The sequence below is a fragment of the Nitrospira tepida genome, from assembly GCF_947241125.1.
GTDB lineage: Bacteria > Nitrospirota > Nitrospiria > Nitrospirales > Nitrospiraceae > Nitrospira_G > Nitrospira_G tepida.
Genome location: NZ_OX365700.1, coordinates 3,436,357 through 3,494,027, shown reverse-complemented (window position 1 = coordinate 3,494,027; position 57,671 = coordinate 3,436,357). Strand labels below are relative to the sequence as shown.

The 57,671-nt window shown below is 61.6% G+C and carries 49 protein-coding genes and 1 pseudogene (1 of these 50 running past the window's edge); 44 read left to right on the top strand and 6 right to left on the bottom strand.

Translation table 11 applies throughout. The features are described from left to right. From QWI75_RS16505 to QWI75_RS16305, 41 genes are all read left to right on the top strand, one after another. On the top strand, positions 1-3,453 hold the 3' portion of the coding sequence (locus tag QWI75_RS16505) for a glycosyltransferase (RefSeq protein WP_289269803.1). It extends 750 nt beyond the left edge of the window; only the last 3,453 of its 4,203 coding nucleotides appear in the window; its start codon lies off the left edge, out of view; its stop codon occupies positions 3,451-3,453. Next, positions 3,450-4,649, top strand: a complete 1,200-nt coding sequence (locus tag QWI75_RS16500; RefSeq protein WP_289269801.1) for a glycosyltransferase family 9 protein — start codon at positions 3,450-3,452, stop codon at positions 4,647-4,649. The genes QWI75_RS16505 and QWI75_RS16500 overlap by 4 nt, the downstream gene beginning before the upstream one ends. 3 nt (positions 4,650-4,652) lie before the next feature. Then, positions 4,653-6,470 (top strand): CgeB family protein, encoded by a 1,818-nt coding sequence (locus tag QWI75_RS16495; protein WP_289269800.1) that lies wholly within the window; start codon positions 4,653-4,655, stop codon positions 6,468-6,470. Next, positions 6,467-8,152: a glycosyltransferase family 9 protein gene (locus QWI75_RS16490; RefSeq protein WP_289269798.1), complete on the top strand. Its 1,686-nt coding sequence runs from the start codon at positions 6,467-6,469 to the stop codon at positions 8,150-8,152. Before QWI75_RS16495 ends, QWI75_RS16490 begins: the two co-directional genes overlap by 4 nt. A 27-nt stretch (positions 8,153-8,179) precedes the next feature. After that, positions 8,180-8,722 (top strand): hypothetical protein, encoded by a 543-nt coding sequence (locus tag QWI75_RS16485; RefSeq protein ID WP_289269795.1) that lies wholly within the window; start codon positions 8,180-8,182, stop codon positions 8,720-8,722. Positions 8,723-8,948: 226 nt separating this feature from the next. After that, complete coding sequence (locus QWI75_RS16480) at positions 8,949-9,776, top strand: flagellin N-terminal helical domain-containing protein (protein WP_289269794.1); 828 nt, start codon at positions 8,949-8,951, stop codon at positions 9,774-9,776. A gap of 79 nt (positions 9,777-9,855) precedes the next feature. Beyond that, positions 9,856-10,212 carry a flagellar protein FlaG gene (locus QWI75_RS16475; RefSeq protein WP_289269791.1) on the top strand — a complete coding sequence of 119 codons (357 nt, stop codon included), beginning with the start codon at positions 9,856-9,858 and terminating at the stop codon, positions 10,210-10,212. Positions 10,213-10,235: 23 nt separating this feature from the next. Continuing rightward, positions 10,236-11,627: a flagellar filament capping protein FliD gene (gene fliD / locus QWI75_RS16470; RefSeq protein WP_289269789.1), complete on the top strand. Its 1,392-nt coding sequence runs from the start codon at positions 10,236-10,238 to the stop codon at positions 11,625-11,627. Positions 11,628-11,642: 15 nt separating this feature from the next. Then, on the top strand, positions 11,643-12,035 hold the full coding sequence (gene fliS / locus QWI75_RS16465; protein WP_289269788.1) for a flagellar export chaperone FliS: 393 nt from the start codon (positions 11,643-11,645) through the stop codon (positions 12,033-12,035). Beyond that, positions 12,019-12,360 (top strand): hypothetical protein, encoded by a 342-nt coding sequence (locus QWI75_RS16460; protein ID WP_289269787.1) that lies wholly within the window; start codon positions 12,019-12,021, stop codon positions 12,358-12,360. The genes fliS and QWI75_RS16460 overlap by 17 nt, the downstream gene beginning before the upstream one ends. 17 nt (positions 12,361-12,377) lie before the next feature. Beyond that, positions 12,378-12,983 (top strand): PilZ domain-containing protein, encoded by a 606-nt coding sequence (locus tag QWI75_RS16455; RefSeq protein WP_289269785.1) that lies wholly within the window; start codon positions 12,378-12,380, stop codon positions 12,981-12,983. A 134-nt stretch (positions 12,984-13,117) separates the two neighbouring features. Next, positions 13,118-13,297 (top strand): helix-turn-helix domain-containing protein, encoded by a 180-nt coding sequence (locus QWI75_RS16450; protein WP_289269783.1) that lies wholly within the window; start codon positions 13,118-13,120, stop codon positions 13,295-13,297. 146 nt (positions 13,298-13,443) lie between these two features. Next, entirely contained in the window at positions 13,444-14,211 is a 768-nt protein-coding gene (locus QWI75_RS16445) for a flagellar motor protein (RefSeq protein ID WP_289269781.1), read from the top strand. Then, positions 14,212-14,922, top strand: a complete 711-nt coding sequence (locus QWI75_RS16440) for a flagellar motor protein MotB (RefSeq protein WP_289269778.1) — start codon at positions 14,212-14,214, stop codon at positions 14,920-14,922. Between the two features lie 329 nt (positions 14,923-15,251). After that, entirely contained in the window at positions 15,252-16,052 is an 801-nt protein-coding gene (locus QWI75_RS16435) for a LuxR family transcriptional regulator (protein ID WP_289269776.1), read from the top strand. Between the two features lie 235 nt (positions 16,053-16,287). Further along, the gene (locus QWI75_RS16430; RefSeq protein ID WP_289269774.1) at positions 16,288-17,568 is read left to right on the top strand and encodes a hypothetical protein; all 1,281 of its coding nucleotides are present in this window, start codon (positions 16,288-16,290) and stop codon (positions 17,566-17,568) included. A 54-nt stretch (positions 17,569-17,622) separates the two neighbouring features. Next, positions 17,623-18,981 (top strand): beta-ketoacyl-[acyl-carrier-protein] synthase family protein, encoded by a 1,359-nt coding sequence (locus tag QWI75_RS16425; protein ID WP_289269771.1) that lies wholly within the window; start codon positions 17,623-17,625, stop codon positions 18,979-18,981. Between the two features lie 171 nt (positions 18,982-19,152). Further along, positions 19,153-23,472: a PAS domain S-box protein gene (locus tag QWI75_RS16420; RefSeq protein WP_289269770.1), complete on the top strand. Its 4,320-nt coding sequence runs from the start codon at positions 19,153-19,155 to the stop codon at positions 23,470-23,472. Positions 23,473-23,475: 3 nt separating this feature from the next. Beyond that, complete coding sequence (locus tag QWI75_RS16415; RefSeq protein ID WP_289269767.1) at positions 23,476-24,906, top strand: sigma-54-dependent transcriptional regulator; 1,431 nt, start codon at positions 23,476-23,478, stop codon at positions 24,904-24,906. Between the two features lie 287 nt (positions 24,907-25,193). Then, positions 25,194-25,991 (top strand): LuxR C-terminal-related transcriptional regulator, encoded by a 798-nt coding sequence (locus QWI75_RS16410; RefSeq protein ID WP_289269766.1) that lies wholly within the window; start codon positions 25,194-25,196, stop codon positions 25,989-25,991. A 475-nt stretch (positions 25,992-26,466) separates the two neighbouring features. Continuing rightward, positions 26,467-27,987, top strand: coding sequence for a Do family serine endopeptidase (locus tag QWI75_RS16405; protein WP_289269764.1), 1,521 nt, complete (start codon positions 26,467-26,469; stop codon positions 27,985-27,987). A gap of 40 nt (positions 27,988-28,027) precedes the next feature. Continuing rightward, the gene (gene tatC, locus QWI75_RS16400; RefSeq protein WP_289269762.1) at positions 28,028-29,002 is read left to right on the top strand and encodes a twin-arginine translocase subunit TatC; all 975 of its coding nucleotides are present in this window, start codon (positions 28,028-28,030) and stop codon (positions 29,000-29,002) included. A gap of 12 nt (positions 29,003-29,014) precedes the next feature. Further along, positions 29,015-29,503 carry a MogA/MoaB family molybdenum cofactor biosynthesis protein gene (locus QWI75_RS16395; RefSeq protein WP_289269760.1) on the top strand — a complete coding sequence of 163 codons (489 nt, stop codon included), beginning with the start codon at positions 29,015-29,017 and terminating at the stop codon, positions 29,501-29,503. 45 nt (positions 29,504-29,548) lie between these two features. Next, positions 29,549-30,505 carry an Mrp/NBP35 family ATP-binding protein gene (locus tag QWI75_RS16390; RefSeq protein WP_289269757.1) on the top strand — a complete coding sequence of 319 codons (957 nt, stop codon included), beginning with the start codon at positions 29,549-29,551 and terminating at the stop codon, positions 30,503-30,505. A gap of 106 nt (positions 30,506-30,611) precedes the next feature. Further along, positions 30,612-31,892: a molybdopterin molybdotransferase MoeA gene (locus QWI75_RS16385; protein ID WP_289269755.1), complete on the top strand. Its 1,281-nt coding sequence runs from the start codon at positions 30,612-30,614 to the stop codon at positions 31,890-31,892. Positions 31,893-31,913: 21 nt separating this feature from the next. Further along, positions 31,914-32,423 (top strand): molybdopterin-guanine dinucleotide biosynthesis protein B, encoded by a 510-nt coding sequence (mobB, locus tag QWI75_RS16380; RefSeq protein WP_289269753.1) that lies wholly within the window; start codon positions 31,914-31,916, stop codon positions 32,421-32,423. Next, on the top strand, positions 32,413-33,117 hold the full coding sequence (locus QWI75_RS16375) for a cytochrome c3 family protein (RefSeq protein WP_289269751.1): 705 nt from the start codon (positions 32,413-32,415) through the stop codon (positions 33,115-33,117). Before mobB ends, QWI75_RS16375 begins: the two co-directional genes overlap by 11 nt. A 21-nt stretch (positions 33,118-33,138) precedes the next feature. Continuing rightward, entirely contained in the window at positions 33,139-33,873 is a 735-nt protein-coding gene (locus tag QWI75_RS16370) for an ABC transporter ATP-binding protein (protein ID WP_289269749.1), read from the top strand. Next, positions 33,870-34,661, top strand: coding sequence for an ABC transporter permease (locus tag QWI75_RS16365; protein ID WP_289269747.1), 792 nt, complete (start codon positions 33,870-33,872; stop codon positions 34,659-34,661). Before QWI75_RS16370 ends, QWI75_RS16365 begins: the two co-directional genes overlap by 4 nt. Before the next feature lie 113 nt (positions 34,662-34,774). Next, positions 34,775-35,101, top strand: coding sequence for an ArsR/SmtB family transcription factor (locus QWI75_RS16360; protein WP_289269745.1), 327 nt, complete (start codon positions 34,775-34,777; stop codon positions 35,099-35,101). 60 nt (positions 35,102-35,161) lie between these two features. Then, on the top strand, positions 35,162-35,599 hold the full coding sequence (locus tag QWI75_RS16355; protein WP_289269743.1) for a DUF2703 domain-containing protein: 438 nt from the start codon (positions 35,162-35,164) through the stop codon (positions 35,597-35,599). Between the two features lie 11 nt (positions 35,600-35,610). Next, on the top strand, positions 35,611-36,711 hold the full coding sequence (gene arsB, locus QWI75_RS16350; protein WP_289269741.1) for an ACR3 family arsenite efflux transporter: 1,101 nt from the start codon (positions 35,611-35,613) through the stop codon (positions 36,709-36,711). Further along, the gene (locus QWI75_RS16345) at positions 36,708-37,121 is read left to right on the top strand and encodes an arsenate reductase ArsC (protein WP_289269739.1); all 414 of its coding nucleotides are present in this window, start codon (positions 36,708-36,710) and stop codon (positions 37,119-37,121) included. Before arsB ends, QWI75_RS16345 begins: the two co-directional genes overlap by 4 nt. Before the next feature lie 233 nt (positions 37,122-37,354). Beyond that, entirely contained in the window at positions 37,355-38,629 is a 1,275-nt protein-coding gene (locus tag QWI75_RS16340) for an ABC transporter substrate-binding protein (RefSeq protein ID WP_289269737.1), read from the top strand. Between the two features lie 719 nt (positions 38,630-39,348). Beyond that, a complete protein-coding gene (locus QWI75_RS16335) occupies positions 39,349-42,303 on the top strand; it encodes a PAS domain S-box protein (protein ID WP_289271656.1) in 2,955 nt (984 codons plus the stop codon). Continuing rightward, the gene (locus tag QWI75_RS16330) at positions 42,300-42,956 is read left to right on the top strand and encodes a response regulator (RefSeq protein WP_289269735.1); all 657 of its coding nucleotides are present in this window, start codon (positions 42,300-42,302) and stop codon (positions 42,954-42,956) included. The genes QWI75_RS16335 and QWI75_RS16330 overlap by 4 nt, the downstream gene beginning before the upstream one ends. A 175-nt stretch (positions 42,957-43,131) precedes the next feature. Continuing rightward, positions 43,132-43,542 carry a response regulator gene (locus QWI75_RS16325; RefSeq protein WP_289269733.1) on the top strand — a complete coding sequence of 137 codons (411 nt, stop codon included), beginning with the start codon at positions 43,132-43,134 and terminating at the stop codon, positions 43,540-43,542. Continuing rightward, positions 43,539-43,910 carry a response regulator gene (locus tag QWI75_RS16320; RefSeq protein WP_289269731.1) on the top strand — a complete coding sequence of 124 codons (372 nt, stop codon included), beginning with the start codon at positions 43,539-43,541 and terminating at the stop codon, positions 43,908-43,910. Before QWI75_RS16325 ends, QWI75_RS16320 begins: the two co-directional genes overlap by 4 nt. A gap of 98 nt (positions 43,911-44,008) precedes the next feature. Further along, on the top strand, positions 44,009-46,903 hold the full coding sequence (locus QWI75_RS16315) for a PAS domain S-box protein (protein ID WP_289269730.1): 2,895 nt from the start codon (positions 44,009-44,011) through the stop codon (positions 46,901-46,903). Further along, a complete protein-coding gene (locus QWI75_RS16310) occupies positions 46,900-47,286 on the top strand; it encodes a PilZ domain-containing protein (protein WP_289269728.1) in 387 nt (128 codons plus the stop codon). The genes QWI75_RS16315 and QWI75_RS16310 overlap by 4 nt, the downstream gene beginning before the upstream one ends. A gap of 79 nt (positions 47,287-47,365) precedes the next feature. After that, positions 47,366-48,445 (top strand): type IV pilus twitching motility protein PilT, encoded by a 1,080-nt coding sequence (locus QWI75_RS16305; protein WP_289269726.1) that lies wholly within the window; start codon positions 47,366-47,368, stop codon positions 48,443-48,445. 281 nt (positions 48,446-48,726) lie between these two features. Here the strand turns inward: QWI75_RS16305 and QWI75_RS16300 are convergent, their stop codons facing one another. From QWI75_RS16300 to QWI75_RS16275, 6 genes are all read right to left on the bottom strand, one after another. Continuing rightward, positions 48,727-49,143 carry a response regulator gene (locus QWI75_RS16300; RefSeq protein ID WP_289269724.1) on the bottom strand — a complete coding sequence of 139 codons (417 nt, stop codon included), beginning with the start codon at positions 49,141-49,143 and terminating at the stop codon, positions 48,727-48,729. 82 nt (positions 49,144-49,225) lie between these two features. After that, positions 49,226-50,389 carry an ATP-binding protein gene (locus QWI75_RS16295; RefSeq protein WP_289269723.1) on the bottom strand — a complete coding sequence of 388 codons (1,164 nt, stop codon included), beginning with the start codon at positions 50,387-50,389 and terminating at the stop codon, positions 49,226-49,228. Positions 50,390-50,392: 3 nt separating this feature from the next. Then, positions 50,393-50,812, bottom strand: a complete 420-nt coding sequence (locus tag QWI75_RS16290; protein ID WP_289269721.1) for a response regulator — start codon at positions 50,810-50,812, stop codon at positions 50,393-50,395. 9 nt (positions 50,813-50,821) lie between these two features. After that, positions 50,822-51,259 carry a response regulator gene (locus QWI75_RS16285; protein ID WP_289269719.1) on the bottom strand — a complete coding sequence of 146 codons (438 nt, stop codon included), beginning with the start codon at positions 51,257-51,259 and terminating at the stop codon, positions 50,822-50,824. Further along, a complete protein-coding gene (locus QWI75_RS16280) occupies positions 51,256-52,956 on the bottom strand; it encodes a sensor histidine kinase (protein ID WP_289269717.1) in 1,701 nt (566 codons plus the stop codon). Before QWI75_RS16280 ends, QWI75_RS16285 begins: the two co-directional genes overlap by 4 nt. Positions 52,957-53,286: 330 nt before the next feature. Beyond that, positions 53,287-54,774 (bottom strand): Rqc2 family fibronectin-binding protein, encoded by a 1,488-nt coding sequence (locus QWI75_RS16275; RefSeq protein WP_289269715.1) that lies wholly within the window; start codon positions 54,772-54,774, stop codon positions 53,287-53,289. A gap of 260 nt (positions 54,775-55,034) precedes the next feature. Between QWI75_RS16275 and QWI75_RS16270 the strand changes: the two genes are divergently transcribed. The 3 genes and pseudogenes from QWI75_RS16270 to QWI75_RS22895 form a co-directional block, all read left to right on the top strand. Continuing rightward, entirely contained in the window at positions 55,035-55,277 is a 243-nt protein-coding gene (locus tag QWI75_RS16270; RefSeq protein WP_289269713.1) for a hypothetical protein, read from the top strand. Between the two features lie 203 nt (positions 55,278-55,480). After that, entirely contained in the window at positions 55,481-57,052 is a 1,572-nt protein-coding gene (locus QWI75_RS16265; RefSeq protein ID WP_289269711.1) for an aKG-HExxH-type peptide beta-hydroxylase, read from the top strand. A gap of 353 nt (positions 57,053-57,405) precedes the next feature. Next, positions 57,406-57,585: pseudogene (locus QWI75_RS22895) on the top strand (transposase); the annotation flags it as partial. Between the last annotated feature and the right edge of the window lie 86 nt (positions 57,586-57,671).

Genomic DNA, 57,671 nt, shown 5'->3' with positions numbered 1-57,671 from the left:
ATCACCAAACTTTATTTCCGCGACGCGACGTTCACGCTCAACCAGGAACGGATCGGGCGTCTGTGCGACCTGATCGTGGAGGCGGGCTGGACGTTGGAATGGATGTGCGAAACGCGAGTGGATTGCCTGAGCGACGGGCTGATGGAGAAGATGCGGGCCGCCGGCTGCGCTGGCCTGCTGATCGGCGTGGAAACCGGCGACGAAGCCGTGATGCATCATCGGGAGGGAAAAAAGGGGCTCACCGTGCCGCGGCTGGCCCACGTGCGCGACAAGGCTCGGGGCCTGGGGATTCGCCTGCATTTTCTGTTGATCGTGGGACTGCCTAAAGAAACGCGCGAATCCATTGTCGCCACCTACGACCTGATCCAGCGGTATCAACCCGATACGATCGGCGTGACGATCATCACGCCCTATCCGGGAACCCCGCTCTATGAGGAGGCGCTCCAACAGGGCTGGATCGACTCGGTTCGCTGGGGCGACTACGGAGGCCACCAGGTGCCGATGCACACGCCGCAATTGTCGCGCGAGGATCTGATCACAGGCAAACAGTTCTTGGAGGAGGGGTTCGCCATCCTTGAGCGGCGGCTCCGGGAAGGGGCATCGGCGCTCGTCGAAGCCGTGGCGGCCCAACATTATGAACAGGTTCTCAGATGGGCCTATCGATTGGAACCGATCGCTCAGGCGATCCGAGAGGCCGCCCCCGTACGGTCCGCTAGCGCCGCGCCGGCTCAAGTAGAGGCATTGAACCGGCAGCTTGCGGCCGATCCGAACGAGGATCCAGGTGCCGATTTGTCCCGTCCCGCCCCCGAACTGAGCGTCGTGATCCCAACTTACAACCGACAGGCAATCGTCAAGAAGACACTTCTGGCCTTTGCCTCGCAGACGCTCTCTCCGGACCAGTTTGAGGTGCTGCTGGTGGATGACGGGTCCACGGACGGCACCGTCGCCATGGCGCGTCGCATGAAGCTGCCGTTTTCCCTCCGCGTCTTCGCTCGGCCGCATGGAGGAGCCAATGTTGCCCGCAATGAGGGGATCCGCGCCGCTCGGGGGCGCATCGTGGTCATCACCGGGGACGACATGATTCCCGAGCCGAGCTTCCTGGAGGCCCATGCGACGTTTCATCGGAAGTTTCCGGTGGAAACGGAGGCCATGTTGGGGTTCATCGATTGGTCGCCGGAGATTACGGTCACGCCGTTCATGAAATTCATCGTCTCGCCGGAAGGGGGCCAGCAGTTTGCCTACCATCTGGTCAAGAACGGCAAGGTGGATTTCCGCCTGTTCTACACGAGCAATCTCTCCCTCAAACGGCCGTTCTTGCAGCGGCAGGCGACCCTGTTCGATCCGGATTTCCTGTATCCCGCCTTCGACGATGTCGAGCTGGGCTATCGCTTGGCGAACCAGGGGATGCAGATTCACTTCAATCCGCTGGCAGTGACCAAGCACCATCACGAGATCACTCCCGAGAGTTTTGTCGAGCGCCAGCGAAAGGCCGGACAGATGGCGGTGTTGCTGGCCGGCAAGCATCCCGTGTTGAACGAGCTGATGTTGAAGCTCGATGAAGTGCCGCGCGACCCGGGAGCCTCCGCCGTCGCCCGCGATCGGATGGCCTTGCTCATCTCGGTGCTCAAGGAAGTCGAAAAGCCGGCGGTCGCGCGCCTGGCTGCCCTTCGGATTCAGGACATGGGCTTTGATCAGTACTACGCCAAGACCGTGCTCTATCCCCTCTACCAGACCCTGCTCACGTCGGCGTTCCAGGAGGGAGTCCGCCTGGGCCTGCAACAGAGCCAGCCCACACAGCAGGCTCGGCAGGAACCGCCAGCGGCGAATCACGCTCCCGGGAAGCGTTATGACGTCTCCATCATTGTGCCAGTGTTCAACAAGGTCGACTTGACCAGGCAATGCCTCACGGCCTTGGCGGCGGTCACTCACAGGGTCGAGTATGAAGTGATCGTCGTGGATGACGGCTCGACGGACGGGACCCCGGAGTTTCTGGCCTCGCTCGGCGGCGATGTCCAGACCGTGCGGAATGAGGCGAACAGCGGGTTCGCCAAGAGTTGCAACCGCGGGGCCGCCATAGCGCGCGGACGGTATCTCGTCTTTTTGAACAACGACACGATTCCGCTGGAAGGCTGGCTTCAAGCCTTGGTGGACGAAGTGGAGACCCATGCCGAGGTGGCGGTCGTGGGCAGCAAGTTGTTGTACGAAGACGGCACGATCCAACATGCTGGGGTCGTATTCTCAAAGGTCGTCTTCACGCCCTACCACCTGTACCGGCAATTGCCAGGCGATCACCCGGTGGTGAACAGGCGGCGGGAGTTCCAGTGTGTGACGGCTGCCTGCACGTTGATCCGGCGGGACGTGTTCGAGGCCGCGGGGGGATTCGACGAAGGGTATCGCAACAGTTTTGAAGACGTGGATCTCTGCCTGAAGATCCGCGAGCGGGGTTGGCGGATCATCTATCAGCCGAAGAGCGTCCTCTACCACCTGGAAAGCCAGAGTCCGGGCCGAAAGGCCCACGACGCCGACAACGCCAAGCGCCTGCGTGATCGCTGGGGACAGCACTGGTGGATTCCTGACGAGGATATCGCCTACGTCGAGGACGGGCTGGCGTTCCGGCAAACGGCCGACGGCGAGATCCTGCGGACCAGACTTGACCCCTTGACCGATTCGAACGAGCGCCGACGCTGGGAGTTGGTCGCAGAGGCCCAACGGTTGGCCCAACAGCAGGAACGGCAGGGGCTTCGAGCCCTGCTGGCCAGGGTGCAGGAGTGGCCTGATGATGAGTGGGTGCTTCGTTGGGCCGCCATGGTTTGCCGGATCATCGGGGCCTGTGACTTGTCCGCTCTGTTCTGGGAGCGCGTGCTGAAGATCGCGGACGATCCGGAGGCCCGCTGCTCGCTGGCCAAGACGGCTCTTGAAGCCGGAGCGGTGGAACAGGCCGAGGAACATGTGGCCGCGTTGTTGCGGCTCAAGCCGGATCATGCCGAAGGGTGGTTGATGCGGGCGGTGCTGTCGATGCAGCGACGGACGTTTGAGGAGGCGGAGAAGCAATTCGAACGGGCCTTCCGCCTCGGCGCCGACGCGAAACGGGCCCAGTTGGGAATGGGCATGGCGGTCGTCGGCCAGAATCAGCCGGAGAAGGCGTGGCATATCTACCGGCACCTGTCGGCCGAATATCCGGACGACCAAGAGGTCCTCCATTGGTTGTTGCGGGTCGGCGCCTCGCTCGAACGGTGGGAACCGTTGTCCGACGATCTGGAACGGTACATCGTTCGTAATCCCGGCGACCTGTCCGCGCGGTTTGCCTATGCCGGTACGTTGCTGCGACTGGGCCGCATAGAGGCGGCGCGCAAAGAGTACGACACGATCCGCCTGTTGAATCCCGGCTTCGAGGGTCTGGACGACCTCGCGAAAAGCCTGTCCGCTGCCGGAAGCCTGCCGCTTGTCGCATGAGCGAGCCGGTACAAGAACCCGGCTCGAGGGCGCTGCTCATCCAATTGGCCCGGCTTGGCGACCTGGTCCAGACGCTTCCGGTTATTGAATCCCTGACGCAGTCACGATCAAGGCTCACGCTCGATCTCCTGTGCGCGGCGCCGCTGGCTCCGGTCGCGCGGCTGTTTCCGCATCTCCGGCGGGTACTCGCCTGGCAAGGCGCCCAATGGAGGGCCTGGGCGGAGTCGGCTCACGGTCGGCATCAGCAGATCTGCCGGGAGGCCTCGCACCATCTGGATGAGTTGGGCGTCGGCACGTACGCCATGGCCTTCAACCTGAACCAACACCGGCGGGCAATCTACGCGGCGCATTTGCTGGCCGCTCGGGTCGTCGGGCCGGGTTCGGATGGTCCGCTGGCTGCATCGTTGCCGGCCTGGGCTTCTTATCTTCGAGACGTGGCCTGGCGAAGAACGGACCACCGCATCCATCTATCTGATGCGTTTTGCGGGCTTTGCGGGGTTCGCCCTCCCACGCTCGTGCCGCGCATTCAGGCGGTCCAAAGCGAACTGCCGGCCGGCTATTCGCCGGTTGGGGGCAAGGAAAGTCTGTGGGTCCTGGTGGCGGTCGGGGCGGGAGATACGGAACGGTGCATGCCGCCGTTGGTCTGGGCCAGTTGGATTGAGACGTTGTTGGCGGTCCATTCTCGGGCGCAAGTCGTGCTCATCGGGTCAGGACCGGAATCAGAGGTGGCCGCCGCCATCCAAGACCGCCTGTCGCCGTTGCTGCTCGGCCGTGTGTGGGACTCGACGGGAAAATTGAACCTGGCGCAATTGGCCACGCTCATGAGTCGCTGTCATTGGATCGTCGGGGCCGATACAGGACCGCTCCATCTGGGGGCGGCCCTGGGACTTCGCACGATGGGGTTCTATTTCGCTCGGGCGCGCGTGCACGAGACGGGACCGTACGGACCCGGACATTGGGTCTGGCAACAGGAGCCGGCTGGTCAAGGCAGGTCTCAGGACTGGCCGGTCGAGTCGAGCGTGGAACTGTTGCTGTCCGGTTCCTGCCCGGGGACGTCGCCCGAATGGTCGCTCTGGGAAAGCCGGTTCGACGACTGGGGCACCTACTATTGCCGGCTCCATCATCCGGATGGGGCCGAGCGCCGGCGAGAGTCGATCTGGTCCTCGATCGGGCCAACGTTGTGCGCTGAGAGGTAAGGCATGACGGTTTTCGAAGCCAATGTGGCGCGGATCGCTGTCAACAATCCAGGCCTGGCCGCGCAGATCCGGGCGTCATCCGGCGGTCTGCTGGAGATCAAGGAATCGCGCAACGGCATGGCGACGGCGACGTGCGGCGGCCGCTGGGTCCACAGCTCCTATGATCCTCGACAGGAGGCGGAGCGTTGGGCGGAGGGCCATCTGGCGGCCTGGCAGCCGAACGAAACGGCGGTCATCCTCGGCGTCGGCCTCCTGTATCACGTGGAGGCGCTCTGCCGGCGTTCGGGAACCGACTTCCGGATCGCCGTGGTCGTGCCGGACGTGAGGGAGCTTCATGACGCCTGCCGCGCGCGCGACCTGGGCGATTGGATCGGTCTCGTGCGATGGATTGTGGGGGATACTGGAGAGGCAGCCCGGGCGCTGGCGTCGTTCTCGCAGCCGCTTCGCCTGTTCACCTATGCGCCGGCCGCCGGCTATCACGCCGATTCCCATGCCGCGCTCGAGGCCGCGCTGAGGGAAGCCCTGGCGGCGCGGAGGGGAGGCCGACTGCACGTGGCGGTGGTGGGGCCGATCTACGGGGGGTCGCTCCCGATCGCGCGCTATACCGTTTCCGCGCTCGAACAGCTCGGCCACAGGGTCACCTGGATCGATCACAGTTTCCATCACGGCAGCTATGGGGCGATGGCGCAACTGTCCGACGGGCGGCATCGCCAGTTGCTGCAAGGAAAATTTGCGGAGCTGCTCAGCCAATGGTCGCTGGCCCGCGTGGCGGAAGATCCGCCGGATCTCATCCTGGCCTTGGCCCAAGCGCCGCTGACGCTCCCGGCGCTGGAGCATCTGCGGCGCAAGAAGTTTCTGACGAGCATGTGGTTCGTCGAGAATTATCGACATCTGACCTATTGGCAGCAGGTGGCGGGCGGCTACGACTACTGGTTCGTCATTCAGCAGGACCGCTGCCAGGAAGCCTTGCGATGGGCCGGCGCCAAGCACATCGAGTACCTCCCGATGGCGGCCGATCCGGCCGTTCACCGGCCGATGGAACTGTCCGAAGCAGAGCGGCGCGAGTTCGGCGCCGACGTCGCCTTTGTCGGCGCCGGCTATGCGAACCGCCGCGCGCTGTTGCCCAGACTGATCTCGCCGGAATGGACGTTCAAGATCTGGGGCAACGAGTGGGAGGGGGCGGCGGCGGTGCAGCCGGCGCTTCAACGGGGCGGAGCGCGGGTCGATACCGAGACCTGCGTGAAGATCTTCAACGCCACGGCGATGAATCTCAATCTTCACTCCCATGTCGGAACGGGGTTCGATCCGGAGGGCGACTTCGTCAACCCGCGCACGTTCGAGTTGGCGGCCTGCCGTGCCTTTCAACTGGTGGACCGGCGGAGCCTGCTTCCGAACCTCTTCGACTCCGGCCAAATGGCGACCTTGACCGATGAGGATGGGCTCGCGAGCTGCCTCCGTACGTGGCGGCAGGAACCGGAAGCCAGGAGGGCCATGGCCCAGGCAGCCTATGATCGGACCTTGCGAGAACATACGTATGCCCATCGGATGAAGGGCCTGCTGGCGCGGGTCGGCATGGGCGAACCGGATCGGGTCGGGGCGATTCTACGCGGCGACCGGCAGGCCGGACGCCTAGCGGAGCAGAGCCGGGACTGCCCCGAGTTGATCCCGCTCTTGCGGCAGGGGCCTGACACCGAACGGGTGGAACTGCGGGACCTTGCGGCCAGGATCAAGGCGAAAGGGGCCACGGCCACCCTCGGCCGCGAAGAGCTGTTGATCCTCCTGCTCGATGAACATCGCGCGGACGTGAGGGACCTGCTGTGAGCCGCCAAGTGTTGATCCTGAACATCACCCGGATGGGCGATCTCGTTCAGTCGGTCCCATTGATCGCGCGGCTTCGCCATGAATGGCCGGATGCGGCGGTGGATCTGGTCGTGGACCGGAGTTTTGCCCCTGTGGCTGCGCTGTTGCCGAATGTACGGCAGGTCCATGCGTTCGACTTCCGGGCCCTGACCGAGAACGGCCGCGCGATGACGAAGGATCTGGTCTCGTTGTATCGGGAACTCAAGCGATGGGCGCAGCCGCTGGCCGAGGTGCATTACGACCGGATCGTGAATCTCACGTTCAACCGGCGTAGCGGGATGCTGGCCGCCTATGTCGGGGCGCGGGACATCCGGGGGGTGACCTGCGCGCCTGATGGCACGACGGTTGTGCGGAATCCCTGGATGGCCTACTTCACTGATCTGCATCGGCATCGACGGTTGAACCGTTTCAATCTCGTCGATCTCTACGCGCTCGGCGGCAGCGGCCCCGGTCCCTTCACTCCATTGCGGATGTCCGTGTCGGCCGAGGCCCGCGAGCGGGCTCGGGCACTCATCGGCCGGCAACAGCCAGAGGGGGGGTGGATGGCCGTGCAGGTCGGGGCGAGCGAGATCATCAAGGCCTGGCGTCCCGACTCGTTTGGCCGGACGCTGGCCGCGATCGCCCGGCGCGCACCGGTCGGATTCGTCATGATCGGGACGGAGGCAGAGCGGGAGGCGGTGGAACTGGCGATCAACGCCTATCGAAATGCAGGCGGGGCCGCGCCTCTCTTGAATGTGTTGGGACGCACCGATGTGGAATCCCTGACGGCCATGCTGGAGGAGTGCCGGCTGCTGTTGACAAACGATACGGGGCCGATGCATCTGGCAATTTCCGCCGGCACCCCGGTTGTCGATCTCTCCGTTGGCCACGTGGATTTTCGAGAGACCGGCCCCTATGGGCCGGGCCATTGGGTCGTGCAGCCGGATCTTGGGTGCGCTCCCTGCGGATTTGATCAGGTCTGCGCACACCATGCCTGCAAGGAGCGGATTCTTTCTGAGCAGGCTGCGGACCTCTGTCTGTATGGCATGGGACTCGGCCCGATGCCGGTCCATGCCACTGGCGTGCGGATCTACCAATCGGCGGTCGATGAAGACGGCCTGGGCGCCTATGCATTGAGGGTCGGCCGAGTCGATGCCGCGACGGAGTGGTACGCCGCCCTGTGGAGGCGCTATTGGTATCAGGTCTTCACCGGGCGGGCGAGCCTCGTTCCTGCGCCGCAAGGGGATGCGCCGGACAGAGAAGAACAACGAACAGTATTCCGCCATCTGGCTCCGTTGATCCGGCGGTTGGTCGCGCAATCGGACGAGCTTGAGCGGTTGTGCCGTCGTCCGGTTCCACCGGTCTCCTCGGTGCAAGCGCTTCAGGCTGAGATGCGTGACCTGCGCCGGCGCGCCGTCACCCTCGCCGCCGAGAGCCCGGCTTTCGGTCCCGCCGCCGTGGCCTTCGTGAGGGAAACCTGCAACGGGGAGGCGCAGACGCTGGCTGCCATGGCCTCGGAGCACCTGCGAGCCTACCGGACATGGCAGCGACGCGCTCAGGAGATCGCCGATCTGATCTGTGCTCAACCGAATGGTGATCGCTCGCGATCCGTGACGGCGCCGGACCCGGACGGATGCCGAATGTCCGCGGCCGGCCTGATGTGAGAATGACCTAGGAAAGGAGAGACGACGATGCAGATCGTGTTGAACGACGAGCGATGGGAACTCTCCGATGAAACGACTCTGCTCGAGGCGCTCGCGCAGGTGAGTGATCGGGCGAGGGCTCGACAGCATCTTGTCATGACGTTGGAAGTTGGAGGACGCCCTGTCACCGACCGCGACCTCCAACCGGAGTTTCTCTCCCAAACCGGCCGGCTGGTCGATGTCGTCCGGGCCACCTCGCGGCACGTAGCCGAGATCACCGCCGGCGCTCGCGGGATGGTGGAGGCTTATGGACGGCAATTGAGGCAGGAGTGCGCGGCGCTGGCCACGGCGCTCCGGCGAGGGGAGATGGCGGTCGCAGGCCTCGACGGATGGCTCGGCCGGCTGGCCGACTATGTGGAAGCCGCTGAACAGGATCGCAGACGCACCAGCATGGAAGAGTCGGATTCGTTGGTCCCGTGGATCGCCGAATTGCTGGAAACCCGCGCGCGAAAAGATCACGTTCGCATGGTCGATCTCCTGGAGTACGAATTGCTGCCGAGGCTGCCAGGCGCGGAGCCGACGGCGCCATGACCCGCTGCGACCCGTTGGTGTTCGTTGCTGCGCTCTGCGCCCTCCCGGATGGACCAGGGACTCAAGTCCCGCAGGGGCCAGCCGATAACGAGGGCACAGAACACGGCGGCATGAGACGGCGGGGATGCGCGCGATCTCGTCGGTCGGCATGGCTGCCGGGTCATGAGCACGGAGGCTGATGACTTTCCGTCATTGATGTGCTTGCGATCAGTAGGAGGAAGGTTCCATGTCACTTGTCGTGAATACCAACATCGCGTCCTTGGCCGCCCAGCGGAACTTGACGAGCAGCACCAATTCGCTGACTCGGTCGGTCGAGCGGCTGTCTTCGGGCTTGCGGATCACCCGGGCGGCCGACGACGCCGCCGGCCTCGGCGTATCGGAAACGTTGCGGGCGAGCATCCGCAGCATCAATCAGGCCAGACGAAACGCCAGCGACGGCATCAGCTTGACGCAGATCGCCGACGGCGCCGCGCAGGAAATTGGAAACCTGCTGGCCCGGATGCGCGAATTGGCCACGCAATCCGGCAGCGGCACGGTGGGCACGACCGAACGCTCATATCTGGACCAAGAATTCGTTGCGCTGCGTTCGGAGATCGACCGGATCGCCAGCGTGACCGAATTCAATGGCCAGGCGCTCTTGAGCGGGGCGACCAACAGTTTCAGCGTGTTTATTGGGTTTAAGAGCGGCGCCAGCAACGTCCTCTCGGTCGATCTGAACGACCTGGACCTCAATGCGCTGGGATTGAGCAGCGTCAATATTTCCTCCGCCAACAACGCCCAGAGTTCGTTGGCCAACATCGACAGCGCCATCAGCGCCGTCGCCACCGCCCGTGCGGAATACGGGTCCATTCAAAACCGGTTCGAGGCCACGATCGCCAACCTGGCGGTGACCAGCGAGAATTATTCGGCCGCCGAGTCCCGCATCCGGGATGCGGACGTGGCGTATGAAACCGCGATCTTCACGCGGAACCAGATTCTCGTGCAGTCCGGCGTTGCGATTCTGGCGCAGGCCAACGCGCTGCCGCAGGCGGCACTGGCTCTCCTCAGCAGGTAACAGGGCGACTCGCCCCATACTTCCTCCCCCGGTTCACCGGGGGAGGAACGGGTAGGGGGAGCTGCTCAAGGAGGTGCCCATGATTCCGGAGATGGTCAACTCAAGCGGGCCCATGACGGCCGGCGGAACGGGAGAGACCGGGCAGGCCGGGCCTCGCATCCCACCCGCTCCCACTCGTCGTTCGGAGCGTCATGAAGTGGACAGCGTGGGCCAGGATGAGCCGATCCGGACGGCTCGATCGAGCGCGGACCAGACGCCCTCGTCCAACGATTCTCGCCTTCGCTATGAAGTCGATCAGGATCTTCATCGATTGGTCGTCAAGGTACTGAACGGAGAGTCCGGCGATCTGGTGCGTCAGATTCCGCCGGAGGAAGTGCTTCGCGTCGCAAAATTCTTGCAGGACAATCCCGGACGGCTCGTTGACGAGCGCATCTGATTCGACGGAGCAGGAGACCCAGGATGGCGACGGTCAGTTTCGGAGGTCTGGGCAACGGCATCGACTTCGGCCAGGTCGTGACCGAATTGGTGAAAATCCAACGCCTGCCGATCGATCGGCTGAACGAAAAGAAGACGGCGCTGCAATCCAAACTGACGGACCTCGGTTCGCTCGGCACCAAGCTGCTGGCGGTCCAGGGCGCTGCGGATGCCTTGCGGCTGGCAAGCTCATTTGATCGTACGAGCGCGACCGTCAGCGATGAGGACGTGCTGTCGGTCTCCTCCTCCTCTACGGCGGTCCAGGGCAGCTATCGGGTGCAGGTCACGCAGCTCGCCACCGCGCATCAACTCACGAACAAGGCGGCCAAGGCGGTTGCAAGTCTTACGGCGGACATCGTCGCCGGAACATCGGCCGCGGTGTCGTTCCGCGTGGGGACCGGCGCGGAGCAGACGGTGACCTTGGGAGAAACCGGCACGCTGGAGGACTTGCGCGCGGCCATCAACGACCTGGGCGCCGGCGTGACCGCATCCATCGTGAACTCCGGGACGGAACAGGCGCCCGCCTATCGGCTGGTGCTGACGGGAACCAGCACGGGCGCCGCCAATACCATTTCGATCACGGCTGACGGCACCGCGTTGGATCTGGCGAACACGTCCGGCACGGGAGGCGCCGACACGCTCCAAACGGCCCAGGACGCGGTGCTTGTCATCGGCAACCCCGCCCAGACCCAATTGACCATCCAACGAAGCGGAAACACCGTCACGGACGTCATCCCGGGCGTGACGCTCAACCTCAAAAAAGTCACGGCTGGATCGGACTCGGTCAACGTGTCCGTCAGCCTCGATACGGCGACCGTGAAGGACAACATCAAGAAGCTAGTCACCGCCTACAACGACGTGGTGAAATTCATTCATGAGCGGGCGACCTTCGATCCGACGACCTCGAAGGCGGGTATCTTAACGGGAGAATCGGCGGTTCGGACCACGCTGTCCACCCTGCGACAGGCCATCTCCGGCGAAGTGCCGGGTTTGTCCCCCTATACCAGCGTCGGCCAGGTGGGGTTCAAGACAGAACGGGACGGCACGCTCGCGCTTGATGAGGCCAAGCTGGATCACGCGCTCAGCACCGACTACGCCGCCGCGCGCGCCTTGTTTATTCGTCAGGCCTCGGTTGCCGGAGTGGCGCAGCGCGTCACGGAAGCCGTGGACCGGTTGGACGAATTGGAAACAGGCGTGGTGTCCTCCCGCAAGAACAGCCTGACTCAAGAAATCGAGAAAATGGCCGACAGTATCCAGCGGAAGGAAGACGAGTTGGCGGCGTACGAGGCCCGCCTGAGACTCCAATATGCGGGGCTGGATCGATTGCTTCGCCAGCTCCAGTCCCAAGCCGACTTCCTGCGCACACGAATCTCCTGATCGCACAGAGGTGCAATGCGAACGGCGGTCCAGCAGTACCAGCAAACCAGCGTGATGACGTCGTCCGGCGTGCAAGTGGTCGTGGTTCTCTACGACGGAGCGATTCAGGCCATGCTGCTTGCGCAGGAAAGCATCCGGGGAAATCGTCCGGCCGACAAGGCCCGATTCCTGCGGCGGGCCGTCAACATCGTGACCGAACTGTCCGACGTGCTCGATATGCAGCAGGGTGGAGACATCGCGGTGTCCTTGCGGCGTTTGTACGACTACATCTTGGCGGAACTGCTTCACGTCAATCTTCATCATCAGGCCTATCGCCTTGATGGTCCGGTCCGCTGTCTGACCACCTTGCGCGAAGCCTGGCAGAAACTCGCCGAAAGCGGCGCGGCCATCCATGCCCGAATCGAATGAATCCCTGACATCAGGGGCGTGGACGGACGGGATCGGCCGTCTCACAGTCGAGGCGCTGGAAGCCGCCGAACAGGGAGATTGGGAACGCGTCTCAGCCTGTTATGACGCGCGCCGGGCGTGGTTCGCGCACAACGTGGTGATGCCGAACCTGGCTCATGCGCTCCTGGCCATGGACGAGGCCATCATGACGCGCGCGCGCGTGGCGCAGGCCGCGCTGCACCAACAACTCGTGGACGCGCAGGCCGCACGGTCCCGGTGGAAGTCCTATTTCTCTACGATCATGGACGGCCGACCAGTCGGCGAACATCTCGATCGGCGCAGCTAACCTGGGGAAGCCGGCTCATGTCCTCGCCATTGACGGATGCCGGGGAATTCGATCGACGGGGGTGGCAGCGCATCGATGACCGGCTGCTTCTGGAATATCGGTTGCTCGGCCAGCCTTCCGCCTGCACCGTTTCCGGAACGGATACACGAAGCGTGACGGCCATCCATGACTTCGTGTCTGCGCCGACGGACCGTTTGCTGAACCACATCAGCCCCGACGATCCGCAGGCGTTGCTCATCCCCTGGCTCATGAAGATCGATTGGGCGCTGGCCTTGCTGATCGGAGCGCTGGCGCAGACCGTGCCCGGCGGGTTGCCGCTGCCGAAAATGACGCCGGTCAACATCAGCGCGACCGGGATCAGCTTCCCGACCGGCCAGCGGTTCCACGAGGGCGATCACATTGAAGTGAAACTGATTCTGCCGCCGTTCTTTCCGATTGTCGCTGTTGCGGAAGTCAGTCGCGTGACCGAAGCCGGTGCCTCGGAAGGAAACGAGTACTTCATCGGGGCCCGGTTTCTCGACATCAGCGCCGATCATCAGGAACACCTCATCCGCCACATCCTTCACGTCCAGGCGGAGCAGCAACGCGGACGACAACGGGCGGCAGGCCTGTCGCACGCCTAATCCCCGTCGGCGTCAGAGCCACGGCTCGCTCCTTCAGGAGTCATCTTAAGTTTCCCCGCTGTCCGCCGATAACACACAACAGGAACGGCCATTCATGCCCGCGATCAACCAACGGCCGGGTGGAGCCCACGGTCATGTCACAGACTGAAATCCTCACCGTCCCCGAAGTCGCGCACCTGCTTCGCGTGCCGAAATCCACGGTGTACAAGCTGGCGAGGCTTGGGCAGATTCCCGCGTCCAAAATCGGAAAACACTGGCGTTTTGTGCGCCGAGACCTCGATGAATGGGTGCACCGGGCGGCGCGCACGGCGTAGTGTGCCGGACGTGTCCTGGTTGGCTCTCGATCGTGTCTTCATGCGGCGCCATGAATAAGTGGACGGACGGAACGGAACGGAACGGAATGGATGTCTGCCGCAGCCGTGTCGTTCCGCGTGGGTTGGTGTAAGGGGACAAAGATCGCATGGACATTCTAACCGTGCTGGGCGTGGTCGTGGCCCTCGGGTCCATCCTGGGCGGGCAAGCCCTGGAAGGCGGGCACGTGGGTTCGATCATGCAGTTGACGGCGTTCATGATCGTCATCGGCGGGACGATCGGCGCCTGTTTCGTGCAAAACCCTCTCCCCGTGGTCGTGAAGAGCTTTGCGCTGCTCTCGTTGGCGCTGTTCAATCCCAAGCACGATCCCAAGGCGCAGATGAAGCATGTGGTCGAGTTGGCTCAGGTGGCCAGGAAGCAGGGATTGCTGGCCTTGGAAGGCAGGATCAAGGACATCAACGATGCCTTCTTCGCGAAGGGACTGCAATTGATCGTGGACGGCACGGAAGCGAAGATGGTCCGGGAAATCTTGGAAGTCGAGGTCGAACACCATGAGGAGGAGGGGACGGCCGCGGCCAAGGTATGGGAAGCTGCGGGAGGGTATGCGCCGACGGTCGGGATCCTGGGAGCCGTGTTGGGTTTGATTCACGTGATGGAGAACCTGGCCGATCCCTCAAAGCTCGGCAGCGGGATCGCCACGGCCTTTGTGGCGACGGTGTACGGGGTGGGCGCCGCCAACCTGTTGTTTCTGCCGTTGGGCAACAAGATCAAGATGAAAATCAAGCAGGAGACGGCGATGCGGATGATGTTGATCACAGGGCTGGTGGGGATCGCTTCGGGAGAAAATCCCCGTCAATTGGAGGAGAAGCTCGCCGGATTCATCGGCGGAGGACAAGCCCACGAGAAGAAGAAATAGATGGCCAAGCACAAGCACGAAGAGCACGAGAACCATGAACGGTGGCTGGTGTCGTATGCCGACTTCATCACGCTTCTGTTCGCCTTCTTCGTGGTCATGTATTCCATTTCATCCGTCAACGAAGGCAAATTCAGGGTGGTGAGCGAATCGATCCAGGCGGCGTTGAAGCCGGTCGTCAGCACGCCGGTCTCCGACAAGGTGTTCGACATGGGCGCGCACAAGTCGTCGCTGGTGCCGGTTCTTCCCCAAAAGACCATCCTGGTTCGGAAAATACAGGAGGTGTTGTCCAGTCGCAGCCGCGATTTCCATTTCATCGAACATGTGGCGATTGCCGAAACGGATCAAGGCGTCCTGATCACCATCGCCGACAGCATGATGTTCGAGAGCGGACAAGCCGAGTTGCGTCCAGAGGCGCTGCCGTTGCTCCAGGCCTTGGCCGATGTGCTGATCGATCAGGCTCCGAAAGAAGTACGGGTTCAGGGGCACACCGACAATGTGCCGATGCAAACCCCGCAATTTCCGTCGAACTGGGAATTGTCCACCGCGCGGGCGGCATCAGTCGTGCGGGCGCTGAGCGAAGTCTATGCCGTGCCTGCCGGATGTCTTTCCGCGACCGGCTTCGCCGAATTCAAACCGCTCTCGGACAATACGACGCTGGACGGCCGAGCCAAGAACCGCCGAGTTGAACTCTTGGTCGTCATGAATGAGTAGCCCGCATCGGTAAGCCTGCATCCGCGCTCCCTTCTTCCTGCATGACCGAAAAGCCTCCTGAAAACCTGCGAAATATCGGTTGATTTGATTCGGGATAGGACCGAACGTCTCTATTTCTCGCCGATGCAGATGGTGCTATGATACCGTCCGATTTCACGGCCACACAGAGCACCAGAGTCCCATCTGCCTTCACTTCCTGCGAAGGAGTTGAGGGTCCGATACATGGCCGAACCGAATCTTCCTGCATCCCACCTGGTCAGTCTCGGGCGTCCTGGGGTTGACTCTGTGCCCGCCGGTTTGGTTGACTCTGCTGCACAGAGGATCGCGGCGTGATTGTTCGAGGCACCGAGGCTCTCCCGTACCCCTCCCGCAAAGAATTTCAGCAATTGCGGGACATCATGTATCAGACGCAGTCGGTGGATTCCCCGTCCCGCCTGTCCGTCTTGACGGCGGCGGTTGGCTCCATCATCCCGCACCAATTTTCGGCCTGCGGCGCATTCAGCGTCAGAAAGTGCGAATTGCAAATCGGCCATTCGAGCTATGGCGAGGAGTTTTCGTATTTGTATGCGTCGCGCGGGTTTCTGACCGACCCCTCAATCCAACTGATGCAAACAACCCGGTTCGGATTCGTGACCAGCGAGGATGCGCCCGCCATCGTGGTGCCCAGAGAAGTCACGAGCCTCAAGCTGGACTTCGGCATCAAGAGCTGCCTCTCGGTCGGGATTCGCGGGGTCCTGGGCGCCTGTACCTATTTCGCATTCAGCAATTTCGACCACAAGGCGATGCCCAAGCTGCGGGCGATCATGCAGATCATCTCTCCCCATTTTCACCTCGCCTACCTCCGAGCGTTGACGACTCCCGATCAACCGCCGGTCGAGACGCCGCCGGCTCACCTGACCAAACGCGAGGAGGAAATCATGCGTTGGGTGGCCGAGGGGAAGACGAACTGGGAGATCTCGGTGATCTTGGGCGTGAGCCTGAATACCGTGAAATTCCACCTCAAGAATATCTACGAGAAGCTGGGAGGGGTGGAAAACCGCTGGAGCGCCATCGCCAACTGGCAGTCGCAACACAACGAACTCCTCCTCCCGTCCGTCCGTGCGCACTGTCATTCCGCCGCCACATCCTAATCCCCCATCGTTCAGTCCCGTCGAGCCGCCGTCACGTCTGATCCCACAGTTCCTTGCAAGCCTGCGGATGTTTCGCCGTCTTCCGGTCACCCTTTCGCCGCGCGCGCCATCGTGTCCCGTTCTCCCACACCCCACGACCTACCCGGGTGGGTAGGTTACAACGGCGGCTCCGTCTTTGTAGAGTCCCGCCAAGCCGCGCGAGCGGAGAAGACTCATGCACCAAGGAGGCGCACCCATGGTTTCCTCATCCTGTCACGCGACGCAATCCACCGAACTCAGAACGTTGGTTGATTTGCTCCAGCAGCGGCGGACCCGTCGTTTTGGCTGCGGAATGGAACTGCCGGCGGGCCCGCTTCGCTACCGCAGCGAGTTGCCGCCGATCCCGCTGACGGCCGACGAGCTGCACTACCTCCTCTTTGCCGGCGTCGGAGAAACGGGCCCGCACTTGGCCGACATGCAGTATGTCCGTCGCCCCGGCTACGAGGACGGTCAAGGCATGGCCATCATGGGATTTCGCGGGCGCACGGTTCCCAGCGCCTGTGCAGCCAATACGACGAGGCTCTTCTTGTCGAACGACGATGGGGTGTTCTACGTGTCTGGCGTGCCGCATCCGAACAGCGGCGCGGGCCCGAACCTCGTGCGCCTCCAATCAAGCCGCTTGGACATCCCCAGACAATTGCCGTTCATGCTGTCCTTCAACCAATGGTACGCCAACCGCCCGGGCACGCAGTTCATCGTGCCGGTGACCGAGGTGGCGCGGGTCTATATGAATTTGCTGCTCGTGCTGCTGAGCGAGGAGTACGGATATTTCATCGTGGATACCGACAACGGCAACGCCGGCTGCGGTCTGGATGAATTCCGAAAAAGCCGAGGCGGCCATCTCCACGACGATCCCGGCGCGCGGCGGATGATGACGCTGCGCGACCTCGACGCGGCGATCAGCGACACGGCGCTTCAGGAACAGGGCGCGGTCTGCCAGAACATGTTTCTGATGGAGCAGGCCATCGGGTTGGGCGGCGGCATTCAGAGCGTCGGGAGCGGACGTCATCTGCTGGGGTGGGAGCCGGAAATCTATCCAGGCCTCGGATTCTTGTTTGCGCCGTCCTTGGTGCCCGGCGCGCGATCCAACCCGGTCGGCATTCCCGACGTCTGGGAAGGCCCCTGCCCGCCGTTCGCGCCCTCTATGGAAGTCGCCGTGCGGAATCTCGTGTACTCCAAGTTCGGCGCCAGCGGCATCTACCCCAATCCGGCCACCTGGCCCTGGATCCCCCGCCAGCAAGAGCAGGAGGTCCAGCCGCACAGCCCGCGCACGGTCGAAGCGGCGATTCGATTTTGCGAGTACGTCTACCGGACCTACGGGCGCTTCCCAGCCCATGTGGATGCCTTCAAGACGGTCATCGCGTTTCAAGCCCACCATGTCGACGTCGGGTTCTACGAGAAATTTTATCCCCAGGACGCCTTGGGGGAGACCCACCGGGAACATATGGCGGTCTGGCACGGTGCGGAACAGAAGTGAGGACGGTCAAACGGATCTGTCGGTTTGGTGAATCTCACCAGAGGAGGATGAGCCATGAGCCAGTCGCGTCGAGTCGTGATTACGGGATTGGGTGTGGTGTCGCCGTTGGGCTGTGATCTCAAGACGTTTTGGCATTTGCTCTGCCGGGGGGAATCGGGGATCCGGCCAATCGAATCCTTCGAAACCTCCTCGTTCAAGTCCTGTCTGGCGGGAGAGGTGCGGGACTTCGACGCCACGGATTTCATCCCGCCCAAGCAGGCCCGGCGCATGGGCCGGGTGTCGCATTTTGCGGTGGCGTCGGCCTTGATGGCCGTGCGCGACGCGGATCTTGACCTGGATGCCGAGGACCGCTCCGGGATGGCGATCAGCTTCGGCACGTCCGTGGGCGGACTCCGGGAAGCCTTTGCCGCGCACGATTGCATGTTGCGCAAGCAACATCTCCACCCCTTCACCATGACCGCCACGTTCCCCAACGCGGTCTCCGCCGAAGTGGCCATCGCGCTTGGCGTCCACGGCGAGTGCGAAACCTATTCGATCGGCTGCTCCTCCACGGCGAACGCCATCGGCCGGGCCTACGACCTGATTCGTTCGCGAGACGTGGACCTGGTCATTGCGGGCGGAGCCGAAGCTCCGTTGCACCCGACCATCCTGTCGGCCATGGAGGCGGGGCGGACCCTGGCGCCGGACTACCAGGGATCGGTGCGGAACCTGCCGCGTCCGTTCGACCGGACCCGATCCGGCATCGTCATGGGCGAGGGAGCCGGCTGCGTGGTGCTCGAAGAATACGAGCATGCGGTCCGTCGCGGCGCGCACATCTATGCCGAACTTGAAGGGTGGGCCTTCACCTGCGACGCCCATTCGATGGCCAAGCCCATGGAGTCCGGAGGGGAGCAGCAGCGCGCGATCGAGCAGGCGCTCATGGCCGCCCACTGGTTTCCTGAGGAGGTGGAGTATGTCAACGCCTGCGGACTCGGCAGCGTGGAACTGGACGCCATCGAAACGAAGGCGATCAAGCAGGCGATGGGCGCGCATGCGTACCGGGTGCCCGTGAGTTCCCTCAAGGGCGCCTTGGGCCATGCGTTTGCCGCCAGCGGCGCCTTTCAAGTGATCAGCACCGTGCTGTCTCTGGAATATCAGTTTGTGCCGCCGACGTTGAACTTGACCGAGCCGGACCCAGACTGCGATTTGGATTATGTGCCGGGCCACGGCCGGCCGGCCGCGATCCAGCGGGCGCTCATCAACAGCTTCGGATTCGGCGGCAAGAACATCGTGTTGGCGCTGTGTCGGGCTGAGAGCGCGGAGGCGCGTCGCCTGGTCCCGGCCGACATGGATTGGGAAGGAGCGCTCAGCATCCCGATGGGGGCTGCCGTGGCCAAGAGCGCGGTTACGGCTCACCCACGCCTGTCTTCCTGACGGGCGGTCGCGCGGTCTCGATGAGCGGGCATGCGGGCCGGGCGGGAGGGGCGTCGAAGATGTTCCCTCCTGCCCCTGCCGCGAGCAGGGCAAACCGGCTGGTTCCATACTGTTCGTGAGGAGTGGCGAGTCGGCCATGAAGGAGCGATCCGTCGGGCGAGCAGGAGTTGCATGATGCGCCCACTCAGTCTTGATCTGGCGGCGTCCGGGCGTGCGGCCCTGTTGTCGTTCGTGAGCCATACCCCGGCAGCCGTGGCGATCCTGGATACAGAGTTGCGGTATGTGGCTGTGAGCCAGCGTTGGCTGGACGACTATAAATTGGGGGATCGCCACATCATCGGCGAACACCATTATGATGTGTTCCCGGAAATCCGGTCCATGCCGGCCTGGCAGGAGATTCATCGACGCTGCCTCGCGGGCGCCGTCGAACGCTGTGACGGCGAGTCGTTTCTGCGCCACGACGGCAGCCGGGACTGGGTCCGTTGGGAAGTCCGGCCCTGGTACGGCGAAGAGGGGGCGGTCGCCGGCCTTGTCATGTTTACCGAGGTGCTCACCGATCAGCGGCGCGTCCAAGAGGCGGTGCGCGAAAGCGAAGAGCAATACCGGAGCCTCTTCGAATCCGCGCCGGACGCGTTGTTGGTGATCAGCTACGACGGGATCATCCGGGACGCCAATCCCGCGGCCTCGATGCTCTATGGGTATTCCAGGGAGGAGTTTCTTGGCCTGTCATGCCAGCACCTCGTCCATGCTGATTCCTATGCCCATGTCGAGCAAGCAGCGGCCGCGGTGGCGGAAGGGCGCACCTTCGACTCGGAATGCGTGGATCGAAGAAAAGACGGCACCCTCTTTCCCGTTGAAGTCCGAACGTCGCCGTTCCGCCATCGGGGCGAGCCGGTCATGCTGAGCGCGGTGCGGGACATCAGCGAGCGCAAGCGGGCCGAACAGTTGCTCCGCGACAACGAAGAGCGGTACGCGCGGGCCACCGCCGCGGGACGGGTCGGAGTCTGGGAATATGACTTTCTCACCGGCCGATACCAGGGAGATCCCAACCTCAAGGCGCTGTTCGGCTATCGAGCGGATGAGCTCGATGAGAATCCCGTGACCTGGTTCAACCTCATCCATCCCGAAGATCGGCGGCTGGCCATGGACGCCACCGTCGCGATCATCGATCGTCTGACGGACGACTATGAATGCCTGCTGCGGATGCTTCACAAGGATGGGTCGATCCTCTGGACGCACGTTCGAGGCTCGGCCGCCCGGAACGGCGACGGTCGCGCAGTCAAACTGGTGGGGACGACCGTGGACGTCACCTCTCGGAAGCTCGCGGAGGAAGCGAATGCGGTGTTGAGGCGGGCGATCGACACCGCCATGGAGGGGATGGCTCTGCTGGACAAGACCGGCACCTATACCTATATGAACCGCGCGCACGCCGAGCTGTACGGGTATGATCAGGGGGAGTTGATCGGCAAGACCTGGAAGGACATCACCCCGCTCGAATGGGTGGCCGACTATGAGCAGGAGTTCTTTCCGGTCCTGCTGCGGGAGGGGCGCTGGCGCGGCAAGGTCACGGGGAAGCACCGAGACGGCTCGCAGTTTCCGGTCGAAGTCTCGCTGTCGAGCGTAGTGAATGCCGCCGGCGTATGCGACGGGTACATCTGCACCTGTCACGACCTGACCGATCGCATGCGTGCGGAAGAGGCCTTGCGGCGCAGCGAGGCCCAGTACCGCTCGTTGGTCGACAACCTCAGAGACATCGTCTACCTGCTGTCGCCGGTCGGCCGGATCCTGTCCATCAATCCCGCGTTTGAAACGCGAACCGGCTGGTCGCGACAGGACTGGGTGGGGCAGCCGTTTGCCGAGCTGGTGCATCCGGACGACCGTGAGCGGGCGGTCCGCTCCATGGAGGACATCTTATCCGGCGTCAAGGACAACCGGGTGGAACTGCGCCTGCGGAGGCAGGACGGGCAGTGGCTGTCGGTCGAGTGCGCGGGAGGGGTCCATCATGAGAATGGGACCGTCATCGGGATTCTGGGCATTGCCCGCGACATCACCTTGCGACGGAAGGCGGAAGAGGCGCTGAGGGAGACAGAACTGCGGTTGCAACGGATCACGGACGCCATTCCCGGCGCGGTCTACCAATACCAATTGAATCCGGACAGGACCGATCGCTTCCTGTTCATGAGCCGCGGCGTCAAGGAGATTCTGGGAGTGGAGGCCGGCGTGGTCATGCACGATGTCCGACAGGCTTGGCGGCTTGGGCTGCCTGAGGATCTGGGCGCGCTCCAATTGTCCATCCTACAGTCCGCGGAGCGGTTGTCTCCCTGGGGGCATGAATTCCGCGTGCGGTTGGACGATGGCTCGATCAAATGGCTCAGAGGGGATTCGATTCCAGAGCCGCTTCGCCCGGACGGGAGCATCATTTGGAACGGCATCCTGACCGATATCACCGATCGAAAGCGGGCGGAGGAACGGTTGCTCCAAGTGGCCAAGGGCGTGTCCGCCACCACGGGCGAAGCGTTCTTCCATTCGCTGGTGGAACACCTCTGTACGTCGTTGGACGCCGAGTATGCCTTTGTCGCCACTCCGCATCCGACCAATCCGGCTGTGATCCGGACGATCGCGGTCTTCGGGCGAGGGCAGCGGTTGCCCAACTTCGACTATCCCTTGAACGGCTCGCCGTCCGAGACCGTCATCGGGCAATCGGTGCGGATGTACGACCAGCGGGTCACCGAACAGTTCCCGGACGATCCCCTGCTCGTCCGATTCGAAGTGGAAAGTTACGTCGGCGCGCCGCTCGACGATAGCAGCGGCCGCCCGCTGGGGGTCCTGGCTGTGATGAAATGCACCCCGCTGTTCCGGCGTGAAGAGGCCCGATCGCTGTTGGCGATCTTTGCCAGCCGAGCCGCCGCTGAGTTGGAGCGCCAGCGGGCCGAACAGGCCCTGCGCGCGAGCGAAGCGCGGTTCCGGACGTTCGCCGATACGGTCAACGATGTGTTTTGGATCATGAATCCGGATCCGCTCAGACTCGTCTATATCAATGATGCGTTCGAGCGGTTGTGGGGTTGCCCGGTCGCGGAGCATTATCGCGACCCGCACCATTGGCTGTCCGCGGTCCATCCGAACGATCGGGACCGGGTGGCGCAGGCATTCGAGCGGTGGATGGCCGGGGCGCCGTCGTACGACGTGGAATATCGCATCGTCAGGCCGGATCGAACGGAGCGCTGGATTCATGATCGCGGCCAACGGGCCACCGACGATCGCGGAACGGTGACGTTGCTGGTCGGCATCGCGCGGGATATCACTGAGCAGAAGAAGGCGGAACAGGCGCTCAAGGCGACGACCCAACTGCTGCAGACGCTGGTGGATGCCTCCCCGCTCGCGATCATCGTCCGGGACAACGACGGCAAGGTGGCGTCGTGGAATCTGGCGGCGGAAGCGATGTTCGGATGGAGCGCGGAAGAGGCCGTCGGTCGTCCGTTGCCCTTCGTGCCCGCCAGTATGGAACAGGAATCGCGCGCGATCTGGGAGGAAGCGGCAAGGGAAGAGGCGGTCAGGGATGTGCACGTGGTCGGCAAACGGCGGGACGGCAAGGTGCTGGAGCTGGCCTGTTGGGTGCGGGCGCTCACGGACAGCGAGGGGAGGCCGATCGGGTACCTGGGCCTGCTGACGGACGTGACCGAACGAAAGTTGCTGGAGCGACGCCTCCGCCATGCCGATCGGCTGGCGACCTTGGGCACCATCGTGGCGGGCGTGGCGCACGAGCTGAACAACCCGCTGTTTGTGATCACCGGGCATTTGCATCTGATCGAACGCAAACTCGAAAAGGGGCAGTTGAAGGCCTTGCGCCAGGAATTGGGCGCCGCGCAGGAGGCCGCGGCGCGCGCCACGACCATCGTGAACCATTTCTTGAGCAGCGCGCATTCCTCCACGGGGCGTCGGGAGCACTGCAACCTGGAAACCATTGTGCGTCAGGCGCTGCTCCTGGTCCGGGCGGACTTGCGGTCGCGCCAGATCCGCGTGGAGACGGAGTTCGAGCCCGATCTGCCGGCGGTGTCCGCCGATCCGCAATCGATGCTGCAAGTCCTGCTCAATCTGCTCACCAACGCGCGGCAAGCCATCGATCCGGTCGGCGGCAGGGGCGTCATTCGCGTCAGCCTCTCGGAAGAAGAGCATCAGGGGGCCCGCGTCGTGGTCTGCCGCGTCCAGGACAACGGCACCGGCATTCCTGCCGAGCATGTGCCTCATATTTTCGATCCGTTCTATACGACGAAGCCGGTGGGAGAAGGCACGGGCCTCGGATTGGCCATCTGTTATCGCATCGTCTCCGAACTCTGCGGCACGATCGTCTGCGAGAGCCGCCCGGGGGAGGGCGCCAGTTTCACCGTCCGACTGCCCGCATTACAAAGGCCCGGCCTGAGCCCATCCTGCTCCGAACCGTCCGCGAGCAGCGGGGCCAGGAGGCGCGGACGTGCTCACGAAGAGGAGTCCTAGCTGATGCCGACAACCGCCGCCCGCATCCTGGTGGTCGATGACGATCCCCATATTTTGGGAATGCTCGAAGGCTACCTGAAGGAAGAGGGGTATGAGCCCGTCACCGCCAACAGCGCGCAGGCCGCGGCCGCCATCGTCCGCCGCGACCATCCGGACCTCGTGATTCTCGACATGCGCCTGTCCGACGGGACGGGGCTCGATTTGCTCAAGTCGCAACTGCTTCCCGAGCTTGGGCCCTATCGGGTGATCATGCTGTCGGGCTTTGTGAGTCAGAAAGACGCCGAAGAAGCGGTGCAGGCCGGCGCCTTCGACTATATCACCAAGCCGGTCACCCTTCCGAAATTGGGCATCACGATCCGCAACTGTCTCCGTCTCCAGGAACTGACCCACGAGGTGGCCACCTTATCGGGAGACGGGGTGAAACCATTCGCGCTGAGCGCCATCGTCGGGATGAGTCCGGCCATTCTCGAGATGATCGAGCACATCAAGCGGGTGTCATCGTACGACGTGCCGGTGCTGATTCTCGGAGAGAGCGGGACGGGAAAGGAATTGGTTGCGCGGGTCTTGCATGGATTGAGCACCAGGCGCCACGCGCCGTTTTTGCCGCTGGACTGCGGGGCCATTCCCCAGGATCTGGTTGAATCGGAACTGTTCGGCCATGAAGCCGGCGCCTTCACCGGCGCCACGCAGGCCAGGTCCGGACGGATCGAGCGGGCCGACGGCGGGACGCTGCTGCTCGACGAAGTGGGCAATCTGCCGCTGGCCGTTCAAGCCAAATTCCTCCGGGTGCTGCAATTCAAGGAATTCGACCGGCTTGGTGGACGGCACACCGTCCAGGCCGATGTCCGGATTCTGGCCGCGACCAACGCCAACCTCGACGAGATGGTGGAGCAAGGGACGTTCCGACGGGACCTGTATTTTCGCCTGAACACCGTGACGATCCGGGTACCTCCCCTTCGAGAGAGGACGGAGGACATTCCGCTGCTGGCCCACGTGTTTCTGATGGAGGCCAACCGGACATACAAGACGAGGGTGCAAGGTATTGCGACGGACGCCTTGCGATTGCTGGAGCAACATCGGTGGCCCGGCAATGTCCGTGAGTTGGAAAATTCGATCCGCGCCGCGGTGATTCTGGCCGACCGGATCATTCGCCCGCCGCATCTTCCCGCGGCGGTCCGTGGCCGCGCCCAGGCCGGCGAACCGTCGAGTGACTCGGGGGAACGGCTCACCGGACGAGGCCGTCGGCCGATCGGCGACCTCTCGTTGGCGGAAATCGGACGCTATGCGGCGGAAGAGGCGCAGCGGGCCGCCGTGATGCAGGTGTTGGAAGACACCGGGTGGAACAAAGCCGAAACCGCCCGTCGGCTGCGGATCGATTATAAGGCGCTCTATCTGAAACTCCAGCGTTGGGGGCTGCGGGCGCCCAAGCTGTGACAAGGTTCGGTCCGTCGTACCGACATGGGCGGGATAGGCGCGTGGGGCCTAATGAATGGGGGTCTGGTACCATGGTCACCGGACCATAGTGGAAGGGTGTTTGATCCAGATGCACCATGCGATTCGATCAGAGCAGGATGTCCCAGATGTCGAGACCCATTCATCGTGCTTTGTATATCAACGGCTTGTGAAGTCATCCTCAAAAGAGAATTCCGGAGAAGTCGAATGGTCTTGTGGCACGGCACGTGCTTTACAGGTTGGGTTTAAGGAGTGGAGAAGGGAGTTATATGCGAACACGTCTTCATAATGTCCCGACTGATGACAGTAGCAGCGGCGGACTGAAACGGATCAAAGTCTTGGTCGTGGATCCGTTGGAACTTGAACGGATCGGCATGCGCAGCGTCTTGGACCGGCATCCGGACATCGTCGTGGCGGATGAGGCGGTCAGTTGGGAAGAGGCCGTTCCGAAGCTCGCGCGGCTCCATCCGGATGTCATCATCATGGACATCTCGTTGTCCAACGCGGGCTTGCTTGACGAGGTGAATGACACGTTGGCCCGCCATCCGGGAACGAGGGTCCTGTTCTTTGCCCATGGGTTCGAGGAGTCGACCTTGGCAGCCATCGTGCGGGCCGGCGTTCACGGCTGCCTGTTGAAGCATATCTCGTCCGAAGAATTGGTCCGCGCGGTGCGGATCGTCGCGTCCGGCGACAGCATCATCGATCCGCGGCTGACCGGCACCCTGTTCGGGATGATTCGCGACACCAGGGATTCCGGGCGGCGGCGCACCCCCTTGTCGGCCCAGGAGCGGCGGCTGCTGCCGTTGGTGGCCCAGGGACTCACCAATAAAGAGATCGCGCGGGAGATGAAGCTCAGCGACAAGACGGTCAAGAACTACCTCGTGAGCATGTACAAGAAGTTGAACATTTGCCGGCGCAGCCAGGCCGCGGCCCTCTATTCCCGCACGCTGCTTATGCAGCAATCGTCCCTGCCCGGCTCACGGACGCTGTCGTCCCCGGCGGTCCTGCCTCCCGAACGTTTGGCCCGAATGCCCATGGGACCGCATGGCACACTGGTCAAGGTCTGACCGTCGCGCGGATCTTCATGGCTTCTGGTCAGAACCCTCCGGCCGCTCCAAACGGAGCGTCCGGCTCATGCTGAGCGGAACCGACGGCCTCCTCCCCTCCGAGCCGATTCTCACGCTTGGTTAGAGCCAGACTCGGGCAAGTGCCCGATATCGCGGCGTTTGGAAAAAAGATCCGATGCCGCGCACCCCGCTGCCTTGATCGCCTCCTCTCTCACCCTCTTGAGAAAGAGCAGCCGGATCGCAATTCCGGCGCGGGGCCACGACCGGCGCGCCTTCGCACAGGCTGGGCTTGCCTCGACCATGAGCCGAGTCCTTGAGGGGACTTTTCCTCTTTGAAGAGGACTTTTCTCTTGTTGTAGAATGCGTTGATTTCACACCACACTCGATGGATCTGCTCGTCCATGGGTGGGCGAGCCCTGAGTCTGGTCAGACGTCTCGCTGTGAGGCGAGCGGTTTACATGTCATGGGAGGACCAATGAAGATTGGACGGACGGAATCGAGGGGAACAGTCGGATGGTGGATTGGCGGGGTGGCCATGGCGGGTCTTGCGCTGACGACGGGGCTCGGAGCCATCGGGGTTCCTGCCGGACAAGCTGCCGTGCCCGCCGCGTTCTCCCAAGGGTTCTCCGAAATCGTCAAAAGGGTGACGCCCGCAGTCGTCAACATTGCGGTGACGGGTGGGGAAGGGCGGCGGGAGGGGCGCCGGCAGATTCCACCTGGTCCGTTCGGCGGGCCTCCCGGAGGGCCGCCCGGTGAAGAGCCGCCGGGCATGGAACCGCCTGGTCCTCCGATCCCAGGGCCCCACGGCAGGCCGGAGCAGAGCGCGGGATCCGGCGTCATCATCGATGCGGCCGGCCATATCGTCACGAACAACCATGTGGTGGAAAATGCCTCCCAGATTACGGTCACGCTGAGCGATAAGCGTGAATTCCCCGGGAAGGTCGTGGGGACGGACCCCAAGTCCGATCTGGCCGTCATCAAGATCGACGCGCCGAATTTGCCGAGTCCGCTGAAATGGGCGGACTATGACAAGCTGCAGGTCGGAGACGTCGTGCTCGCGGTCGGGAGCCCCTTCGGGCTGAGCAGCACGGTCACGCTAGGCATCATCAGCGCGCTGGGCCGCGGGAACGTGGGCATCGCCGACTATGAGGATTTCATCCAAACCGACGCCGCGATCAACCCCGGCAACTCCGGGGGCGCCCTGGTGAACATGGACGGCGAGTTGATCGGCATTAACACGGCGATCTTCTCCCGCACCGGTGGCTCCGAGGGAATCGGGTTCGCCATTCCCAGCACGATCGCCGTCGATATCGTGGACAGTTTGACCCGCACCGGCAAGGTCGTGCGGGGCTGGATGGGGGTCGCGATTCAGGAAATCACCCCGGCGTTGGCCAAGTCGTTCAAGATTCCGGAAAACCGGAAAGGGGTGTTGATCAGCGACGTCAACGAGAACGGCCCGTCCTTTGCGGCCGGGATCAAGCGCGGGGATGTCGTGGTCTCGTTCAACGGGAAAGAAGTGCAGAGCGTCAGCCAGCTCCGAAACCTGGTCGCCCGCACGATCGTGGGGAAGGATGCCGAGATCAAGATTTTGCGGGACGGGAAGGAACAGGTGCTCAACGTGAAGGTGGCCGAGCGGCCCTCCGATGAGATGCTGGCGCGGCGGGAGCCTGGCCCTCCGGCGGCCCCCGAGCCCGCCAAGCTGCCCGATAACGTGCTGGCGGCGCTGCGCGTGCAGCCGCTTGATGCCGCCATGCTCAGCCAGTTCAACCTCCCGGCGAAGACCGCCGGGGTGTTGATCAGCTCGGTCGAGTCGGGGACCGCGGCGGAAGCGGCGGGCTTGCAGCGAGGCGACGTGATCCAGGAGGTGAACCGGGAGCCCATCAAAACCGTGGAGGACTATAGCAAGGCGTCGGCCAAGGTCAAGAAGGATGAGCCGGTCGTCCTGTTGTTGAGCCGGCAGGGGAACACGCTTTTCGTCGCGGTGAATCCCAAGTGAGCAAGGCCTTGGTCTCTCGGGGAAGTGGCATGTAGCCGCTATGGCGCAAGACAACGGACGAGAAAAAAAGCCCTCCAAAGCGTGGGAGTGGCTTCAGGATAAGGTCTTCCGTCCGCTGGAAGACAAGAAGATGCCGGTCATGGAGCACCTGGTGGAGCTCCAGGCGCGGCTGACCCGGGCCGTGCTGGTGACCGGCGTCGTGTTCGTGGTCACCTTCTTTTATGCGGACACGCTGGTGAAGTGGATCCGGGTGCCCCTTCAGAACATGTTCGTGCCTCGGACGCTGGAGTGGGTCCCTACTGATCTGCCGGCTGTCCCGTTCATCTTTCTTGCCCCGGCGGAGGCGCTTTGGCAGAACGTCAAGGTGGCCGGGCTTTTCGCGGTCGTCCTGGCGGCGCCGTACATCCTCTTCGAGTTGTGGCAGTTCACCGTGCCAGGCCTGCACGTGCAGGAGCGGCGGTTCGTGGGCCCCTTCGTGCTCTTCAGTTCGCTCGCGTTCTATGCGGGAGTCCTGTTTTCCTTTTTCTTCGTGCTGCCGTTTGCATTGAACTTCCTGATCTCCTACGGCGTGAACGCCGGGTTCATTCCGCAACTGTCGATTGCCCAGTACGTGGGGTTTGCCCTCTGGTTCCTGCTGGTGTTCGGCATGATTTTCGAGGTGCCGCTCGCCATCACGCTCATGGCAAAGCTGGGGTGGGTCGATGCGCCCTTTCTGAAACGCTACCGCAAATGGGCGTTTCTGGCCGCCTTCATTTTTGCCGCGATCCTGACTCCCACGCCGGATCCCTTCAACCAATGTCTGATGGCGGTCCCGATGTACGTTTTCTACGAGGTCGGAATCATCAGCGCCGGGTTCTTCAACAAGAAGAAACGGATGGAGGCGGAACAGGAGAAGGAGCCGGCCGGAGGAGTGCCGGCCCCAGCCCAAGGACAAGCCGGATCGAAGCTGGCGCGACCGGGTGGAAAGTCGGAAGACGAGTATGTGGCCGTTCCCAGCGGCGTCGGCCGTTCGTGATCCTGCAGGCCCATGCTTCAGGTTGCCGTGATCGTGGTCAGCAGCAAGATCGCCACCGGGAGCGAAACGGATACGGGCCGCGCCGCGCTGGAACAGATGGTGGCGGAGATTCCAGGCAAAGTGGCACTCTATGAAGTGGTACCGGACGACCGGCGAGCAGTGGCGGAGCGGCTGGCCGCCATCGCGGACGCCGGGCAAGCCGACGTGATTCTCACGATCGGAGGAACGGGCGTCCGTCCCACAGATTGGGCGCCGGAAGCCACCAGGGACGTCGTCGGCAAGGAAATACCCGGAATCGGCGAGGCGATGCGGCAGGAGAGCGTCAAAAAAGTGAAGACGGCCATGCTATCGCGGGGCACCGCGGGCATCCGGGGCGGCACATTGATCGTCAATCTGCCGGGCAGTCCACGGGGGGCGAAAGACAACCTGGGCGTGATTCTGCCGATTCTCGAACATACGGTGGAGAAGATCCGCAAGCAGACGGCGAGTCACCAACGCTGAGCCGATCCGAGGCCCATCGGGGCGGTCACGTATAAAGGACACACCATGCCGAAGGAATTGAATATCATCAACGCTCCGGGATCGGGTAACGGAGATGTCTGCACCTATCTCTGGGCCTGCGCGATCTGCGACGAAACCGAACGATGCCAAAAGGACAAGGAAGGCCACAGCCGCTGGCTCGTGGCCAAGCGAATGGAGCGCATCGAATACAAGGTCCTCGTGATGAGCAACAAGGGCGGGGTCGGGAAGAGCACCGTCACCACCAACCTGGCCGTCAGCCTGGCCTTGAAAGGCTGGCATGTCGGGATCTGCGATCTGGACATTCACGGGCCCAACATTCCCAAGATGGTCGGCGCAGAAGGGCAAAAGCTCAAGATCAGCACGTCCGGCGGGATCATTCCGTTTCAGGCGTACAACCTGAAAATCGCCTCGATGTCGTTCCTCCTCCAGAATAGCGACGATCCCATCATTTGGCGCGATGCCTATAAGTATGAGTTCATCAACCAATTGCTCGGGGGCGTCGAGTGGCAGGACCTCAACTTCCTGCTGATCGATCTGCCGCCGGGAACCGGAAACGAGTCGGTCACGACGATCGACCTGCTCGGCGGCGTGAGCGGGGCCGTGATTGTGACGACCCCGCAGGAAGTGGCCCTGCTGGATTCCCGCAAGTCCGTGTCGTTCTGCCGGGACAGCGAGGTGCCCATCATCGGCATCGTGGAAAACATGAGCGGGCTCGAGTGCCCGCATTGCCATCATCACATCGAGGTCTTTCGCAAAGGAGGCGGAGAAGCCTCGGCGCTGGATATGGGCGTGCCCTTCCTTGGGCGCATCCCCCTGGACCCCGACGTCGTCACGCAATCGGACGCGGGGGAACCCTTCGCCATGTTCTATTCCGACACCGCCACCGCCGACGCTTTCCATGGCATTGCGAACAAAGTGGAGGCGTTCTGCAAGAAGGCGGGGTCGCTGGTGAATATCGCCCCGCGGCATCACCTTAAGTAAGACCGAGGACTGAGAGAGGGGAACTGAGGACCGAACGAAGAGGAACAGACTTTCGGGTATCGGCTCGGATCTCGGTTCTCAGCACTCAGTCCTCAATGTAGGGCGTATGCAAGGTCTGACACCGTTAGAAGAAGCTCAACGGATCGTGCTTGAGGCGGCCAAGCCCCTCGGGTTGGAGAAGATCCCGATTCTGGACACGTTGGGCCGCGTGCTCGGCGAAGACATCGTCGCGCAACGGGACAATCCGCCCTGGGACAATTCCGCGATGGACGGGTTTGCCGTCCGGTGGGAGGACATCAAGCAGGAGCACGCGATCACCAAACCGGTGGAATTGACGATTGTCGAAGACGTGCCGGCCGGGAAGATGCCCGCCAAGAGCGTGGGGCCGGGGCAAGCCATCCGGATCATGACGGGGGCGCCGGTGCCGAGCGGGGCCGATACGGTCATCAAGGTGGAGGACACCGAGCACACGCCCGACATGGTGCGCGTGTTCAAGCCGGAACCCCGCGGGGCAAACATCCGCCCGCAGGGCGAAGACGTGAAGAAGGGCGAACGGATTATTGCCAAGGGCACGCCCATCCGTCCCGGCGAAGCCGGCATGCTCGCCATCCTGGCGCGATCGTTTGTCGTCGTCTACCAGCGGCCGCGGGTCGCGATTCTGTCCACCGGAGACGAACTGGCGGATCTCGACGAGCGGTTCAGCGAGGACAAGATCATCAATTCGAACAGCTACGGCATCGCCGCAGCCGTGCAGGAAGCCGGCGGCATCCCCATCCTGTTGGGAATTGCCAAGGATAATCCGGCGGCGCTGACCGAAAAGATCTCCCATGGGCTCAACGCGGACATTCTCGTGCTTTCGGGCGGGGTGTCGATGGGGGATTATGATTTCACAAAGGCGGTGTTCCGCGACCTCGGCGCCGAGATGAATTTCTGGAAGCTGGCCATTAGGCCCGGCCAGCCGTTGGCCTTTGGGAAGATTCAGGGGAAGCTGGCCTTCGGGCTGCCGGGCAATCCGGTGTCGTCCATGGTCACGTTCGAGCAACTGGTGCGTCCCGCCATGTTGAAAATGGGCGGCCATCGCAGCTACGGGCGTCCGGTCGTTCAGGCGCAGTTCCAGGAAAAATTTTCCAAGCGAAACGATCGCCGTCATTTCCTGCGAGGCATTCTCACCAGGGAGCAGGGCGTGTTTCACGTCCGGACGACCGGCGATCAAGGCTCCGGGATTCTGACCTCGATGGTGAGGGCCAATTGCTTGATCGATGTGCCAACCGAGGTGGAGCGGGTGAATCCGGGCGATTGGGTGAACGTGCAGGTGCTCGGCGGGTCCTTCTGGACCCATGACGTTGGGTCTCAGCCGTCAACAGGCCACCGGCAGTCCTGTTGCTGAAGGGAAAAAGGAGCGCGCACCATGGCGATTCCGGTGGTCTGTTTCGTCGGACGCTCGAATAGCGGGAAGACGACCGTGATTGAACGGGTCATTCCCGAACTGGTCCGGGCCGGCTACAAGGTGGCCACGGTCAAACATGCCGGCCACGGATTCGATCTCGACACGGAAGGCAAAGACAGTTGGCGGCACAAACGCGCGGGAGCCAGCGCGGTGGTGGTGCTCTCCAAGGGGAGCCTGGCCATGTTCGCCGACGTGTCCGACGAGATCAAGCCGGAAGACGTGCGGGACCGGTTCTTGGATGAGGATACGGACCTGATCATCGCCGAAGGGTGGAAAAGCGACGGGTACCCCAAGATCATGGTGGTTCGGGACCAGCCGGGCGAAGTGCCGGTCTCGCCGGAAGGGCTGCTCGCCGTCGTCTCGAACAAGCCGGTGAATGTCTCGGTTCCCGTGCTCGATCCCGACGATATTCCGGCTGTCGCTCGGCTGATTATCACGCACTTTCCTCGACGTCCGCGGAATGAGACATAAATACTCTCCCTGGGCCGTCCTGGCCATCGTGGCCGGGGCCGTGGCCCTCGGCGGCGGCGGGCTCCACCTCACGAACCAGCCGGAATTTTGCGCGTCCTGCCATACTATCGCGCCATCCTATGAGAGTTGGGCCAAGTCCTCGCACAAGGAGGTTTCCTGCGTGGACTGCCACGTGCGGAGCACGCCCGAGGGCTGGTTGCGCGACAAGGCCTATGCCGGGACGAAGGATGTGTTGATCACCTGGTTCGGCACGCCCACGGTCCCGCATGATCTGGACGCGACCGTGCATTCCGAGTTGTGCCTGAGCTGTCATCGCGAGATTCTGCGCGTGTCGGAGGTGGCGCCTCGGGATCTGCCCCCTCCGGTCAAGGAGGTCGGGTTGGTGATGAGCCATCGGAAGCATATGGAAGCCTTTGCGAAGCGCGGGAAAGGCGAGGGCTGTGTCACCTGCCATTCGCGGGTGGTGCATGGCGAGCCCATCAAGGGGTACCCGATCGTCGTGCCACGCGGACATGTGGAGGCCGACAGCAAGCCGCATGAGCCTCGGCATCCCAAGGACAGCGTCCTCTACCGGAAGGCGATGGCCGACTGTTTCCGTTGCCACGACGGGAAGACCGAGCACGACGGCGCGGTGTTGAGCCGCAAGTGCGAAACCTGCCACCTGCCTGAAAAAGTTCAAGACCTGCTGTTCTAGAAAAACAGAGCCAGGCTGTGTATGACGACCCCGATCGTTCAGGTGCGCCATCTCACGAAGCGGTTCGGCGACTTCCTCGCCGTAAACGATATTTCCTTTGACATCCAGCCAGGCGAGATTCTCGGCTTGCTGGGGCCGAACGGAGCCGGCAAAACCACCACCATCCAGATGATGCTGGGCTTGATCACTCCGACCGGCGGCACGATCCGCATGTTCGGGCTCGACCTTGCGACCCACCGAGAAGCGATCATGCAGCAGGTCAACTTTTCCTCCACCTACATTTCCATGCCCTATTCCCTGACCGTGGAAGAGAATCTGCGCGTGGTCGCCAGGTTGTATGGCATGAGGCTGGTGGACCAGCGCCTCGACGAGGTGGTGAAGCAGTTGGAAATGGAGGAGATGCGGCACAAGCTGACCCGCAAATTGTCGTCCGGGCAGATGACGCGCCTGACGCTGGCCAAGGCCATCTTGACCGAACCGAAAGTCCTGTTTCTGGACGAGCCGACCGCCAGCCTCGATCCGGATATCGCCCACAAGATCCGGGCGCTGCTTCAGGATGTCCGCCGATCGACCGGGTTGAGCATGCTGTACACCTCGCACAACATGCGCGAGATGGAGGAGATGTCCGACCGCATCATTTTTCTGCAACGCGGGAGAATCGTCGCGGAAGGCACCGCGGCAGAAATCACCGCCCGGTTCGGAGACCGGGACCTCGAAGAGGTCTTTCTCCGCTTGGCGAGGGAGCAGGCCCGATGAAGTGGCATCGGGTGGTCGCATTGTTGAGCCGGCATCTGTATCTCTATAAGCGGAGCCCGCCGCGGATCATGGAGATTTTTTACTGGCCGCTGCTGGATCTGGTCATCTGGGGATTCATCACGATCTACCTGATGCGGCATGAAGGGCAGGTGCCGGGATTGGTCACCTTCTTTCTGGGCGCGCTGATTTTGTGGGACGTGCTGTTCCGGGCGCAGCAGGGCATCACGATCACGTTTCTTGAAGAAATCTGGGCCCGCAATCTGCTCAACCTCTTCGCCAGCCCCTTGAAGCCCAGCGAATTTCTGGCTTCGACCATGGCGATGAGCATCCTGAAAGTCACGGCGGTGGCCTGCGTCATGGCCCTCTGCGCCTATGCGTTTTACTCGTACAACGTGTTGGTGATCGGGCTCGCGCTCATTCCGTTCGTCTTCAATCTGGTCATCACCGGCTGGGCGATCGGCGTGTTCACGACTTCGCTGATCATGCGGTTCGGCCACGAGGCGGAGGTGTTGGCCTGGAGCATGGTGTTCCTGTTCCAACCGATTTCCTGCGTGTTCTATCCGCTCGATGTCCTGCCCGTCTGGCTGCAGGGCATCGCCTGGATGAATCCTGCGGCCCACATCTTTGAAGGCATGCGGGGCGTGCTGAAGGACGGCGCCTTGTCGGTGTCGCATCTCACCTGGGCCGTGGGGCTCAACGCGCTATACCTAGCCCTCGTGATCCTGTTCTTCCACTGGACGTTTGAAGTCTGCAAAGACAAGGGCCTGTTGGTGCGGGTCGGCGAGTAGGCGAGTCGGAATCTGGGAGTCGGCGCGTCGAAGGGACCTGCGGGGGGACACCTGCGGCGGGAAGTGCCTGTCTGATCTTGACGCATCAACGATTCTTGTTGTAATGTCGCAGCATGTCCGTGACCGTCAAGACTCATCAGAAGGAACTGGTGCTGAAGTGCCACGCGCTGGCGGACGAAACCCGTTTCCGCATCGTGGAGCTGCTCATGGAAGGGGAACGCTGCGTCTGTGATCTGATGGAGGAACTGCAGGCCGCGCAATCACGGCTGTCCTTCCATCTCCGCACTCTGAAAGACGCGGGGCTGGTCAAGGATCGGCGGGAGGGCCGGTGGAACTACTATTCCCTCGATGCGGAGGCATTCGAGGACCTCGAAGCCTTGGTCCAACAGGTGAAAAGCGGGGATCGGCTGAAACTGGCGTCCGGCCGGCGCTGCCTCTGACCGGCGCATTTTTTTGGCCTGATTCAGCAACAATTCTTGATGGATAGAATCGGAGGGGGTATGTGGAAATTCAAAAAGCAGCAGCGGTTGCGGATCGAGTGGCAGCAGACTGGGTCGTCGAGCAGGACCTGCCCCTATGCGAGCGAGACGTGGTCGAATCTCGTCCTGGTAATGGAGGAGCTTCGACGCGAACTGTTTTCGCTCGGCATCTCCGTGTCCGCCACACCGGTCCTTCCGCAACAGATCGGCCGTACCATACAGGGGCTCTTGTTCAACCGTGTGCCGCTGGAAGCGCTGTTGCCTGAGCTGCGCATCCTGGGGCGCCATTGTCCTTCCTGCGAAGCCCAGTATGGGGAATCTGTCCTCTGTCCGACGGTGGTTGCCGAAGGAGTGGAGTACCGCAGCCTGCCTCCATTTCTCCTGCGGCGGGCGATCCTGACCTCGGTCGGCATGATGCAACCGCTGCGGCCTCTCAACCTGGCTCAACCTGTGGCCTAACGAGGCGAACGATGGAACTGGTTGCAGAGACGTTGAGGGCGCAGCCGGCTGAGAAACGACTGAACCTATTCGAACGGTACCTGACGATCTGGGTGGGGCTCTGCATGGCCTTGGGGGTTTGGCTGGGACGGACCGCGCCTCAGATGATCGAATGGCTTCGCAGGATGGAGTTGGGCGAAGGGAGTCAGGTCAACCTGCCGATCGCCCTGCTGATCTGGGTGATGATCATACCGATGATGATGAAGGTGGATTTCGGATCCATCGGGCAGGTTGGCCGGCGACCGCGCGGCCTCCTAGTCACCCTGTTCGTGAACTGGATCGTGAAGCCGTTTTCGATGGCGGCGATCGCCTGGCTCTTTTTCCGCGTGATCTTCTCGCCCTGGATCGTGCCGAATGACGCCGATCAATATATCGCGGGATGCATCATCCTCGCCGCGGCTCCCTGCACGGCGATGGTCTTTGTCTGGAGCTATCTCACCGACGGTGATCCCGCCTATACCCTGGTGCAGGTTTCCGTGAACGATCTCATTATGTTGGTCCTGTTCGCGCCGATTGTCGGGTGGCTGGTCAGCGGCGCGTCCTCGCTCTCCGTGCCCTTCATCGTCCTGCTCTATTCGGTGCTCGCCTTCATCGTCATTCCGCTCACGATCGGGGTCGGCGCGCGCCTGTGGATGGTGCGGCGGTTCGGCCGCACCTGGTTCGAGGACCGACTGCTTCCAGGACTGGCGCCGTTGACGATCCTGGCGCTGCTGGCCATGCTCGTCCTGATCTTTGCGTTTCAGGCCGACAACCTGACGGGTAAATGGGCCCACGTCCTGATGATCGCGGTTCCGATCCTGATCCAGGTCTATTTCAATTCCGCGCTGGCCTACGGCTTGATGCAACGGTTGGGAGTCGAGCATGCGGTCGCTGCGCCGGGCGCGCTGATCGGCGCCAGCAATTTCTTCGAGCTGGCGGTGGCGACTGCCATTGCCCTGTTCGGCCCCGGGTCTCCGGCGGCGCTCGCAACCGTCGTGGGCGTGCTCGTGGAAGTGCCGGTCATGCTGTCCGTCTGCGCCCTCTGCAATCGCACGAGGCATTGGTTCCCCACCCCCGTGGTCGCATCCCGATGAGCAAGCCGCGTGTCTTGTTCCTGTGCACCGGCAATTCCGCCCGCAGCCAGATGGCCGAGGGATGGCTTCGGCATCTCGCCGGGGACCGGTATGAGGCGGCTAGCGCGGGAACCGAGCCTGTCGGGCTGAACCCCTTGGCTGTGGAGGCTATGAAGGAAGCCGGGATCGATATTGCCTTCCACCGCTCGAAAAAATTGGATGCGTACCTCGGCCAGCAATTCGACCACGTCATCACCGTCTGCGATCGGGCCAAACAAACCTGCCCCCTGTTCCACGGGGCGCTTCACACCCACCACTGGAGCTTCGAAGATCCGGCCGCGGCCAAGGGCACGCATGCGGAGCGCCTCGAAGCGTTCCGTACCATTCGCGACCAAATCCGGCTACAGATAGTCGAGTTCCTCGAAGCCTAATCCAAAGCCTAATTCCTCTGGCCTGCCCCGGTACTGCTGGCTCAAATGGATCGTTCCGGTCCGCCACCTGTCGGACCGGTGTGAACTACAACGGGCCACGTAGTAGGATAGGGGATACAGCCGGCACAGCTCTGTTCGGACCGTTCGCAACCTTTCGGCGGGGTTGCGGCATTGGCGGGACTCTTGCACCCCACTCTTGCATTCTTCGGACGATTCCACAAAGGAGACGAGACATGAGCCAGATATCCAGACGGCGGTTCTTGCAATGGTCGGCGGCTGCGAGCGGAACGGTGTTGCTTGGAGGCATCCCCCAGTGGGCGGGAGGCGCAGATGGCGGAACTGCGGGAGCGGCGCCGGCCCATGCCAAGCCGGCAGGCCAAGTGTCCGGCGAACCCATCAAGATCGGGATCATCGATCCGCTCTCGAGTCCATACAAAACGTCTTCGGTCCATGACGTGCATGGGGCCACGGTGGCGGTGGATCTTTACAACAAACAGGCCGGTCTCCTGGGGCGTCCTGTGGCGATGGTGGAGGCCGATGACGCATCCAATCCGGAGACGGCCGCGAAGGCGGCGCTGAAACTCATCAAGGAGGACCGTGTCGATTTCCTGATGGGCACCTTCAACGGGGACTGCGCGCTCGCGGTCAGCGAGGTCGCCAAGCGGGAGCACAAACTGTTCATGGTCACGGGCGCGCACCTTCCGGCCTTGACCGGGGAGCGGTGCGACTCGCACATGTTCGTCTTCATGCCGAGCGCCACCATGCTGTCCAAGGCGGTGGCGCCGTACATTGTGAAGGAGTACGGTCCCCGCTGGTTCATGGTGACGGCGGACACGGTGGATGGGAGGTCCGCCGAGCAGGCCATGGCTGAGGCCTGCCGGGCACAGAAGGGCGAGGTGCTCGGCTCCGTGACGACCCCGTTCGGCGCCACCGACTTCACCGAAGCCTTGACCAAAGCCAAGACCGCCAATCCCCAGACGGTGATTCTCAATCTCTATGGGTGGGATCTGGTGAATGCGCTCAAGACCTGCGCAAAATTGGAATTCGCGAAGGACAAGATCGGCATTGCCGGCATGATCGGAGGCGAGCAAATCGGACGGCCGCTGGGCTACGCGAACAACGCCGGCATTTGGGGGCTCGTCTGGGATCCCAAGGTCAACACGGAAGGGTCCAGGCGCTTTATCCAAGCGGTGATCGACAAATACAACCACACCCCGACCTCCCGCTGCTATCTCGGCTATGCGGCGGCCACACAAATCTTGGAGGCGGTTCGCCGGGCCGGTTCCATCGAGACTGCTGCGGTGATCAAGACCCTGGAAGGACATGAATTCGACGGACTCAAGGAACGCCGGTCATACTTCCGCGCCCAGGACCATCAACATGTGCAGGATGTGCTGGTGGGCAAGGCCTATGGGAAAGAACTGGGGCTCGGTCACTACCAGTTGCTAAGCACAATCGCGGGAGAGACGCTGGCAGGCGATCCTGCTGGAACGGCCTGCAGATTGTGAGTTCGGCGAGGGCCGGGAAGAGAACTGCGGAGCTCCCTATGAGGTCTGCGTTCATTCCATAACTGGGCAAAAGTTTTTGGATAGTCGATAGGAAGCAGGTCTCTATGGTTGATCGTCCGTAGATCGCCTTTATTTCTGAGCTCCATGCTTTGCGCCTGCCCTGTGCGCATGAGCATGCTTGCCTGTCTTGCCGTTCGTCTTTCCTTCGTTCCACCTCTTGCGGCATCCCTCGTATCTTCGCCCTAACCCACATTATTCATGACCGCTTCTACTGCAACCGCCGTGCGACCCGTTGCGATCAAAGAGCAACGGGTGCCCCGGCTGTGACAAGCCAGCATGCGGCTTGGCGGCATGCTGGCGGGCAGGCTCGCCGCTCGCGGCCTCAACGTACTGTTTCAAGTACGCCTCAGCCGCCAGCGCCTCCGCGTGGGGGTACCCATTGCTGTTCTCCATGCAATGGGTCCAACGCCTGGCGTCTTGGCGGTTTCGTCACGAACCGTCATGAATAATGTGGGCTAAGGTGCAGCGGCGAGCCAATTGCCTCGACGGGGGGCCTGTCATCTGGACACTGACAGCGGACGGATGGAGCCGGTTGGACCTATGGCGAAAATCAGCAATCTTGTAGATCAATCCTTTTTATCCATTGATACTTAGACTCATCGCGGTTGGCAAAGGTCCGGCATAGTTGGTCGTTGTTCGGCGGGACGCTCGTGAAGTTGATGCCCTTGAATATGATCGGCGCGGCCGGGGTCTCGCTGGCCGTCGCCGGGATCTTTGTCTGGGACAGTTTGACGCCGCTCGGCTACGCCGTCAGCATGTTGTATCCCATTCCGCTCCTGCTGACGGTGTGGCTCGGATCTCAGCGGTTTGCGATGGCCATCGGGCTCACGGCGATGGCCCTGACCCTTGTGGGGTGGTGGCTTTCTCCCGGTGGTTCGGAGAGCCAGGCTCTTTTCAACCGTTCTCTTACGGTCGTCCTGGTCGGGATCTGCCTTGGGCTCGTCAGGCGAACGATCCGGGACCGGGCCGCCCTTGGGCAGGTCGCCGAGGAACGGAGCACGGCGGCCCGCAGGCTGGAAGCACTGGTCACGTCCAGAACCCAGGAGTTGGAGCGGTCGGAAGAGAAGTTCAGAAGACTTCTGGAGTGCGCCCCGGATGCGATCGTGGTGGTGGATCGAGAAGGGCGTATCGTGTTCGCGAGTGCGCAGACCGAGCAGTTGATCGGGTCCGGCCTCCGCGAATTGGTCGGGATGCCGGCCGACAGACTGGTCCGGGAGGATCAACGTGATGTCTTCCTCGCCGATTGCAAGGCGATGGCGGAGGGTGAGTCATTTGGTTCCGGAGAGAGGCGGGACATCTGGCTTCGACGGGCAGACGGGCGCGAGATCCCGGTCGAGGCGACCGTCAGGTTGCTGAGGGCGGCCGATGAACCCCTGCTCTCCATCGCCATGCGCGATATCAGCGAGCGTCGCCGCGTGGCCGAGCGCGAAGCGCTGCTCTCGGCCATTATCGACAATGTCCCCGATATGATCTTTATCAAAGATGCGAACGACCTTCGTTTCGTCTTGCTTAATCGCGCGGGCGAACAGCTTGTCGGGTATTCGCGCGAGCGGCTCATCGGCACCACCGACTTCGACCACTTCCCGAAGTGGCAGGCGGAACATTTCGTCGCTCATGATCGGGCTGTGCTCCGGGACAAGCAGCTCTGCGACATCGCCGAGGAGCGCATTCAAACCCGGTTTCGTGGCGAGCGCATTCTGCACACCAAGAAAGTCCCGATCTTGGATGAAACGGGTGAGCCGAGATTTTTGCTTGGAATTTCGGAAGATATTACGGACCGGAAAGGGGTCGAGGAAGCGTTGCGTCTGAGAACGGAGATGTTCACCAACGCCTTTGAATGTGCCGCGATCGGTAAGGCATTGGTGTCGCCGGACGGCCGGTGGCTTCAGGTGAATCAAGCCTTGTGCGACTTGGTGGGCTATTCCCGGCATGAAATGCTTCAACTGACCTTTCAAGACATTACCCATCCGGACGACCTGGAGGCCGATCTGGATTTGGTGGCGCGGATGCTCTCAGGGGAGATCCGGACTTATCAGATGGAAAAGCGCTATGTCCACCAAACCGGTCGCCTCGTGTGGGTCCTGTTGTCCGTGTCGCTGGTGCGCGATCGGGATGGGAGCCCGTTCTTCTTTATCGCGCAAATTCAGGACATTACAGCGAGCAAGCACGCGGAGCACGCGCTTCGTGAAAGCCAACGCCGCCTGCAACTGTCCCTGGAGAATTCCAAGCAGGGGCTCTGGGATTGGAACGTCCAAACCGGCGGTGTCGTGATGGATCGAGGATGGGCCTCGATCCATGGCTATCGGCTGGCGGAACTGCCGGACCACGTGTCCGCCTGGCAGCAAACGATTTGTCCGGAGGACCGCCCCCTCGTCGAGGCTGCTCTCACCAATCACCTGGCTGGCATCACGGCGTTCTATGACGTGGAATACCGGGCCGTGACGAAGACCGGGAAGCGGATATGGGTCAATGCGCGCGGCAAAGTGCAAGAACGCGACGAACAAGGCCAGCCTCTCCGGATGATGGGAACCGTTCAGGATGTGACGTCGCGCAAAATGGTCGAAGAGGCGTTGCGGCAGAGTGAAGAACGGCTGAGGCTCGTGATTGCCGCCTCCGGCATGGGCATGTGGGATTTCAATATGACCACCGGGCTTGCGGTCTGGAATCAGGAGACTTGCCTGATGCTCGGGTATGATCCGCAGAACCACTCCGCCCATTATGATCTGTGGGAATCGCGGATTCATCCAGACGATCGGGAACGCGTGTTGGCTGCGATCCGGCAAGCGGAGCGGGATGACATCCTGTTTACGGAAGAACATCGTATCAGGCGCGCCGATAACGCCCACATCCGGTGGCTGGCGCCGTTTGGGCGGTTTGTCCGTGATGAGAGCGGAGATCGGACAGGCCGATTCGTCGGCGTCTTTGTTGACGTGACGAATCGCAAGGAAACCGAGGAAACCCTTCGTGCCATGCAACGCCGTCTGGTGCGGTTGGTAAGAAAGAGGGAACAGCTCTCGCGGGATCTTCATGACAGCACCATCCAGTCCTTGTTCTCGATCGGCCTCGGGCTGAGCGAGTGTCGGGAGCTGATGAAGGCGCGCCGGGGCGAAGCGGGAAAGATACTCGCGCGCCAAATCCAGCACCTCAAGCAAGTGATTCACGAAGTGCGCGGGTATATCGAGCCGGCCGGGCGTCTCGCCGGAGTCGGAGGACCGATCGCAGGACAACTTCGCCGTTTGGCCGAGGAGTTCTCCCAAGGCCGGCGATGCTCGATCGAGGTGGCCTGTACGCCGAACCTGGACGAGCGGCTCTCGCCCTCCCAGGTCCAACATCTGATCCATATCGCCAGGGAAGCGATCAGCAACGCCGTCCGCCACTCCGGCGGGCGTCGGTGTCTGGTGTCTCTTTCCGAAGGCGATGGGGAGATCCATCTGACGGTGGATGACGACGGGACGGGGTTCCATACCGAATCGCACGACCATCGTGGTCACGGCCTCCGCAATATGGCCGTGCGGGCGGAGGAACTCGGCAGCAAAGTCGAGCTGCTCGCCAAACCATCGGGGGGCTGCCGGGTGTTTCTCAGGGTTCCGTGCACGGAGGCCTCGGCATCATGACAGGCGCCCGCCCGATACGGCTGCTTCTTGTCGACGACCATAAGCTCGTGCTGATGGGCCTGCGGTCTGCGCTCGGGCGAAGGGACGATCTTCACATCGTGGGCGAGGCGCACAGCGAGAAGACGGCAATTGAAGAGTTTCGCCGAACCCGGCCAGACGTCGTCTTGATGGACGTCCGCCTTGGGGACGGGAGCGGAGTCGCGGCCTGCCGCGAAATGCGGTCGATCGACCCGAAGGCCAGGGTCCTCTTCTTGACCTCCTACTCCGATGAAGAAGCGATCGTCGGGGCGGTATTCGGGGGCGCCGCCGGCTATCCGCTGAAAGATATCGAGCCGAGCGAACTGGTCCATGCCATCAAGCGTGTGGCCGCCGGCCAATCGGTGCTCCATCCCTCCGTGACGGAACTGGTCCTTTCACATATGCGGGACCTGGCTCTATCAGTAAAGGAGGAACAGTCTCTGGACCGGTTGAGCGCTCAGGAACAAAAGGTCCTGGGGCTTGTCGCGCTGGGTCGCACCAATAAGGAGATTGGGCGCTCGCTCGGACTCAGCAGCAAGACGGTTGGGAACTACCTCTATCGCATTTACAAGAAGCTTCAGGTCAAGCGCCGGTCTCAAGCCGCCACCTTCTTCGTCAGCCAGAGATCTTCCTAGGGTCATTGTCCTCTCTCCGTCGTAGAGGCAACAGAGAAGGGCCATATCCCTCTTGCGCCGTTACTACAATTTGCTATCCATTAGAGTGTATTGCTGAGACATGCCGTCTGAAGCCACCGCTGAACGAGGCGATAGCCTTCACGTACCTCGCACACACCAGGAAAAGGAAACGGATATGGCCACCATACTCGTCGTCGACGACGAACCGATGATGTTGGATTTATTGGGAACGATTCTGCAGCGCCTCCGACACGATGTCATCCCGGCATCGACGGGAACGGAGGCCGTGGCGTTATATCAGCGCAAAGCCCCGCATCTGGTGATTCTGGATCTTCAGCTTCCGGATATGAGCGGCATCGACGTCCTCCGGAAGATCCGGGAGGCCCACCCGGCGGAGCCGGTGATCATTTTGACCGGAGCCGGGACCGACGCCCTCGAGAGGCAAGCCCGAGAGCTCGGGGTGCAGCACTTCATCCAAAAAGGGTTCTCGCTGCACAACCTGGGAGAAGCGCTTCGCAGCGTGTTCAAAGAGGTGCCGCGCTCGCTTTCGGCGGGAGCAAACAGGGGAACCGGTGAGCCCTCATGAGCCAACGAATTGTACTGATCAATAGGGATCTCGAGAGGATCGCGGATCTGGTGAGCTGTCTCCAGCAACGGGCCGTTCTGCCGGTCGAGATCGAGCCTTCCGGCGAAGCGCTTGCGTTCGGGGGCGGGGACCCGCCGGCTGCGATCATTATGGTCGCCTCCTGCGGCAGCGATCTCGGTTTGGCTCGGCTGCGGTCGGCTCCGGCGTTGCGGCACGTTCCAATCCTGGTGATCTCCTCCTGCCTGATCTGCCCGCCCGGCGGGCCAGGCGCGACGGCCTATTTCTTCACCCCCGTTGACCCCGATGAGTTCTTGAACACGCTGGACCGCGCCCTCCACGGGATCGGCTGGTCATCTCCATGCGCATGAGCTGGTTTCGGGATTTGTTCACCAGGCCTCCGGTCAATGCGGAGGGACTGCCATCGCCCGTCTCGGATGAACCCGCTTCTGGGATGGTGCCAGAAGAGGTGATCGCCACCAAATCGCCCAACCGTCGACAGTTGGTGTTACTGCACGCGCTCGTAGTGATCGTGCTCAGCTATCAGTTGATCTTCAGCCGGACAGCCATCATCGCAGAAGAGGTGGCTCATCTGGCCATCGCGGGCCTGCTCCTGAGCATCGTCTGCCTGGCCGCGATTCCAGAACGATTCTGGTTCAGTCGGTGGTTCACGGGCAGTCTAGTCCTGGGCGACACGGCCATCACCACCGCGATGATCTATGCGTCGGGTGCGGCGAACTCGAATTTCTATGTGGCCTATTTTCTCATTCTGCTCATTGCCGCTTTGGTCCCGACGCTCAGCCAACTTATGGCTCTGACAGTCGTGCTGTGCCTGGCGTACGGCGGAGTCCTCTATCTTGATCTCAGCGAACACGGGTCCTTGAATGAAAGCCAGTTGCTCCAGATCCCTATCCTCATGATTCTGGGGATCTATTACGGCGTTTCCAATCACTCCGCCCGCCAGTTGAACCAAGATAAACAACGGTTGCTGCGAGAAATGCAGGAGAGGCGGCGCGTTGAGGAGGCGTTACGAGAGAGCGAACAGCGGTTTCATGCATTCATGGATAATAGCCCATCGGTGGCGTTCATCAAGGACGCCACCGGACGCATGCTCTATGTCAACAAGACGTTCGAGCGATATTTTGCCTTGTCCAAAACGGAGTGGGAAGGCAAGAAGGACTTGCAGTTGTGGCCCGAGCCCGTTGCGCGACGCCTAAAAGACAATGACCGGCACGTGCTGAAGTATGACCGGGCGATCGAAATCGAAGAGAGCGTCCCCATGCCCGACGGGCAGGTCCGTGCTTTCATGGTCTTCAAGTTTCCATTGAAGGACTCAACGGGGCGGCGCCTGCTCGGCGGCATCGCCATCGATATCACCGATCGGAAGGAATCGGAGCAGGCCCTCCGCCTGACGACGGAGCAATTCCGGTGCGCGTTCGAGAACGCGCCGATTGGTATGGCCCTGGTCTCGTTGGAGGGACGCTGCCTGCGCGTGAATCAGGCGCTGTGTCATCTGGTGGGGTATGCGGAATCAGAACTGCGCGATGCGACGATTCAGACTCTCATGGATCCGGACGACAGGGCTTTCGAATGGTCAAGCCTCTGCCGTGCTCTGGCCGGTTCCATCCAGGCCGATCCGGTGGAAAAACGGTTCGTTCACAAGCATGGACATCACGTGTGGGTCCTGATCAATGCTTCTCTGGTTCAGGACAGCGAGGAACGGCCGATCTATTATGTCGTCCAGATGCAGGACATCACTCCGAGAAAGGCCGCAGAAGACGCCTTGAAGGAGAGCGAGGAGCGGTATCGCCGGCTGGTCGAGGTCTCGCCGGACGCGATTCTGATCGTACGCGGCATGCGCATCATCTTCGTGAACCAGACGGGGTTCAGACTCTTGGGCGCGGTAAGCCCCGATCAGGTCATTAACCGGTCTCCTCTGGATTTCTTCGACCCTGATCATGATCCGGACAGGCTGAACACGATCAGCCAAGCGATTCGCTCGCACGAGGCCCTGTCGCCTGTAGGACATCGGCTCATCCGTCTGGATGGGGCGAGCGTCGATGTCGAAGTGGCCGCCTCCGCCCTGCCGTTCGAAAAGGCGGTGGTCAGCCAGGTTGTCGTGAGGGACGTCACCAGGCAAAAACAGCTCGAACAACGGTTGAATCACAGCCACAAAATGGAGGCCATCGGACAGCTTGCCGGAGGGGTCGCGCACGATTTCAACAACATGTTGACGGTGATCAACGGGCACAGCGCGCTCTTGCTGATGGATACCGTGCGCCTGGGCGATGATCAGATCAGAAGCCTTGAACAGATTCAGCAAGCGGGGAGCCGTGCCGCCGGGTTGACCTCGCAACTGTTGGCCTTCAGCCGACGGCAGATGCTTCAGCCGAAGGTTGTCGATCTGAATGTCGTCATCACGCGGTTACAGGACATGTTGAAGCCGCTTCTCGGCGAGGACATCGAACTCTACGTCCTGCTGGACCCGGCGCTGAACAGGATCAAGGCGGATCCTGTTCAACTGGAGCAAGTGGTGATTAATTTGGCGGTGAACGCGCGCGATGCCATGCCGGAAGGCGGCCGCTTAACCGTCCAGACTGAGAATGTGGACCTGGCTCCTGGTTTCGAATCGCCGGAGGGGGAACGGCACGAGGGGCCGTATATTCGGATGACCGTGAGCGATTCGGGGATGGGGATGGATGCCGCGGTCTTGAGCCGCATCTTTGAGCCCTTCTTCACCACCAAACCCAAAGGAAAAGGAACGGGCCTGGGCCTGGCTACCGTCTATGGCATCGTGAAGCAAAGCGGCGGCACCATCCTGGTGAACAGCGAACCGGGGCGAGGGACGACCTTTCAGGTGTACCTGCCTGCGACCAAGGCTCCGATGGACGAATCCGACCGCGCCTCGGAGACGGATGACCTGCGAGGAACAGAGACGATTCTGGTGGTCGAGGATGAACCGGCGGTCCGGGCGCTGGTCTGCGATACCTTGCGGGTGCACGGCTACGGGGTCTTGCAGGCGCCGCATGGGTTTGAGGCCATCCTACAGGCCCGGCACCATGTGGGACCGATTCATGTGCTCTTGACCGATGTGGTCATGCCGCAGATGGGAGGGCGAGAACTCGCGAAGGAGTTGTCATCGGCTCTGCCGGACCTCAGAGTCTTGTACATGTCCGGCTATACGGACGATGCGGTCTTCCGCCATGGAGTGATGACCGAGGGAGTCAATTTCCTTCAGAAGCCCTTCACGACGGTGGCGCTGCTGCGCAAGATCCGCAAGATTTTGGGGGACGTCCCGCCGTCATGCACGGTCGGCGTTCCGGACCAGTCACAGGAACCACACCCAGGAGGTGACACAGTATGAGCGTCGAGCACCGTCGGTATCCTCGGTTTCAGATCATTTGTCCCCTGGTGTTCGCGGGGGATGGAGTGGTCGGGGCCGGGCGGATGACGGACTTGTCCGTCAAGGGGTGTGCTGTTGAAAGCGACGTGATGGTGGTGACGGGACTGTACCTGGAAGTTCGGATCCTTCTCCCGGATTCCTGGGCCCCACTCCGGGTCGATTTGGCTCCCGTCCGCTGGGCCGTGCCCGGAAAGTTCGGTATTGAATTGATCAAGATGGAGGCACATGACCAGCTTCGATTGACTCGTTTCATTCAGGCTTTGTCGAGCGTACAGCCGGCATCGGACCAGATGATGCCGAACGCGCATCATGGCGTGGCACCGATTGCTCAGGCTGAAGAGTGAACGGACCTCGCCTGATCCCTGGCTGCTGTTGATCCGGAAACTGTCGGATCCGCGTCCGTGATAACCCGAAGGAGTTCACATGGCCAAAATTGATGACCTGTTCCGGATGCTCGCCGATCGCGGAGGATCGGATCTCCACCTGATCGCCGGCCAACGCCCCTCGATGCGACTCCATGGAGAACTCGAACGGATCGACGGGCAGGGCGCGCTGGAGGATGGTGCTCTGCGTGAACTTCTATACGAGATCACGCCCGCTCCCAAGCGAGCACAATTCGAGGAAACGGGAGACGTCGATTTCGGTTATGAAATCCCGGGACTGGCGCGTTTCCGGGCCAATCTATTCAATCAGAAGTACGGGTGCGCAGCGGTCTTTCGTAAGATCCCCAGTCAGGTACTCACAGCCGACGAACTGGGCCTGCCGCCAATCCTGACCCGCGCGGCGATGCTCAAGAAAGGGTTGGTGCTGGTGACGGGGCCGACGGGCAGCGGCAAATCCACGACGCTCGCCGCGATGATCGACCATGCCAACAAGCATCGGCGGGATCACATTCTCACTATCGAGGACCCGATCGAGTTCGTCCACCAGAGCCACGGCTGCATCGTCAATCATCGGGAGGTAGGCGTCCATACCCAATCGTTTGCGGCCGCGCTGCGGGGAGCGCTGCGGGAGGACCCGGACATCATCCTGGTGGGAGAAATGCGGGATTTGGAAACGATCCGGTTAGCGGTCGAGGCAGCCTCGACCGGGCATCTGGTGTTCGGCACGCTCCACACGGAAAGCGCGGCGAAAACCGTCGACCGGGTGATCGAAGTGTTTCCCCATCAAGAGCAGGCCCAGATCCGCAACACGCTCTCGACGGCGCTGCGGGTGGTGGTCGCTCAAAACCTGTTCAAGCGGATTGATCAAAAGGGACGCTGCGCGGCGCTGGAAATCCTGGTGTGCACGCCCGCGGTCGCGAACCTGATCCGGGACGCCAAAACCTTTCAGATCGCCTCGGTCATGCAGACCGGGAGGAACGTCGGCATGCAAACGTTGGATGACGCGATTCAGGACCTCCTGAACAGGAAATGGATCAGCCCGGAAGAGGCCCATGAGAAGGCGATCGACAAGACCCGGTTCGCGAAGTTCCTCAAGACTCCCCCGGACGCATTGCAATAACACTTGCAGGCGGTGGCCGTGACTCGTCCTTGCCGGTCAAGAAGATATGGCTGCGGCGGGTGAGGAGCTGCCCCGGCGACATGACGTCTGGAACCGGCTAGGAGCTGCTCTCTCTAATCTGACGAGTGATGAACGGAACACTGTGCACCACACTGCCGGTATTCAAGCCCGTCCTTGTTTAATGGACTTACGGCCTTCGTCTCGATACCCAACAACAGGTAACAGCTCGTCAATATATCGAGGAGTTTCGGCGCTTCGTCGATCCAGCCCACCACTGCGCTCTACTGTCTTGCCTTCATTTTCCACCGCAATTGTGGGGCAACCGGAACGGACAGCCCACGTTCTTTCATCACTTGATCAATGGCCGCTCCAAGTTCGTGGAGGGAAAATCCCTTTGCCAAGAAATGCCTGACACCCAAGTCGGCCGCTTGCTTCTCCAAGACGTGCGTCCCGGTACCGGTGAGCACAATCACGGCTGCCTGGGGATCGACCGATCGGATCGCCTTGAGGACCGAGATGCCGTTCATATCCGGCATGTCCATGTCCAAGATCGTGATGTCTGGTTGTTCGCGGCGAAAGACCTGTATCCCATGCTGACCGTTGTCAGCCGAGACGACCTGATGGCCTTTTCGTTGGATCACGGCATGCAGTAATTCACGCACGTGGGCGTCATCGTCGACAGATAGAATTTTAGCCATATCGCTGTCCTTTGATGTGTGTCGACTGCGAGATCACCGACCTATTGGCATCATCGCTTCCTGCAGGGGGCCGAATACGCGATTAGGCCGCCTTGCTCCGAGAGTTGGCCGCGACCGGCTTCTGTTGTGAATCCAGAATCTCCCGGATCTTGCGTGTCAGGGTCGCCGCAGTAAACGGCTTCTGAAGAAAACACCGCTCAAACTGGGACCGCCCCGTGTACGCGCGTGTTCGGTCTGTATAGCCCGACGTGAACAGGACGTTCGTTCCCGGACGCCCTGCCAGGAAACGTTCCGCCAACTCCGGCCCGTTCAGCCCGGGCATGATCGTATCCGTCAGCAGCAGATGAATGGGCCCTGCGTGCTCTTGTCCGATATGCAGCGCTTCGTTGGCGTTACGGGCTTCGAGGACTGTATAGCCCTGTCCTTCGAGAATCGTCTGGGCGAGTTTACGGACCATTTCGTCATCTTCGACGAGAAGGATGGTCTCAGTGCCCCGTAAGTGCTCAGGTCGCAGCGGAGCCGGCTCACGTAGCCCACTAACCTCGTCCTCGACTCCGGGAAGGTAAATGTTGAGCGTGGTTCCCTGGCCGCTCTTGCTGAGCACCTCGATGTGGCCGCCGCTCTGGTTCACGATTCCATAGACTGTGGCGAGGCCTAATCCTGTCCCCTTGCCCGGTTCTTTCGTGGTGAAGAACGGCTCGAAAATGCGGGTCTGGACCTCCTCGGTCATCCCGCAACCGGTATCCCGAACGGTTAAGACCACATACCGTCCGGGTGGGAGCCTGTTCCCGGCGCCTCCAGCAGGTTCTTTCCGCACGACATCACGGGTTTCGATGGTCAATTCTCCGCCCTCGGCCATGGCGTCCCGCGCGTTCACGCCCAGATTCATGATGACTTGATCGAGCTGCCCCGGGTCCATGTGCACTTTGCTCACCTCCGCACCGAGACAGAGAACCAAGTTGATGTCTTCGCCGATCAGTCGACGAAGGAACTTCGCGATATTTTGGGTAGCCGCGTTCACATCCAGCACCTGCGGTTCGAGCACCTGTTGGCGACTGAAGGCCAGCAATTGGCGAGTCAACGTTGCGGCCCGATGGCCGGCTTCCTTCACCTCTTCCACCCATTTACGACCGATGGTCCCAAACTCCATCTCTGGCAGGATCATTTCGGTGTAACCGTTAATGACGGTCAGGAGATTGTTGAAGTCGTGCGCAATGCCGCCAGCCAGGCGCCCGACGCTTTCCATCTTCTACGCCTGTCGGAATTGCGCTTCGCTCTTCCGGAGGGCGGCTTCCGTACCTTTGCGTTCCACGGCGTAGCGGATCGCCCGGACGAGCAGATCGCCGTCCATTCTATTTTTCACGAGATAGTCCTGTGCGCCCGCCCGCATTGCCTGCATCGCCACACCTTCGTCATCGAGACCCGTCAGCACAATGATCGGAAGATCCTTTCCCGCAGCATGGGTCTTCTCAAAAGTCCCGAGCCCGTGACTGTCCGGGAGAGAAAGGTCCAACAAGACGATATCGATTCTACCTTCCACCAAGTGTTTCAGGCCCTGGTCAAGGCGATCGACCGATTCGACGTCGAATCGGGCCTCTTTGCGATCCGCCAGTATCTCACGAATGAGATAGACGTCGTCTTCGTTGTCTTCGATGAGCAACACGCGCATCAGGTGCTCCTACGCAGAAACCGGAAGTCGTGACACAAGGGTCCAGTACAACTCAAACTGCCCGACGACCTTGGAGAAATGCTGAAGATCCAGGGGCTTTCGGATGTAGGAGCAGGCTCCATCCGCATAGGATCGGAGCACATCCTCCTCGCGGTCGCTCGTGGTTAGCATGACCACAGGAAGGGCGCGTAAGCGAGGATCGCTCTTCATCTCCTTCAACACCTCAAATCCGTTTTTTCTCGGCATGTTGATGTCGAGCAGAATCAACCCCGGCACCAGGGCATCTCGATAGGGCCCTTCGCCCCGCAGGTAGGCCAAGGCTTCCTCCCCATCGCGAACGGTTTTCATGACATTCACCAGGCTCGCATCGCCGAAGACCTCTTGGATCAAGACGATGTCGTCTTCATTGTCCTCCACGAGCAAGATCTCGATGGGGCGCGTTTTCATGCTGGGCTCCTTTCCATCGCAGGAGTGGTTCCGAACGTGAGGATGAATTCCGAGCCACCTCCGACTCGAGGCTGAACCCAGGCCCGTCCGCCATGGCGTTCGGCCACTTGCCGCACAATAGCCAAGCCGGCTCCTGTCCCGTCGACTTCCCGTCCCACGGCCCGCTGGAAGAGCTGAAAAATCCGTTCGGCATGCTCGGGGGCCACTCCCGGCCCACGGTCGCATACGGCAAGGCCCAACGCCGCATTGCTCTCCTTGGAATGATAGGGAAGGACCTCAATGTCTGCTGGTTCTCCGTGGCATGTAAATTTGAGCGCGTTGGCGAGCAGGTTATATACAGCCTGGGTAGCCCAGGTCTTGTTCACCCGAAGGCGTGGGAGTGTTCGGGCAATCCGCACGTGGGCTCCTGTCTTGCTGACCACATCTTCCAGTCGTGTGAGGGCCTCCTGCACGATCGTTTCCCCATCGATGTCGTCATCCGGGATCTCCATGCGTTGCGCCCGCGAAAGCGCCAAGATGTCGGCAAGCAGACGATCCATGCGCCGGGCAGCACGAATCACCCGGCTCAAGAAGTCCTGTCCTTTTTCTTCCAATTTCTCGCCATAGCGGTCATGCACCATGCGCGAGAAATTCTCAATGGACCGAAGTGGCTCCCGTAGATCATGCGACGTGACATACAGGAGCGTTTCCAGATCCCGGCTTTTCGCCGTGATCTCCGCCGTGCGTTCTTGCACCCGCATCTCCAACTCATCGTAGGCGCGCCGGAGCGACTCTTCCGCCTGCTTGCGCTCAGTGACGTCGCGCGCCACGGCATACATGAGCCCGTCCGGCTGGGGCACCGACTTCCAGGACAGCAGGCGCCACGAGCCATCCTTATGGCGATACCGGTTTTCGAATTGAAGCACCAACTCCCCGGACATGACCTGCTTTTCGACCTCGCGGACCGTAGTGGAGCGATCATCAGGATGGACAAAGTCGAGGAATGGTCGTGCCAGCATTTCCTCGACGCTCCACCCCAGCGTACGTGTGAAGGCTGGATTGACACGCTTGAAATAACCGTCCGAGGTGGCGATACAGAGCATGTCCAGCGAGAGCGAGAAGAACCGTTCCAGTTCGTTCTCCGCCTGTTTGCGGGCTTCCAGTTCTCCTCGGAGTCGAGTGTTGACCTCCTGAAGTTGCTGGGCTCGGTGAATGATTTCCACTTCCATTTCGGCCGCACGCGCTCGCAATTCTTTAGTCATCCGGTCTTGCACGCTTCCCGCACGCTTGGCCCGGATAAACTCTGTGACGTCCTCAACACGATGGATGAGATAAGCGACCTCTCCCTGTTTACCGAAGACCGGTGAATTGACCGGGCTCCAGTACCGTTCCTCGAATCCTCCTCCCTCTGAATCCGGGCGCCGAATGTCGTACTTTTGCACGGCCATGGCATCCGGTGCCCGGTTCTGTAAGGCTCGTTCCAGCGAGGTCCGCAGGTTCGACACGCCGGTTGCACCCGGATCGTTTGGATTATCGGGGAAGACATCGAAGAGGTAACGTCCCAGTATCGCCTCCCGCTTGGTCATTGTGGCCCGCAGATAGGCATCACTGGCCGCCACAATGGTCAACTCGGGCGTCAGCACGAGATAAAGTCCCGGTGCAGACTCAAAGAGGACCTGAAAGTCGGAGATAGGAATTGGAGGGGGCTGCGTAAACAACTGGCTGTTCCGCTCCCTTCCCGCCTGACATGGGACCGGTGCCTAGACGATATTCGACGATATAGTAAGCCGATTCAGATCTCAGCGCGCTCAGAGTCAATGATACAATCCTCCCCAATCTGGTCAAACTCTTTCCGCCTTTCTCACTGTGCTGGCGCCCGGCATACATGCCTCACTTGTCGCTAAGAGGCTTCGAACCCGCAGGCCCTCTTAATTTACTTTGTCACTCTCCTCTGACAGTTCTTCTTGCTCTTCCCATGGCCTACATACAGCCTACCGACTATCACCCCTTTATCACCTCTTTCATGATGGTAGGTTCTTATTGTGAACTCAGTTGATCTCATGATCCCGATGCAATAAGCCCGCGGTATTTTTCAGCCGGTCCAATCTTGTCTTATCCAATTGGAGGAAGATCGTTCGTTCCTGAGTGACCGTCACCGTGCCGGCGGCTCTTCCTTTCGCCTTCTTCACCCACTTCTTCCTGGTGTAGATCACATCGCCCTTGCCGCTCTTCTTGAAATCACTGTAGAGAATCGCGAGCGTGGCGGCGTCCCTGAGTGTTTCGAGGGGGGGCTCAAGGCCTTTCGGAAGGCGCACGACGACATGGGAGCCGGGAACACCACGGGCGTGGAGCCAGAGATCGTCCCCCTGCGCAAACCGGTGGGTGAGTTCTTCGTTCTCCTGGGCGTTCCGTCCGACATAAATCGGATGTCCATCGACGGACGTGAACCGGCGGAACGGGCCTCGGCGGGGAGGCGCGTGACCCGGTCGGCCCTGACGATCGCCTAGCTGGCTGCGACGCCGGTTCGTGGTCGGTTCCTTGCCGGCCGGTGGGCGCCACTCGCCGCGGCGAATCCGGTCGATCTCTTCCCGGAGTTGTGTCTGCTCTCGTTCCGCCGCCTCCAGCCTCGGACGGATCTCGGTCTCGGCGGCAAGAAACTTCCGATGTTTCTGAAAATAGTCGTGCATGTTAGCCGTGGGAGTCTTGGCCGGATCCAACGGGATCGTGATTGGCGTCAGCTCGGGATCAAAGTAATCTTCTACGGTCACCCGGTCCTGTCCTTTCTGCACCTGGGCGAGGTGGGCTTTCAGCAACTCGCCGTAACGTCCGTAGGATTCATAACGCCGAGCCTTGTCAAGGTCTTCCTCCATGCCGAGGATGCGCCGGGTAAGACGTTTCAACTGGCGGGTCAAGCTCTGCAACCGTTCTTGTTCAAGACGCCGGGCCTGCGCCTCCGATTCCTCTTGCGCGTAATGCTGCTCAATCGCTTGCGACACCGGATAGTCCGGATCGTCCGCAGAGGCCGATGACGGCGTGAACCGCTGTCGCGTGGTCTGCGGCGGATCTGTCCCGGGCTGGCCGATTCCAGCGAGCCAGGGTTTACCGGTCCGTTCCGGCGCCGGCCGGAGGGCCGCACGCACGTGACCGGTCGCATCGACATAGAATAGGTTCGCGCTCCGTCCTGTAAGTTCCGCCGCCAGTGTTCGAGTCCCCTCCTTGGTTTGCAGCCTGATCTCGACGATCCGGTCCCCTTGCCATTGCTGGAGTTCTTCGACCCGCGCTCCGAGCAGGTGGGCGCGAAGCAGTTGACAGAAGGACGGGGGGCGCTCGGGGTTCGGCAAGTGGGCCGACAGCAGGTGCAGCCGTGTCGCGCCTGGGAAGACGGAGAGATGCAAGGCGACGGTCTTGCCCGGTACGCGAACTTCCAGGGTGATGGCGGTGTCTGTGGGTTGGTAGATTTTCTGAACCCATCCGCCAAGAAGAGCCGGCCGAATTTCGGACAGGACAGCGCCAATTTCCGCCGCAGACAGCGACATGATCCTCCTCGTGCCCAACCTTTCGAGGGATTGATCGAGGCCGGCACCCCCTCCCGATCGATGGGAGCCCCGCGAGGCCGGTCGGACAGGCATCGTCCGCCTTTCTCATAACCTCGCCAATTCTAATGATTTGTGATCGTCTGCGAAACAGTCGAATTTTGAGCTGATGGCGGCCGCATTCATGGCATCTGCGTTGCGATGACAGCCCCGTGAGACGCGCAAACAGAATGACCGAAACCGGACAAACAAAGGAGGCGAACATGAAGTGCACACGTTGTCACGGGCTGATGGTTGAAGATCACCTGCTCGATGTCAAGGAAAGCCTGGGGCCCATGTGGATCAAGACTTGGCGATGCGTGGCCTGCGGCAACATTGTGGACCCGTTGATTCTGAAGCATCGGGCGGCTCAGGCCTCGCAAGCGCCGAGGCTGGTGGTTGTGGATGCCCCCGAAAAGCAGCCCGAAGCTGATCCGACGTCCCCGGCTGTGGCGATGACGGCTTGAAGCCGGTGCGAGGTCCTGCCGTCCTGGAGGTGGCTCTCAAAGAGTCGCTCTCACCAAGACGGCAGGTGGCGATAAGAGAATCAGTGATTCCAATTGCCCTCTCAACTCCTTCTTCCCAAATCTTCATAAATTTGCCCCTCTGATCCTCTCTGCGATAGAGTGCGCCTCGACCATCAGTGGTGGTCGCATCGAATTGGATCCCTGTGCCGCTCGATCCCTTCCACATAGCCTGGCTCACCCGCCTGAAGCACTCGTTTCGCCGGTCGATCAAGACACTCCTGCGAGAGCTTTGTGATGACCTGGAGCAACAGTATCCCGAAGCCGTCGATCGATTCGATCTGCCGCTCTCCTATTTTCGCTTGCTTGGAGACGTGCTGAGCCCTGAGGCCTTGGATTCATGGAAAGTCGTCGGATGGGTCGAGGGCTTGAACGACCTGCTGTATTTCATCGACGTCCTGTCGCAACTCCAGCGCGAGCCCGATCGAGCGGAGTTCGCCGAGCAGTTTCTCGCCGAGTGTCTGGAACGGTTCTATGAACATACGTACCTGGACGAGCTCTTTCCGAACCGAAGGCCTGAGCCCTCGCGTCTTGTTCCGCGCTTGGCCAAGCTGTGCGAACGTCTGAGCCGGGAGTTGATACAGGAATCTCTGACTCTCGTGCCTGGCTTACCCTGTCGATGGTTGCGATATGGGAAGCGGAAGCGGTGGATCGTCCCGGGCGATCTCGATGTTGACTTGGAACGCGCCCAAGCATCGAGGACGCTTTCGGTCGGTCTCGATGGCGCCTTCGTGTCCATGCCTCCGGTAGTTCCCATGCGGGCGAGCGGCAGACGCTCTTCCCCGCGATTCGAGATTTCGACCGGTGAGATAGCTCTCAAAGTCGGTCGCAAGCGGTCCGTGATCCTCGTCTCCGAGGATGAGCCGAGGTGGCAATGCACGTACCATCCGCCGGTGTATGTAAGAGCGGCCGATGCCTGTTGGAGACATGGGCTCACCCTCGGGCCGACGTTGGTGTATGACCGGCAGCGGAGGCCTCTCGATGTGCGGCCTTCTCCGACGACCTTGATCGCTCGCCTCCACCGGGCCATTGACGCGATCGCGGAAGCCTGGCCGGAGGGGCTCGATCTGTTGTCGCTGTTTACCATGAGAGTAGTGCCACTGCAGGCGAGCGGCGTCGTGAGCTTCAGCTACCGTCACAGGCCGGGCCTGTCCTTCATTAACTTGTTCGAGCGGGATCAACTGGACCTCATCGACGACCTCATCCATGAGAACAGCCATCACCACCTGAACCTGTTGCTCCGGAAGTATGTCTTCTATAAGGGAGACCACAATCAAGAACTGTTCTATTCTCCCTGGCGGCGCAGCCTTCGCCCGATCCGCGGCATTCTCCACGCCACGTTTACGTTTACGATGGGGGCGCTCTTGTTTGAGCGGTTGGCCTTGTGGGGAAGATCAGATCCGAAGCGGTGGAGCGCTGCCGGCTTGACGTCGCGCGATCTCCTTCGCGCCCAGTTTCGCTGTTTGGAGGAGGTCGAGTCGGTGCGTTATTCGATTCAGGATCTCGAATATGCACAGGCGCCCCTTGGATGGTTGACCCGCTCAGGGAAGGAATTGGTCGAGCAACTCAGAAACCGGATCGACAAGGTGGAGAACGCTATCGCGTCGATGCGCAGAACGGTTCTCCGTTCCCAATTCGGCCCCGCTCTGCGGCGGCACATCGAGGAATTGCGGAAGGCCCGCCAAACCTATAAGCCGGTGCGGGCGAGCAAGGCCTGATGGGGTCTGTCACTGTTCAGCGGGAATCATGTGCTCCGTTCCCCAATGAATGAAGGAATGCATCGGCTTCTACCGTTCCAGTACGGACTGGTGAAACTCCAAGACTTCCTGAATGTGATTTAAGCGAGTAGCGCTTCCAGATTGTTGAGTAAGCGCACGGGGCGACCAGGGGTAAGCAGAAAATGTAGAATATGCCCTCATTGCTTCCCTTTGAATCCTGGGACACATATCCTGGAGTGACGTGGTAGGCTACCTCTCGGCCAGCCAGATGAAAAACCTTCTAGAAGTTATTTCAAAACCTCGGAAAAGGAGTAGAATCCGCGCCATGACGGCCTTCAAGGAAAGGAGGACACATGGCGTGGCGCCAGCTGACCGATGCGCAATGGGACCAGATTCGTCCCCATTTACCCCCGGCCCCGCGCCGACCGAAGGGCGGCCGACCGCCTGCCGACGCTCGGCGCTGCTTCGAAGGGATACTCTGGATTCTGTGGACCGGCGCACCGTGGAGCGAACTGCCCAAGCGGTATGGCAGCCCGAGCACCTGTTGGCGACGGCTGCGGCAGTGGGAAGCCAGCGGGGTCTTGCTGACGCTGTGGCGGGCCTTGCTGGCCCACTTGAA

What these genes read in the sequence shown, in the direction of transcription:
- fliS (WP_289269788.1), top strand. Translation starts at nt 11,643, where the DNA reads ATGCGAACGGCGGTCCAGCAGTACCAGCAAACCAGCGTGATGACGTCG.
- fliD (WP_289269789.1), top strand. Translation starts at nt 10,236, where the DNA reads ATGGCGACGGTCAGTTTCGGAGGTCTGGGCAACGGCATCGACTTCGGC.
- QWI75_RS16460 (WP_289269787.1), top strand. Translation starts at nt 12,019, where the DNA reads ATGCCCGAATCGAATGAATCCCTGACATCAGGGGCGTGGACGGACGGG.
- QWI75_RS16290 (WP_289269721.1), bottom strand. Translation starts at nt 50,812, where the DNA reads ATGCGCGTGTTGCTCATCGAAGACAACGAAGACGACGTCTATCTCATT.
- QWI75_RS16395 (WP_289269760.1), top strand. Translation starts at nt 29,015, where the DNA reads ATGCTTCAGGTTGCCGTGATCGTGGTCAGCAGCAAGATCGCCACCGGG.
- QWI75_RS16285 (WP_289269719.1), bottom strand. Translation starts at nt 51,259, where the DNA reads ATGAAAACGCGCCCCATCGAGATCTTGCTCGTGGAGGACAATGAAGAC.
- QWI75_RS16305 (WP_289269726.1), top strand. Translation starts at nt 47,366, where the DNA reads ATGGCCAAAATTGATGACCTGTTCCGGATGCTCGCCGATCGCGGAGGA.
- QWI75_RS16295 (WP_289269723.1), bottom strand. Translation starts at nt 50,389, where the DNA reads ATGGAAAGCGTCGGGCGCCTGGCTGGCGGCATTGCGCACGACTTCAAC.
- QWI75_RS16345 (WP_289269739.1), top strand. Translation starts at nt 36,708, where the DNA reads ATGAGCAAGCCGCGTGTCTTGTTCCTGTGCACCGGCAATTCCGCCCGC.
- QWI75_RS16340 (WP_289269737.1), top strand. Translation starts at nt 37,355, where the DNA reads ATGAGCCAGATATCCAGACGGCGGTTCTTGCAATGGTCGGCGGCTGCG.
- QWI75_RS16275 (WP_289269715.1), bottom strand. Translation starts at nt 54,774, where the DNA reads ATGTCGCTGTCTGCGGCGGAAATTGGCGCTGTCCTGTCCGAAATTCGG.
- QWI75_RS16335 (WP_289271656.1), top strand. Translation starts at nt 39,349, where the DNA reads ATGCCCTTGAATATGATCGGCGCGGCCGGGGTCTCGCTGGCCGTCGCC.
- QWI75_RS16415 (WP_289269767.1), top strand. Translation starts at nt 23,476, where the DNA reads ATGCCGACAACCGCCGCCCGCATCCTGGTGGTCGATGACGATCCCCAT.
- QWI75_RS16385 (WP_289269755.1), top strand. Translation starts at nt 30,612, where the DNA reads ATGCAAGGTCTGACACCGTTAGAAGAAGCTCAACGGATCGTGCTTGAG.
- QWI75_RS16455 (WP_289269785.1), top strand. Translation starts at nt 12,378, where the DNA reads ATGTCCTCGCCATTGACGGATGCCGGGGAATTCGATCGACGGGGGTGG.
- QWI75_RS16480 (WP_289269794.1), top strand. Translation starts at nt 8,949, where the DNA reads ATGTCACTTGTCGTGAATACCAACATCGCGTCCTTGGCCGCCCAGCGG.
- QWI75_RS16320 (WP_289269731.1), top strand. Translation starts at nt 43,539, where the DNA reads ATGAGCCAACGAATTGTACTGATCAATAGGGATCTCGAGAGGATCGCG.
- QWI75_RS16405 (WP_289269764.1), top strand. Translation starts at nt 26,467, where the DNA reads ATGAAGATTGGACGGACGGAATCGAGGGGAACAGTCGGATGGTGGATT.
- QWI75_RS16360 (WP_289269745.1), top strand. Translation starts at nt 34,775, where the DNA reads ATGTCCGTGACCGTCAAGACTCATCAGAAGGAACTGGTGCTGAAGTGC.
- QWI75_RS16365 (WP_289269747.1), top strand. Translation starts at nt 33,870, where the DNA reads ATGAAGTGGCATCGGGTGGTCGCATTGTTGAGCCGGCATCTGTATCTC.
- QWI75_RS16485 (WP_289269795.1), top strand. Translation starts at nt 8,180, where the DNA reads ATGCAGATCGTGTTGAACGACGAGCGATGGGAACTCTCCGATGAAACG.
- QWI75_RS16410 (WP_289269766.1), top strand. Translation starts at nt 25,194, where the DNA reads ATGCGAACACGTCTTCATAATGTCCCGACTGATGACAGTAGCAGCGGC.
- QWI75_RS16440 (WP_289269778.1), top strand. Translation starts at nt 14,212, where the DNA reads ATGGCCAAGCACAAGCACGAAGAGCACGAGAACCATGAACGGTGGCTG.
- QWI75_RS16325 (WP_289269733.1), top strand. Translation starts at nt 43,132, where the DNA reads ATGGCCACCATACTCGTCGTCGACGACGAACCGATGATGTTGGATTTA.
- QWI75_RS16475 (WP_289269791.1), top strand. Translation starts at nt 9,856, where the DNA reads ATGATTCCGGAGATGGTCAACTCAAGCGGGCCCATGACGGCCGGCGGA.
- QWI75_RS16445 (WP_289269781.1), top strand. Translation starts at nt 13,444, where the DNA reads ATGGACATTCTAACCGTGCTGGGCGTGGTCGTGGCCCTCGGGTCCATC.
- arsB (WP_289269741.1), top strand. Translation starts at nt 35,611, where the DNA reads ATGGAACTGGTTGCAGAGACGTTGAGGGCGCAGCCGGCTGAGAAACGA.
- tatC (WP_289269762.1), top strand. Translation starts at nt 28,028, where the DNA reads ATGGCGCAAGACAACGGACGAGAAAAAAAGCCCTCCAAAGCGTGGGAG.
- QWI75_RS16300 (WP_289269724.1), bottom strand. Translation starts at nt 49,143, where the DNA reads ATGGCTAAAATTCTATCTGTCGACGATGACGCCCACGTGCGTGAATTA.
- QWI75_RS16310 (WP_289269728.1), top strand. Translation starts at nt 46,900, where the DNA reads ATGAGCGTCGAGCACCGTCGGTATCCTCGGTTTCAGATCATTTGTCCC.
- QWI75_RS16450 (WP_289269783.1), top strand. Translation starts at nt 13,118, where the DNA reads ATGTCACAGACTGAAATCCTCACCGTCCCCGAAGTCGCGCACCTGCTT.
- mobB (WP_289269753.1), top strand. Translation starts at nt 31,914, where the DNA reads ATGGCGATTCCGGTGGTCTGTTTCGTCGGACGCTCGAATAGCGGGAAG.
- QWI75_RS16425 (WP_289269771.1), top strand. Translation starts at nt 17,623, where the DNA reads ATGAGCCAGTCGCGTCGAGTCGTGATTACGGGATTGGGTGTGGTGTCG.
- QWI75_RS16270 (WP_289269713.1), top strand. Translation starts at nt 55,035, where the DNA reads ATGAAGTGCACACGTTGTCACGGGCTGATGGTTGAAGATCACCTGCTC.
- QWI75_RS16500 (WP_289269801.1), top strand. Translation starts at nt 3,450, where the DNA reads ATGAGCGAGCCGGTACAAGAACCCGGCTCGAGGGCGCTGCTCATCCAA.
- QWI75_RS16430 (WP_289269774.1), top strand. Translation starts at nt 16,288, where the DNA reads ATGGTTTCCTCATCCTGTCACGCGACGCAATCCACCGAACTCAGAACG.
- QWI75_RS16420 (WP_289269770.1), top strand. Translation starts at nt 19,153, where the DNA reads ATGATGCGCCCACTCAGTCTTGATCTGGCGGCGTCCGGGCGTGCGGCC.
- QWI75_RS16390 (WP_289269757.1), top strand. Translation starts at nt 29,549, where the DNA reads ATGCCGAAGGAATTGAATATCATCAACGCTCCGGGATCGGGTAACGGA.
- QWI75_RS16370 (WP_289269749.1), top strand. Translation starts at nt 33,139, where the DNA reads ATGACGACCCCGATCGTTCAGGTGCGCCATCTCACGAAGCGGTTCGGC.
- QWI75_RS16495 (WP_289269800.1), top strand. Translation starts at nt 4,653, where the DNA reads ATGACGGTTTTCGAAGCCAATGTGGCGCGGATCGCTGTCAACAATCCA.
- QWI75_RS16330 (WP_289269735.1), top strand. Translation starts at nt 42,300, where the DNA reads ATGACAGGCGCCCGCCCGATACGGCTGCTTCTTGTCGACGACCATAAG.
- QWI75_RS16355 (WP_289269743.1), top strand. Translation starts at nt 35,162, where the DNA reads ATGTGGAAATTCAAAAAGCAGCAGCGGTTGCGGATCGAGTGGCAGCAG.
- QWI75_RS16375 (WP_289269751.1), top strand. Translation starts at nt 32,413, where the DNA reads ATGAGACATAAATACTCTCCCTGGGCCGTCCTGGCCATCGTGGCCGGG.